This window comes from Chromobacterium haemolyticum, assembly GCF_002081825.1.
GTDB lineage: Bacteria > Pseudomonadota > Gammaproteobacteria > Burkholderiales > Chromobacteriaceae > Chromobacterium > Chromobacterium fluminis.
The window spans coordinates 55654-108748 of the sequence record NZ_MUKU01000016.1; the positions used below are offsets into that span (position 1 = coordinate 55654).

General features: G+C 63.2%; 51 protein-coding genes and 1 riboswitch (1 of these 52 cut by a window edge). Of the genes, 28 read left to right on the top strand and 23 right to left on the bottom strand.

The features are described 5' to 3' along the window. Positions 1–1506: the 5' portion of a TerB family tellurite resistance protein gene (locus B0T39_RS13725; protein WP_081547513.1), read on the bottom strand. Its footprint begins 765 nt before the window's first position; only the first 1506 of its 2271 coding nucleotides appear in the window; its start codon is at positions 1504–1506; its stop codon lies off the left edge, out of view. A 229-nt stretch (positions 1507–1735) separates the two neighbouring features. Between B0T39_RS13725 and B0T39_RS13730 the strand changes: the two genes are divergently transcribed. Together B0T39_RS13730 and B0T39_RS13735 are read left to right on the top strand one after the other, a co-directional pair. Beyond that, a complete protein-coding gene (locus B0T39_RS13730) occupies positions 1736–2215 on the top strand; it encodes a Spy/CpxP family protein refolding chaperone (protein ID WP_081547515.1) in 480 nt (159 codons plus the stop codon). Positions 2216–2552: 337 nt separating this feature from the next. Further along, positions 2553–3026 (top strand): Spy/CpxP family protein refolding chaperone, encoded by a 474-nt coding sequence (locus tag B0T39_RS13735; RefSeq protein WP_081547517.1) that lies wholly within the window; start codon positions 2553–2555, stop codon positions 3024–3026. 73 nt (positions 3027–3099) lie between these two features. Here B0T39_RS13735 and B0T39_RS13740 read toward each other — a convergent pair whose 3' ends face one another. The 3 genes from B0T39_RS13740 to B0T39_RS13750 form a co-directional block, all read right to left on the bottom strand. After that, positions 3100–3567, bottom strand: coding sequence for a DMT family transporter (locus B0T39_RS13740; protein ID WP_081547519.1), 468 nt, complete (start codon positions 3565–3567; stop codon positions 3100–3102). A gap of 44 nt (positions 3568–3611) precedes the next feature. Continuing rightward, positions 3612–4019 (bottom strand): YkgJ family cysteine cluster protein, encoded by a 408-nt coding sequence (locus B0T39_RS13745; RefSeq protein ID WP_081547521.1) that lies wholly within the window; start codon positions 4017–4019, stop codon positions 3612–3614. 148 nt (positions 4020–4167) lie between these two features. Continuing rightward, the gene (locus B0T39_RS13750) at positions 4168–6147 is read right to left on the bottom strand and encodes a peptidase U32 family protein (RefSeq protein ID WP_081547523.1); all 1980 of its coding nucleotides are present in this window, start codon (positions 6145–6147) and stop codon (positions 4168–4170) included. Between the two features lie 224 nt (positions 6148–6371). Here B0T39_RS13750 and B0T39_RS13755 point away from each other — a divergent pair, with 224 nt between their 5' ends. The 7 genes from B0T39_RS13755 to B0T39_RS13785 all read left to right on the top strand — a co-directional run bounded on the left by B0T39_RS13755 (position 6372) and on the right by B0T39_RS13785 (position 15797). Then, a complete protein-coding gene (locus tag B0T39_RS13755; protein WP_081547525.1) occupies positions 6372–8069 on the top strand; it encodes a methyl-accepting chemotaxis protein in 1698 nt (565 codons plus the stop codon). A 447-nt stretch (positions 8070–8516) separates the two neighbouring features. Continuing rightward, the gene (locus B0T39_RS13760; protein WP_081547527.1) at positions 8517–9899 is read left to right on the top strand and encodes an OprD family outer membrane porin; all 1383 of its coding nucleotides are present in this window, start codon (positions 8517–8519) and stop codon (positions 9897–9899) included. A gap of 183 nt (positions 9900–10082) precedes the next feature. Continuing rightward, positions 10083–11342: an ABC transporter substrate-binding protein gene (locus tag B0T39_RS13765; protein WP_081547529.1), complete on the top strand. Its 1260-nt coding sequence runs from the start codon at positions 10083–10085 to the stop codon at positions 11340–11342. 104 nt (positions 11343–11446) lie between these two features. Beyond that, positions 11447–12310, top strand: a complete 864-nt coding sequence (locus tag B0T39_RS13770) for a carbohydrate ABC transporter permease (protein ID WP_081547531.1) — start codon at positions 11447–11449, stop codon at positions 12308–12310. Between the two features lie 9 nt (positions 12311–12319). Then, entirely contained in the window at positions 12320–13189 is an 870-nt protein-coding gene (locus B0T39_RS13775; protein ID WP_081547533.1) for a carbohydrate ABC transporter permease, read from the top strand. After that, positions 13186–14673: a beta-N-acetylhexosaminidase gene (nagZ, locus tag B0T39_RS13780; protein ID WP_081547535.1), complete on the top strand. Its 1488-nt coding sequence runs from the start codon at positions 13186–13188 to the stop codon at positions 14671–14673. Before B0T39_RS13775 ends, nagZ begins: the two co-directional genes overlap by 4 nt. An 11-nt stretch (positions 14674–14684) precedes the next feature. Next, complete coding sequence (locus B0T39_RS13785) at positions 14685–15797, top strand: ABC transporter ATP-binding protein (RefSeq protein WP_081547537.1); 1113 nt, start codon at positions 14685–14687, stop codon at positions 15795–15797. A 167-nt stretch (positions 15798–15964) separates the two neighbouring features. Here the strand turns inward: B0T39_RS13785 and B0T39_RS13790 are convergent, their stop codons facing one another. The 6 genes from B0T39_RS13790 to glpK form a co-directional block, all read right to left on the bottom strand. Further along, on the bottom strand, positions 15965–16645 hold the full coding sequence (locus B0T39_RS13790) for a B3/B4 domain-containing protein (protein ID WP_081547539.1): 681 nt from the start codon (positions 16643–16645) through the stop codon (positions 15965–15967). Positions 16646–16799: 154 nt separating this feature from the next. Continuing rightward, positions 16800–17177 carry a hypothetical protein gene (locus B0T39_RS13795; RefSeq protein ID WP_081547541.1) on the bottom strand — a complete coding sequence of 126 codons (378 nt, stop codon included), beginning with the start codon at positions 17175–17177 and terminating at the stop codon, positions 16800–16802. Between the two features lie 419 nt (positions 17178–17596). Beyond that, on the bottom strand, positions 17597–19114 hold the full coding sequence (gene glpD / locus B0T39_RS13800; protein WP_081547543.1) for a glycerol-3-phosphate dehydrogenase: 1518 nt from the start codon (positions 19112–19114) through the stop codon (positions 17597–17599). Positions 19115–19359: 245 nt separating this feature from the next. Then, on the bottom strand, positions 19360–20706 hold the full coding sequence (gene glpT, locus B0T39_RS13805) for a glycerol-3-phosphate transporter (RefSeq protein ID WP_081547545.1): 1347 nt from the start codon (positions 20704–20706) through the stop codon (positions 19360–19362). Between the two features lie 124 nt (positions 20707–20830). Further along, positions 20831–21532, bottom strand: a complete 702-nt coding sequence (locus B0T39_RS13810; RefSeq protein WP_081547547.1) for an MIP/aquaporin family protein — start codon at positions 21530–21532, stop codon at positions 20831–20833. Positions 21533–21618: 86 nt separating this feature from the next. Beyond that, positions 21619–23124: a glycerol kinase GlpK gene (glpK, locus tag B0T39_RS13815; RefSeq protein WP_081547549.1), complete on the bottom strand. Its 1506-nt coding sequence runs from the start codon at positions 23122–23124 to the stop codon at positions 21619–21621. A gap of 731 nt (positions 23125–23855) precedes the next feature. Here glpK and pyk point away from each other — a divergent pair. The 3 genes from pyk to B0T39_RS13830 all read left to right on the top strand — a co-directional run bounded on the left by pyk (position 23856) and on the right by B0T39_RS13830 (position 27433). Beyond that, complete coding sequence (gene pyk, locus B0T39_RS13820) at positions 23856–25262, top strand: pyruvate kinase (RefSeq protein ID WP_081547551.1); 1407 nt, start codon at positions 23856–23858, stop codon at positions 25260–25262. A gap of 113 nt (positions 25263–25375) precedes the next feature. Continuing rightward, positions 25376–26152 (top strand): substrate-binding periplasmic protein, encoded by a 777-nt coding sequence (locus tag B0T39_RS13825; RefSeq protein WP_081547553.1) that lies wholly within the window; start codon positions 25376–25378, stop codon positions 26150–26152. Between the two features lie 69 nt (positions 26153–26221). Continuing rightward, positions 26222–27433, top strand: coding sequence for a winged helix-turn-helix domain-containing protein (locus B0T39_RS13830; RefSeq protein WP_081547555.1), 1212 nt, complete (start codon positions 26222–26224; stop codon positions 27431–27433). Between the two features lie 5 nt (positions 27434–27438). Here the strand turns inward: B0T39_RS13830 and B0T39_RS13835 are convergent, their stop codons facing one another. Continuing rightward, positions 27439–27897, bottom strand: a complete 459-nt coding sequence (locus B0T39_RS13835; protein ID WP_081547605.1) for a GNAT family N-acetyltransferase — start codon at positions 27895–27897, stop codon at positions 27439–27441. 160 nt (positions 27898–28057) lie between these two features. Here B0T39_RS13835 and B0T39_RS13840 point away from each other — a divergent pair, with 160 nt between their 5' ends. Together B0T39_RS13840 and B0T39_RS13845 are read left to right on the top strand one after the other, a co-directional pair. Further along, positions 28058–28387 carry a hypothetical protein gene (locus B0T39_RS13840; RefSeq protein ID WP_039756937.1) on the top strand — a complete coding sequence of 110 codons (330 nt, stop codon included), beginning with the start codon at positions 28058–28060 and terminating at the stop codon, positions 28385–28387. Positions 28388–28496: 109 nt separating this feature from the next. Continuing rightward, the gene (locus B0T39_RS13845; RefSeq protein WP_081547557.1) at positions 28497–29066 is read left to right on the top strand and encodes a PTS sugar transporter subunit IIA; all 570 of its coding nucleotides are present in this window, start codon (positions 28497–28499) and stop codon (positions 29064–29066) included. 311 nt (positions 29067–29377) lie between these two features. On the opposite strand, the gene B0T39_RS13850 is transcribed toward B0T39_RS13845, so the two are convergent. From B0T39_RS13850 to thiC, 4 genes are all read right to left on the bottom strand, one after another. Further along, complete coding sequence (locus B0T39_RS13850; protein ID WP_081547559.1) at positions 29378–29902, bottom strand: hypothetical protein; 525 nt, start codon at positions 29900–29902, stop codon at positions 29378–29380. A 465-nt stretch (positions 29903–30367) separates the two neighbouring features. Further along, positions 30368–31129, bottom strand: coding sequence for an SDR family oxidoreductase (locus B0T39_RS13855; RefSeq protein ID WP_081547561.1), 762 nt, complete (start codon positions 31127–31129; stop codon positions 30368–30370). A gap of 212 nt (positions 31130–31341) precedes the next feature. Beyond that, positions 31342–31575, bottom strand: a complete 234-nt coding sequence (locus B0T39_RS13860) for a DUF2789 domain-containing protein (RefSeq protein ID WP_048412849.1) — start codon at positions 31573–31575, stop codon at positions 31342–31344. A 115-nt stretch (positions 31576–31690) separates the two neighbouring features. Next, positions 31691–33571: a phosphomethylpyrimidine synthase ThiC gene (thiC, locus tag B0T39_RS13865; RefSeq protein WP_373454790.1), complete on the bottom strand. Its 1881-nt coding sequence runs from the start codon at positions 33569–33571 to the stop codon at positions 31691–31693. A 113-nt stretch (positions 33572–33684) separates the two neighbouring features. Beyond that, positions 33685–33835: riboswitch (TPP riboswitch) on the bottom strand. A gap of 93 nt (positions 33836–33928) precedes the next feature. Here thiC and B0T39_RS13870 point away from each other — a divergent pair. From B0T39_RS13870 to B0T39_RS13885, 4 genes are all read left to right on the top strand, one after another. Continuing rightward, entirely contained in the window at positions 33929–34588 is a 660-nt protein-coding gene (locus B0T39_RS13870; RefSeq protein ID WP_081547565.1) for a protein-L-isoaspartate O-methyltransferase family protein, read from the top strand. Beyond that, complete coding sequence (locus B0T39_RS13875; protein ID WP_081547567.1) at positions 34588–34911, top strand: rhodanese-like domain-containing protein; 324 nt, start codon at positions 34588–34590, stop codon at positions 34909–34911. The genes B0T39_RS13870 and B0T39_RS13875 overlap by 1 nt, the downstream gene beginning before the upstream one ends. A gap of 116 nt (positions 34912–35027) precedes the next feature. Continuing rightward, a complete protein-coding gene (locus B0T39_RS13880) occupies positions 35028–35750 on the top strand; it encodes a uracil-DNA glycosylase (protein WP_081547569.1) in 723 nt (240 codons plus the stop codon). A gap of 103 nt (positions 35751–35853) precedes the next feature. Continuing rightward, on the top strand, positions 35854–37161 hold the full coding sequence (locus B0T39_RS13885) for a hemolysin family protein (protein ID WP_081547571.1): 1308 nt from the start codon (positions 35854–35856) through the stop codon (positions 37159–37161). Positions 37162–37319: 158 nt separating this feature from the next. Here B0T39_RS13885 and B0T39_RS13890 read toward each other — a convergent pair whose 3' ends face one another. From B0T39_RS13890 to B0T39_RS13905, 4 genes are all read right to left on the bottom strand, one after another. Continuing rightward, on the bottom strand, positions 37320–37826 hold the full coding sequence (locus B0T39_RS13890) for a GNAT family N-acetyltransferase (RefSeq protein WP_081547607.1): 507 nt from the start codon (positions 37824–37826) through the stop codon (positions 37320–37322). Beyond that, on the bottom strand, positions 37823–38815 hold the full coding sequence (locus B0T39_RS13895) for a S66 family peptidase (protein WP_081547573.1): 993 nt from the start codon (positions 38813–38815) through the stop codon (positions 37823–37825). The genes B0T39_RS13890 and B0T39_RS13895 overlap by 4 nt, the downstream gene beginning before the upstream one ends. A 39-nt stretch (positions 38816–38854) precedes the next feature. Beyond that, positions 38855–39277 (bottom strand): GNAT family N-acetyltransferase, encoded by a 423-nt coding sequence (locus B0T39_RS13900; protein ID WP_176219552.1) that lies wholly within the window; start codon positions 39275–39277, stop codon positions 38855–38857. Positions 39278–39361: 84 nt separating this feature from the next. Further along, positions 39362–40099, bottom strand: coding sequence for a glycosyltransferase family 2 protein (locus tag B0T39_RS13905; protein ID WP_254894560.1), 738 nt, complete (start codon positions 40097–40099; stop codon positions 39362–39364). Positions 40100–40628: 529 nt separating this feature from the next. Between B0T39_RS13905 and waaC the strand changes: the two genes are divergently transcribed. From waaC to B0T39_RS26400, 4 genes are all read left to right on the top strand, one after another. Beyond that, entirely contained in the window at positions 40629–41588 is a 960-nt protein-coding gene (gene waaC / locus B0T39_RS13910; protein ID WP_081547609.1) for a lipopolysaccharide heptosyltransferase I, read from the top strand. After that, positions 41585–42847, top strand: coding sequence for a lipid IV(A) 3-deoxy-D-manno-octulosonic acid transferase (waaA, locus tag B0T39_RS13915; protein ID WP_081547579.1), 1263 nt, complete (start codon positions 41585–41587; stop codon positions 42845–42847). The genes waaC and waaA overlap by 4 nt, the downstream gene beginning before the upstream one ends. 270 nt (positions 42848–43117) lie before the next feature. Then, positions 43118–43720 carry a CBS domain-containing protein gene (locus B0T39_RS13920; protein WP_081547581.1) on the top strand — a complete coding sequence of 201 codons (603 nt, stop codon included), beginning with the start codon at positions 43118–43120 and terminating at the stop codon, positions 43718–43720. 89 nt (positions 43721–43809) lie between these two features. Beyond that, positions 43810–44670, top strand: a complete 861-nt coding sequence (locus tag B0T39_RS26400) for a methylated-DNA--[protein]-cysteine S-methyltransferase (protein ID WP_081547583.1) — start codon at positions 43810–43812, stop codon at positions 44668–44670. 13 nt (positions 44671–44683) lie between these two features. On the opposite strand, the gene B0T39_RS13930 is transcribed toward B0T39_RS26400, so the two are convergent. Next, positions 44684–45547, bottom strand: a complete 864-nt coding sequence (locus B0T39_RS13930) for a LysR substrate-binding domain-containing protein (protein ID WP_081547585.1) — start codon at positions 45545–45547, stop codon at positions 44684–44686. Positions 45548–45644: 97 nt separating this feature from the next. On the opposite strand from B0T39_RS13930, the gene B0T39_RS13935 reads away from it, so the two are divergent. After that, positions 45645–46064: an EamA family transporter gene (locus B0T39_RS13935; protein WP_081547587.1), complete on the top strand. Its 420-nt coding sequence runs from the start codon at positions 45645–45647 to the stop codon at positions 46062–46064. 180 nt (positions 46065–46244) lie between these two features. On the opposite strand, the gene B0T39_RS13940 is transcribed toward B0T39_RS13935, so the two are convergent. Both B0T39_RS13940 and ompR read right to left on the bottom strand, forming a co-directional pair. Beyond that, positions 46245–47549 (bottom strand): ATP-binding protein, encoded by a 1305-nt coding sequence (locus tag B0T39_RS13940; RefSeq protein ID WP_081547589.1) that lies wholly within the window; start codon positions 47547–47549, stop codon positions 46245–46247. 3 nt (positions 47550–47552) lie between these two features. Next, entirely contained in the window at positions 47553–48278 is a 726-nt protein-coding gene (gene ompR, locus B0T39_RS13945) for an osmolarity response regulator transcription factor OmpR (protein ID WP_081547591.1), read from the bottom strand. Between the two features lie 384 nt (positions 48279–48662). On the opposite strand from ompR, the gene B0T39_RS13950 reads away from it, so the two are divergent. Then, complete coding sequence (locus tag B0T39_RS13950) at positions 48663–48917, top strand: hypothetical protein (RefSeq protein ID WP_166451644.1); 255 nt, start codon at positions 48663–48665, stop codon at positions 48915–48917. A 343-nt stretch (positions 48918–49260) separates the two neighbouring features. Next, positions 49261–49713 (top strand): hypothetical protein, encoded by a 453-nt coding sequence (locus B0T39_RS13955; RefSeq protein ID WP_141111225.1) that lies wholly within the window; start codon positions 49261–49263, stop codon positions 49711–49713. Between the two features lie 237 nt (positions 49714–49950). Here B0T39_RS13955 and B0T39_RS13960 read toward each other — a convergent pair whose 3' ends face one another. Continuing rightward, positions 49951–50865, bottom strand: coding sequence for an ABC transporter substrate-binding protein (locus tag B0T39_RS13960; RefSeq protein ID WP_141111226.1), 915 nt, complete (start codon positions 50863–50865; stop codon positions 49951–49953). A gap of 237 nt (positions 50866–51102) precedes the next feature. On the opposite strand from B0T39_RS13960, the gene alr reads away from it, so the two are divergent. The 3 genes from alr to B0T39_RS13975 all read left to right on the top strand — a co-directional run. Then, complete coding sequence (alr, locus tag B0T39_RS13965; RefSeq protein WP_081547599.1) at positions 51103–52332, top strand: alanine racemase; 1230 nt, start codon at positions 51103–51105, stop codon at positions 52330–52332. Between the two features lie 117 nt (positions 52333–52449). Beyond that, on the top strand, positions 52450–52743 hold the full coding sequence (locus B0T39_RS13970; RefSeq protein WP_081547601.1) for a hypothetical protein: 294 nt from the start codon (positions 52450–52452) through the stop codon (positions 52741–52743). A gap of 115 nt (positions 52744–52858) precedes the next feature. After that, positions 52859–53095 (top strand): transposase domain-containing protein (locus tag B0T39_RS13975; protein ID WP_176219463.1); only part of this gene is annotated, 237 nt, incomplete at its 3' end.

Genomic DNA, 53095 nt, shown 5'->3' on the forward strand with positions numbered 1-53095 from the left:
CCAGCGCCGCTCCAAGCGCGACGGATGCATTTCACGCCACCAGCGCGCGGTATGCTCGTTGCCGTACAAGCGCAGCCAGGGAGAGATGAAGGTATCGTACAGCTGCTGGTTGACCTCTCCCACCCGGCGCACCACTTCGAAGGCGGCCTCGCCCTGGCGGCCGTCGCCCAACGCCAGAATGTCGTCGATGTCGCGCGGCTCGAAGCGGATCACGTAGCGGCCTTGCAAGTATTCCAGCCCCACCATTTCCGGGTGGGTATCGGTGATGATGGCTTCATACAAGCCGGGCGGCAGCACATCGATCAAGTCCAGTGCGCTGGCCAACTCGCTGTGTTCCTTGTTGGCCACGCCGGCGGACACGAAAATGCCCAGGTGGCCCACCTGCTCGTGCAGGCAATAGACGATGGTCTGCTCATTAACGCGGATGTCCTCCACGCTGTGGTACAGGTCCGCGATCCAGAACAAGGCCTGCTGCGGCGGGGTGATGTTGTCGCCCCAGGAGGCGAACACCACGATGGGCGAGCGGATGTTGCGCAAGTCCACCGCCTGCCGCCCCTCCTCCAGCGTCACCTCGCCATGGCTCAGCCGGTTGCCGACAAACAGGTTTTGGGTAATCCATTCCATCTCGGCCTTGTTGAGCAGATAGTGGCCGCCCCACCAGCGCTCGAACTCCAGGAAGCGCTCACGCTCGGTGTCCACCTTGGCGTACAGCGAATAAGGCTTTTTCCAGTAGGTGTTGGCCGGGTCCAGCTGTTCGAAATTGCTGACCAGATGAGCCCCGTCGAACTGGCCGTGGCCCAGATCGCCTACCAGCGAGGCCATCCAGGTGCCGCCGTACAAGCCGCCGGAATAGCGCATCGGATTCTTGCCGGCCACGCCAGCCCAGTAAGACAACGGCGAACCGGCCAGCAGGATGGGTCCCACCAGCTCCGGCGCGGTGGCCGCCAGCATCGCCAGCGCCCAGCCGCCCTGGCAATTGCCGATGACGAAGGGTTTGCCAGCACTGTGCGGATGCAGCTGGTTCACCTTTTGCAGGAAGATCTTCTCGGCGCGCCACACGCATTCAATCGTCTGCTTGGGCTCCGGCACCGGGAAAAACATCACGAAATAACAAGGATGGCCTTGGCGCAGCGCGATGCCGATCTCGCTGTCCATCTTGAAGCCGCCGATGCCGGGGCCGTGGCCGGCGCGCGGGTCTATCACCACGAAGGGCCGTTTGGCCGGGTCCGGTTTCGGACAGCCGTCCGGCGGGCGGATCGCCGACAGCGCGTAATTGACCGGCTGCTCCAGTTCGCGACCGTCCACGATGATGTCGTAGTCGAACACCAGCACCGGCGGGTGACCGGAGGCGGCGTGCTCCAGATAGGTGTCCCCGCGCTGGCGCAGAATGTCGCAATACAGCACCGAACGCTGCCAGGCGTCGATCCAATACTCCACCAAGGCGCCATTCAAACCGCCGGCGCCGAGCGCGGAGAACCAAGGAAATGAAGAGTCAGGCAGGCTCATGCGAAAACGCTCCGGCGACGATAAGGGAATGCCGCAATTCACTCTAGTCCAAATCCCCGCCCTGGTCGGGAAAAAGCCCGTAAGCAAAACGCTTGCCGGCGAGCTTTACATTTGGTAACAATTGATCCCGGCCCACTCACACTTAATTGACAGTCGCCATCCAGAATAATGGAGTGATCCTGCCGATGTCGTCCGCCCGCATCGCAGCCATCAATGGAATGGCCCACCTATGAAACCGCAGATACCCTTTATATTCGCCTGCCTCGCCGCCGGCGCCGCTCTGGCCGCGCCGCCGGAACCCGCTTGCCCGCCGATGGGCAATTTCGCCGGCCGTCCGTGGAAAATAGACCCGGCCAAACGCGACGCTTTTATCGCCCAGCACCAGAAAGCGCTGCACGACAAGCTCAAGATCCAGCCGGCCCAGGAGGCCGCGTGGCTGGCCTTCGCCAGCGCCACCCGCCCCGGTCCGATGCCGTCTTGCGAAAACGCGTCCACCGCGCCGGAACGCATGGAACAGCGCGTGCTGATGGCCCAGCGCCACCTGCTGAACCTGCAAAAGCGCTTGGAAGCGCTCAAATCCTTCTACGGCCAGCTCACGCCCGAGCAGCAGAAAATCATGGACCAGGACAGCCCGCCGCTGATGGGGGGCCGGGGCCAGGGGCCGATGCGCAAACTGCAGGCCGGCCAAGGCAACGAGCCCCACAACTAAGAAGCTGTTCAAAGCCTCGTGAGCAAGATCGGGGCAAGATCTTGCGGCAGAGAAAGCGGAAGGCACCCACGGCAGATGGGCATGTCGCGTCTCACCAAGCGCAGCAGATTTTGAACAGACTCCAGGAATCCCTTAATCACCTCGCCGGCATGACAGAACGGAGAACAGATGGTTAAGCCGCCGGCCACCGACAGCGCCGTCCCGCGCATTGTTGCAAACTACTAAGCGGGCCGGCCCGGTTAACACTCGGTAACAAGCCCCGTCCTACCCGCAACACTTGCCAGACATCCATGGTCAATACTGCTTGCATGATCAACCTCCGTAGGAGTCTTCAATCATGACCAAGCTGTTCAAGCCCATGCTGATCGCCACGCTGCTGGCCGCCGGCCTCGCCGGCTCCGCGCTGGCCGCCGGCGACGCTCCGTCGCAAAGCCCGATGCCGATGATGGAAAAAGGCCGCCACATGGACCCGGCCCAGCACGAAGCCATGGCCGCGCGCCACCTGCAAGGGCTGCACGATCAACTCAAACTGCAAGCCAGCCAGGAAGGCGCCTGGAAAACCTTTGCCGCCTCGATGAAGCCGGGCGGACGGGCGATGCCGCCCAAGCCGCAGGCCGGCGACACCGCTCCTCAGCGCATGGAACGCATGTTGGACATGATGAAACAGCACCAGGACGCGATGCAGAAACGCCTGGACGCGCTGAAAACTTTCTACGCTCAGCTCACGCCGGAGCAACAGAAGGTGATGGACCAATGGCACGGCCAGATGGGCCGCCGCATGGGCCCGATGTCCAAACCGCAGTCCAAATAAGCGCCGCGCGTCCGACAGCAAAAACGGCAGCCTCCGGCTGCCGTTTTTAGCGTGGCGGTTATGCGCCTATCACTCAAACGCGTCCAAACCACTTATCGCCGAAGTTAACCAACAACACCCCGCCCACCACCAGCGCCGCGCCCAGCAGCCGAAGCGCGTTCACCTCGCGCAGCGGCATCGCCAACCAGCCGAAACGGTCGAACATCAGGGATACGCACACCTGGCCGGCGATCACTAGGGACAGCATGGCCGCCACGCCCAGCCGCGGCGCCAGCAAGGTGGTGCCGAACACGAACATCGCCCCCATCGCGCCGCCCAGCAGCATCCACCACTCCACTCGGCCCAACTGCGCCAGATCCTGCCATTTCTGACCGGTGGCGACGGCCAGGCCGGCCAGACACAGGCTGCCCACGGAAAACGACACCAGCGCCGCCAACAGCGTGCTATTGCCCAGCACGCCCTTGAGCTGGTTGTTGATGGCGGCCTGCAGGGGCACCACGACGCCAATGAGGAAAGCGAATAAAGGATAAATAGGGTTCATGACGATCCAGTCGAATCAACGGAGGGTTTCACGTGAAACAGCGTTCACGCCGTGGTGTTGCGATGGAAGGCGATCTTCTGAGGATTGCGGGTATACGCGCAGAAGCCGGGCTTGGGACCCACCTTGGGATGGTTGCGGCAAGTATTGGGGCGCCGCTCGTAAATGCCGCACAAACGGGTCTTCTGATCCAGGTGCATGCAGTCGCCGTTGGCACGCCTCGCCAGCGTGAACAGTTCCCGCTTGAAATTGAAGTGCTGGATCAGCCGCTGCTTTTCCAGACGTTTGGCGATGTTCTTGATCGGCTCTTCCAACTCGAACTCGTCCACCACGCCCATGCGCACCAGATCCGGCAGCCGCACTTCCACCGGCATGGAACAGCAGCTGCCCATGCAGTCGTCGCACAAACCGTTCTTGTATTTGACCCAGGTGTCCAGGCGCTCAATGTCGGCCACGTTTGATTCCCCGTGATGCCGGCGTGGCCGGCGATAATGTATTAAAGGATTGTTCCGGATAGGAAAAAAGGAAAGAGGCGCATTTTACGCGCCTCGCCGCCGCCGCCGCAATCGACTCACCGACCGTTTCAGATCGGCAATCCAGCGCTCAAGACTGCGGACGCTGCTTGAAGAAGGTCAAGGGCGCGGAGTACGGCACCTCGCTTGGCGGCGCGGCCTTCAGGATGTGCTTTTTCATCTTGCCCATCACATGCATCTCGCAAGGCCGGCATTCGAACTTCAATGTGTAGGTCTCGTTGCCGGATTTCAGCGTCATCGGATCGGCGCGCACCTGGCCCATCACGCCCTTCACGCCCTTGGCTTGCTTCGGACACAGGTTGAAGGAGAAACGCAGGCAGTGCTTGGTGATCATCAGGCTGACCTCGCCCTCTTCCTGATGCGCCTCGTAAGCAGCGTCGATGACCTCCACCCCGTGCTTGCGGTAGAACTGCCAGGCCAGGTTGTTATAGACATTGGCCAGATAGCTCAGCGTCTTTTCCGGATACGGCGCCGGCGGCTGCAGCGCCGCCTTGCGCGGCTGGCGCGGCCAGGCCTGCAAGCGCGCGGCCTCCAGCCGGGCGATGCCGTCTCGGCGCAAGGCGTTGATCGCAGAGGCGGGCACGAACCACGGCTGAGAGAGTTGCAGCGTTACATCGTGGGCGACGAACATGGTGTTGCCCAGCTTGGCCAGATTGTCTCGCAGGCCGCCCAGCGCCTTCTCCGCATCCTTGGCCGGCTCCAGCGCCAGCGGGCTACAGGCGACGGCGCTGACGCCGTCCTCGTCGGTGATGCTCAATTCCAGGCCTTCGGCGTTTTCGGCCAGCGTCATCCACACGCCCACCTTGCGCTCAGCGGACTTTTTCAACAGCGCCAGCTCCCAGGCGTGGTCGCGGTTGCGGCAGATGTCCACGCCCGGCTTGAGGCCGGCCAGCACCGAGGCGTCGTTGGGAAACACCCTCCACAACAATTCGCCGTCCGCGGTCTTGCCCACTTGCTGCACGGTATTGGCCTGCACGCCCACCACTTCGCGCTTCTTCATGAAGTTGATGCCATCGCCGTTGCTCATGGTTTCGCAAGTGGCGATCTCCAGCCAGTCCGGTCCCACCTTGCTGACCACGCCCAGGCCGACGCCGACGAATTTGGGCGAATCGAAAGCGCCGATGTCGATCTTGCGACCTGTGGCGAAGTAATCGGTGCCGCCGCGGTGGAAGGTTTTGTCCGGGTCCGGCGCGAAGAAGATCTCGCTGTCGCCGCTGGAGGCGCGCGCCAGTTCCGGCCGCCGTTCGATGATCTCGTCCAGCAGCAGCCGGTAGTGGGCGGTGATGTTCTTCACGTAGGACACGTCCTTGTAGCGGCCCTCAATCTTCAGGGAACGCACGCCGGCGTCCAGTAGCGCCTCCAGATTAACGCTCTGATTGTTGTCCTTCATCGACAGCAAATGCTTGTCGAAAGCCACCACGCCGCCGTCCTTGTCGGTCAGCGTGTACGGCAGCCTACAGGCTTGCGAGCAGTCGCCGCGGTTGGCGCTGCGGCCGTTGTCGGCGTGGCTGATATAGCACTGGCCGGAGAAGGCCACGCACAGCGCGCCGTGAATGAAGTATTCGATGGTGGCGGCGTCGCCCACCGCGTCGGCAGCCTGGCGGATTTGCGGAATCGTCAGCTCGCGCGCCAGCACCACCTGGGAGAAGCCGGCGTCGGACAGGAAACGCGCTTTTTCCGGCGTGCGGATGTCGCACTGAGTGGATGCATGCAGCTGGATGGGCGGCAGATCCAGTTCCAGGATGCCCATATCCTGGATGATCAGCGCGTCCACGCCGGCGTCGTACAACTGCCAGATCAGCTTGCGCGCCGGCTCCAGTTCGGCGTCGTGCAAGATGGTGTTGAGCGTGGCGAAGATGCGCGCGTGGTAGCGGTGCGCGAACGCGGTCAGGCCGGCGATGTCCTCCACGCTGTTGCAGGCGTTGTGACGCGCGCCGAAGCTGGGCCCGCCGATGTACACCGCGTCGGCGCCGTGCAAGATAGCCTCGCGGCCGATTTCGGCGGTCTTGGCGGGCGATAGCAACTCGATTTGGTGCGACAACAGGCTCATGGCGTTTCCTGACATTTAGTATAGGTGGCCGCGTCGGGCTATGGCGGCCGCAAAGGGGCGGAATTATAACGGAATCATGGAGTTATAGGTAGAAATTTGCAGCAGCGGCTTTTAAGTTCAGCCTCGGGATCACGGCCTTGCCATGCCACCGTCACATGCCGCGTCTACACCTCCAAATAGTCAAAATCGGTTTTATGCATGCAAAAGCTAATTCGGAGAGCGTCATGTTCAACCGCCTGACCATCGCCCAGCGCCTAAGCGCGCTCGTCGCGGCCCTGCTGGCCATCACTATTCTGATCAGCCTGTTTGGCCAGCACGCGCAAAAAGGCATACTCGACGACTTCGCCACCACCTACAACGACCGGGTGGTCTGCCTGAAGCAGCTGAAAACCGTGGCCGACAGCTACGCTGTCGGCATAGTCGATGGGGCGCACAAACTGCATGCCGGCGCCATCGACGCGGCCGGTTTTCTCGGCGGCATAGACGCCGCGCAAGTGGCGCTGAAAAAACAATGGGGCGACTACCGCGCCACTTATCTGACCGATGAGGAAAAAACCCTGGCCGACCAGGCAGAGGCGGCGATGCGCCACGCCGACGCCAGCGTGGCCCGACTCAAAAGCCTGGCCCAGTCCGGGGACCGCGCCGCGATGCAACTCTTCCTGGACAAGGAAATGTACCCGGCCATCGATCCCATCGCCAACCGCATCGCCGCGCTGATCGACTTGCAGCTGCGAGTGGCGGCGGAAGAGTTTGTCAAGGCGCAGGAGCGCGCCGCCGCCAGCCGCGTCGTCGCCATCGCGCTCTTGATCTGCGGCGTGGCGCTGGGCGCCGTGCTGTCGCTGATCATCATCCGCTCGCTGATGGCCGAGCTGGGCGGCGAGCCGCGCGATGTGGTGGCGCTGACCGAGCGCATCGCCAACGGCGACCTCAGCCAAAGGCTGCAGGTCAAGGCAGGCGATCAGCACAGTGTGGTCGCCTCAATGGCCCGCATGCAAAGCGGGCTGATCCGCATGGTGCGCGCCATGCAACAGATCATCAGCCAGCTAAGCGCCAACGCCACCGAGCTGGCGGCGGCGGCGGAACAGGTGGCCGCCAGCGCCGAGGAACAGACCCGGGCCGCCTCGTCGATGTCGGCCTCGGTGGAACAATTGTCGGTCAGCATTTGCTCGGTGGACGACAACACCACCGACGTGGCCACCGAATCCGTCTCCACCGGCGACCTGGCCACCCGCGGCGAATCCATCATCGACCAAACCCTGCACACCATAGAATCGGTGGCCGACATGGCGCGCGCCTCGCAGGCGCAAGCCGACCTGATGAGCAGCCGCTCGCAGCAGATCTCCAATGTGATCCAGGTAATACGCGACGTGGCCGACCAAACCAATCTGCTGGCGCTGAACGCCGCCATTGAAGCCGCGCGCGCCGGCGAACAGGGCCGCGGCTTCGCCGTGGTGGCCGACGAAGTGCGCAAGCTATCCGAGCGCACTGCCCAGTCCACCTCCGAAATCGGCGCCAGCATCCGCGAAATGCTGGATAGCAGCGCCCATGTGGTGCAGAACATCCACCACACCGTGGACCACATGGAAGTGGGACTGCAGCAGGCCAGCGACGCGCGCGCAGCCATCACCGGCATCAACGACAAGGTGGCCAGGGTCAAACAGTCGCTGAGCGCGATTTCGGTGTCGCTGCACGAGCAGCAGGCCACCGGCACCGGCATCGCCGCCAATGTGGAGAAAGTGGCGCAGATGTCCGAGGAAACCAGCGCCGCCGCCAACCAAACCGCGGACTCCGCCAGCCAGATGGAACAGATGTCGCACGAGCTGCAATCCAGCATCAACTATTTCACCTTGCCGCAGGCCGGCCAAAGCCAAAGCGAAGAAACACCGCTGCAAACCGGCCACTCCTTGGCGGCCGCCGGCTGAAACCCCGTTTACCCCCTCTCCGCACTTGGCCTGGCACTTGCCAGGCTTTTTTTTAGTCTGGCAATGCCCCATGGCCTATGGGTCAGCCGGCGCTTACCTTCGCCGCAACGCCATGCTGCATAGCAACAATGTCGATAAGCGAACACTCACCGTTCTCGCACACACTATTGCGACTGAAAACGCATAGTTTCCACGGCCAATCATTCGTTGGCGCTACAAATTTCGTTCGCAAAAACAAAAAGCAGATGCCTTTCATTTGCATTTGGCGGCGATCTTGCGCCAATAAGCGGCTATTTCAGGGAAACCCATGTGCATGGCAGCATTGCAACAATATGACGAATTATTTTGCAATACCAATGAGATACCAATTGAGAGCCAGTAAAAGACCAGATAGTTTTAGCGCAGGACATCCAACAGAGGTGTCGCCACGTGATTGGAGTGACTGAAATGCCTAAGCCGACCAAGCTTGCCCTACTACTGTTGACCGCCCTGCCCTGTGTCGTCATGGCGGCGGAAGACTCGATTCCGACTAACGACACCTCACCCACCCAGGGCGCGCCGGCCACTTTCGAGCCGGTGGACGTCTACGACTTGATCACCAAGTCCGAAACCACCGTCAGCGCCATCTATTACGGCCGCAACCGCCAAGCGGACTGGCCCGCTCCGCCCAACGGCAAAAACCGCGACGACATCACCGTCAACGCGCTCAACCTGGGCCTGAACTTCCGTTCCGGCTACGCCTGGAACAAGCTGGGCTTCGACGCCGCCGCCCACGCCGCCATCCGCCTGGACAGCGGCAAAGGCTGGTCGGAAGTGCTGAATCACGACGTCAACGACAGCTCCCAGCCCGGCGGCGTGGACAAGAGCGCCGCGGTGTTGAGCCAGGCCGCGCTGAAATTCCGTCAGCACGAAGACGGCCAGGGCTTCTCCGCCCGCGCCGGCTACACCCCGATAGGCATCGGCACCCTGGGCACCTCCGGCGGCCTGCAATCCCACGCCTACCGGGGCGTGGAAATGAAATACAAGTTCGGCGACTTCGAAGTGGGCTACGGCTGGGCCGACCAATTCCGCAATGAGTGGGACACCCGCTTCCGCGACATGACCAATTCCTGGGAGCAGGGCCGCAGCAACGGCAGCACCGCCAAACGAGTCGATTACGTCAACAGCCTGGGCTTCCGCTACGCGCCCAAAAACGGCTTCGTCGACGTTGGCGTAGGCGAAGGCAAGGACTACCGCCGCAACGCCCAGATCGCCGGCTCCTACTCCTGGCAGCTCAACGGCGACGACAAGCTGACCGCCACCGGCTACTACTTCACCGGCAAGTACCAGACTCAGCTCTCCGGCTTCCAGAACCCCAAGAGCGAATACCACGCCAGCGGCAGCGTCAGCTACGCCACCAACGGCTGGACGCTGATGGGCGGCCTGGGCTACACCAAGGCCCCGGACTCCGGCGAGTTGAACTTCCGCATGACGCCGTGGGGCAATAGCGACAACCGCAACTTCATCCAGACCTGGGGCCAGCTGGACGACTTCGTCTGGGACGGCACCACCGTCTACAAGCTGGGCGTCAACTACGACCTGGCCAAGGTGGGCGTGCCCGGCTTGACCGTGGGCCTGTCCGGCAACTACGCCACCGGGATGAAAAACCCGGGCAAGGCCGATACCAAGGCCCATGAAGTGGACTTCAGCATCGGCTACAGCGTGCAAAGCGGCATGTTCAAGGGCGCCAGCATCGGCGTCTATCCGGCCTGGTTGCGCACCGACGGCTTCTACGGCAAATCCGACCGCAACGACGTGAAAGTCATCGCCTCCTACAGCAAGACCTTCTGATCCGCGCGGCCAGCCGGGCGTCCTATCGCCCGTCCTGCCGCCGGCTCACTGGCATTGAACTGGTCTCGCTTTCATTGACACCACTTCAATGCCACAATGCGGCAACAAGAAATTCAAATAGCATAAAATTGCACCCCGGCCGCCACGGTTGACGCCGACGTCGGCCCCCATGGAGAAACCATCATGAAACTCAACGCCTTCGCTCGCGCCGCCCTGCTCGCCGCCGGCTGCGCCGTCGCCCTGCCGGCGCTAGCCGCCGACAAGCCGGTGCTGGAAGTGTGGACTATGAGCCTGTCGCCCAAATTCGACGGCTACTTCAAGGATCTGGTCGGCAAATACAACGCCCAGAACCCCAATGTCGAAATCAAATGGACCGACTACCCCTGGGACGTGATCCAGTCCAAGTTCACCGCCGCCGTCGGCGCCGGCAAACCGCCGGCCCTGGTCAACCTGAACGTGCCCTGGGCTTACGACTACAAGCAAAGCGGCCTGCTGCAGCCGCTGGACAGCGTGATCAACAAGGGCCAGTACGTGGACGGCGCGATCAAGGACGTCACTTTCGACGGCAAGGTTTACGCCTTCCCTCACTACAACGGCGCCAACGTCATCGCCTACAACGCCGAACTGTTCAAGAAAGCCGGCCTCAACCCGGCCAAGCCGCCCAAATCGCTGGACGAGCAGCTGGCTTACGCCAAAACCATCAAGGCCAAAACCGGCGTCGCCGGCTTCGCCCCGGCGCTAGGCCCCACCAAGATCGAAGGCTTTCTGATCCAGAACGGCCTGCCCTTGCTCAAGGACGGCAAACCGGTGTTCAACAGCCCGGCCCACGTGGCCATGCTGAAAAAACTGGGCGACGCCTACAAGTCCGGCGCGCTGCTGAAGGACAATCTGTTCGCCCAGGACAACTTCCAGGTATCCATCGCCGCCTACAACAGCGGCCGCATGGCCATGCTGGTCACCACCCCGGCCTCGCTGACCCGGGTGCGCGACGAAGCGCCCAAGCTCTACCAGTCCACCCAAGTGGCTCCGGCGCCCATCGGCCCCACCGGCATCGCCGCCGGCGGCTGGATGTTCAACTTCGGCGTGGCGCGCAACGTCAACAAGGCGCTGCTGCCGGAGATCGGCAAGTTCGGCAACTACCTGACCAACGCCGACAACCAGCTCGCCTTCGCCAAGCTGGCCGGCACCCTGCCTACCGCGCGCAAGGCGGCGCAGGACCCCTACTTCCAGAAAGTGGCCAATGACGCTGGCGCGGCGGAAAAAGCCGTCGGCGTGGCCGCCGCCAGCCTGGACAAGACCCGCACCATCTACCTGGCCGGCGTCAAGGACCCAGACGTGCTGTCCGCCCGCCTGGCCGCCGCGGTGGAGAAAGCCGTCACCGGCCGCCAGGACCCCAAGGCCGCACTGGACGAGGCCGCGGCGTTCTGGAGCGGCAAACTGTAAAACGCGCTTGAACGCGGCGGCGTCCCAAACGCCGCCGCCCCGCAACCCGCAGGCCGACGCCGCATCCCGGCGCCGGCCTGCCGCTACGTCACAAGGTTCTGCCCATGCGCACCAAGACCACGCTGCAAGCCTATCTGTTCCTGGCCCCGGCGCTGCTGCTGATGCTGGCGTTCTCCTTCTGGCCGGTGGGCTTCGGCAGCTTCATCGCCTTCACCCAGTACAATCTGATCGACAGCCCACGCTGGGTGGGCCTGGACAATTTCCGCGATTTGTTCGGCGATGAACTGTTCCTGGCCTCGCTGAAAAATTCCGCCGTCTACCTGCTGGTGGTGCCGGTGATCCAGGTCGTCGCCATGCTGCTGGCGGTGCTGGTCAACAACCAGCTGCCGGCGATCAAGTGGTTCCGCGCAGCCTACTACCTGCCCGTGGTCACCTCGGTATCGGTAATCGGCATCATCTGGAACTTCATGTATACCGAGGACGGCGTGCTTAACGCCGCACTGCACTGGCTGCGGGTGATCAACGAACCGGTGGGCTGGCTCAACGACGACCGCATCGCGCTGTTCGCGGTGATGTTCATCACCGTCTGGCGCGGCCTGGGCTGGTATATGGTGCTCTACCTGGCCGGCCTGCAAGCGGTGCCGGCCGATATCTACGAAGCCGCGCAACTGGACGGCGCCAACGCCTGGCAGCGCTTCTGGCGCATCACCGTGCCGCTGCTGGCGCCCACCATCCTGCTGTGCTCGGTGATGTCGGTGCTGGCCGCGGTCAAGGCTTTCGAGGAGGTACAGATCATGACCAAGGGCGGGCCGATGCAATCCACCTACACCGCGCTGTTCTACGCCTACGAGTTCGGCATCAAATCGCTGAACTTCGGCCGCGCGCTGGCCGCCAGCCTGGTGATGTCGGTGTTCTGCGTGGCGCTGGCGTGGTTGAACTTCCGCTATCTGCAGCCGCGCGACGCTTAAGGAAACGCCATGCACAACACCGCCACCCTCGCCGCGCCCGCCGCCCGCCGCCACAGCGCCCGGCTGAGCAAGCTGGCCGGCCGCGGCCTGCACTATCTGGTGCTGAGCCTGATCGCCGTCGTCACCGTCTACCCGTTCTGGTGGACGCTGGTCACCGCGCTGTCCACCGAGGGCGATGTGTTCGCCTTCCCGCCTCCCTTGCTGCCCAGCGCCCCCGGCCTGGACAACTTCAAGGAGGCGGTGTCCAGCATCGATCTGCTGGCCTTCTACAAGAACTCCGTCATCATCGCGCTGGCCACCGTGGCCGGCACCCTGCTGGTCAGCGCGCTGGCCGCCTACCCGCTGGCGCGGATGCGCTTTCCCGGCCGCAAGCTGGTGTTCGGCGCCATCCTCGCCACCATGATCCTGCCCAGCGAAGTCAATTTCCTGGTCAACTTCATCACCGTGTCCAAGCTGCAACTCACCGACAGCTACAGCGGCGTGGTGCTGCCCACGCTGGCGGGGGCGGTGGGCATCTTCCTGATGAAGCAGGCCTTTGAGGCGGTGCCGCAGGACTTGATCGACGCCGCCCGCGTCGACGGCGCCGGCGACTGGCAGATCTTCTGGAAAATCATGCTGCCGCTGTCGCGCCCGGCCTTGGCGGCGCTGACCATACTCACCATGGTGTCGGCGTGGAACCAATACATCTGGCCGTCCATCGTGATGTCCAGCCCGGACAAATTCCCGCTGTCGGTGGGCGTGCTCTACCTGTCCGGCGCCTTCAGTTTCAAAACCCGGGTGGTGGCCGCCGGCGCGGTGCTGACCGTGCTGCCCATCCTGCTGGTCTTCCTGTTCACCCAGCGCTACTTCCTGCGCGGATTCGATGGAGCCGTCAAATGAGCGACACCCTGCAACAACTGGCCGGCCAGGCGCTGATGGTGGATGTGGCCGGCCCGCGCCTGGGCGAGGACGAAGCCGCCTTCCTGCAACAGCTGGGCGCGCGCGCCATCTGCCTGTTTCGCCGAAATGTGCCGGACGAGGCCAGCATCCGCCGGTTGATCGCCGATCTGCAATGCGCGCTGGGCGAAGACATCCTGATCGGCATGGACCAGGAAGGCGGCGCGGTGATGCGCACCCTGTTCCTGCCGGCGGCGCCGTCGGCGATGGCGCTGGGCGCGGTGGACGACGCGGAACTGGCCGAGAAAGTAGGCGCCGCGGTGGCGCGCGGCCTGGCCAGCCTGGGCGTGAACTGGAATTTCGCCCCGGTGCTGGACCTCAACAACAACCCCGACAATCCGGTGATCTCGGAACGCTCCTTCGGCGAAAACCCGCTCAAGGCGGCGAGACTGGCGCGCGCCTGGATCAGCGGCCATCTGTCCGAAGGCGTCGCCTGCTGCGTCAAGCACTTCCCCGGCCACGGCGACACCCACACCGACTCCCATCTGGATCTGCCTGTGGTAGACAAGCCCAAGGCCGAGTTGCGCGATTACGAGCTGTCACAGTTCGCCGCGCTGGCCGACCTCGCCCCCGGCATGATGAGCGCCCACATCCGTTTTCCGACGCTGGACGCGGACTGGCCGGCCACGCTGTCGCCGGCCATCCTGCAACAACTGCTGCGCGAACAGCTGGGCTACCAAGGCGTGATGATCACCGACGGCATGAATATGAAGGCCATCCGCGAACGCTGGGGCCAGGCCCAGGGCAGCGCCCAGGCGCTGGCCGCCGGCGCCGACCTCAGCCTGGTGCTGCAATTCCAGGACGAAATGGAGGATAGCAAGCAGGCGCTGATAGCCGCCGTTGCCGCCGGCCGGCTGAGCGAGGCGCGGCTACAGGAAGCGGCTGCGCGCGTGGACGCGCTGATCCGGCGCTACCCTAGCCGCCAGCGCGATTACAGCGCGGCGCAGCGCGCCGCCGACGCCGAATTGTTCGCCGACGTCTGGCGCCGCGCGCTGACCGCCCACGGCCAGCCGCAACGCCCGCCGGTGGGCGCCATACTGCGCCTGGTGGTGCAGGACCAGGCGCCGTCCGACGGCGTGTCCGAGGCCGGCCTGTCCGCCGACGCGCTGATCGCCCGGCTGTCGCGCCGCTTCAGCCTGGAAGTGATCCGCTACCAGCGGCGCGAGGAACTGGACTGGCGCCGGCTGCCTCAGGACGGCCGCTACACCGTGGTCGCCTCCACCACCCGCGAGCGCTACGGCGCGCGCGAACGCGCCGAATGGCGGCCGGATCTGCACCTGGCCTTGTGGAACCCCTACGCCGCCGCCGATCTCGACGCGCCGGCGCTGATCAGCTACGGCTTCGCCGACGCCGCGCTGGACGCCGTCGCCCAATGGCTGGCCGGCGAGATAGAAGCCGCAGGCGCGCTGCCGGCGCGCTTGCAATAAAAGGATTCGATATGGCCCACCTCAAGCTCAGCAATATTCAGAAAGTCTACGACGACGACAACGCCGTCATCCACGGCGTGGACCTCGCCGTCCGCGACGGCGAATTCATGGTTTTCGTCGGCCCGTCCGGCTGCGGAAAATCCACCATGATGCGCATGATCGCCGGCCTGGAAGACATCAGCGCCGGCGAACTGTGGATAGGCGGCCAGCTCGCCAACGACATCCAGCCGTCCAAGCGCGGCGTGGCCATGGTGTTCCAGAGCTACGCGCTCTACCCCCACATGACGGTGCGGGAAAACATGGCTTTCGGCCTCAAGCTGGCCGGCAAGAGCAAGTCCGAAATCGCCGCCGCCGTGCACCGCGCGGCGCTGACGCTGCAGATCGAACACCTGCTGGACCGCAAGCCCAAGGCGCTGTCCGGCGGCCAGCGCCAGCGCGTGGCCATCGGCCGCGCCATCGTGCGCAAGCCGGAAGTGTTTCTATTCGACGAGCCGCTGTCCAATTTGGACGCCGCGCTCAGGGTGCAGATGCGTATCGAACTGGCGCGGCTGCACAAGGAATTGGGCAGCACCATGATTTACGTCACCCACGACCAGGTGGAAGCGATGACCATGGGCGACCGCATCGCCGTGTTCAACGCCGGCCGCATCGAGCAGGTGGGCACACCGCTGGAGCTGTACCAACGCCCGGCCAACCGCTTCGTCGCCGGCTTCATCGGCTCGCCCAAGATGAATTTCCTGCCGGCGGCCATCGTTGCGGACACGCCCGCCGGCCTGACGCTGGAACTGCCCGGCGGCAAGCAGCTTAGCCTGCCGTGTCAAGGCCGCGCCGGCGACGCCGTCACCCTGGGCGTGCGCGCCGAGCACCTGCGCTTCGCCGACGCCGGCGTGCCGGCGACGGTGCAGCTGGTCGAACACCTGGGCGATGTGCAGATCGTCTACGTCCAGGCCGACGGCGTGGCCGAGCCCATCGCCGTCAAACTGGGCGGCCAGGACAGTGCGCCACAGGCAGGCAGCGGCTGCCGCCTGACGCTGGACGCCGAGCACTGTCATCTATTCGACGCCCGTGACCAGGCCTTGCCCCGGCTGGCGGCGCAAGCGCAGGCCCAGGCCGAGACGGTGTGAACAACGGCAGCGCATAAGCAAAAAGGACGCGATCGCGTCCTTTTTCATTTATCCACAGGAAAACTTATCCTGCCGTTTTATCCACAGTTTACCGCCCCGGAGAAATGGCGAACGGCGAGATCCGGTTCGCCAAGCCGGCGGCAAAGCTTACCCACAGGCTCACGTCATCACGCCACTTTATCCACAGCCGCTAGCTCAAAGCTCGCCCGCGCCGCGTCCAGTTCGAAACGGACCAGCCGCCCGGCATGCGGCCGCAGTTGCTCGGCCAGCCAGTCCATGCCCGCCGCGCCGGAAGGAAAAGCGCCGTCCGGCCGCTCGCTGACGAAGACCACGTCGCGGCTGCCGGCGTCCAGTTTGAACAAGTCCGATTCCAGCCAGTTCAAACTGCGACACACCACCTGTCGTTCACCGTTCAGCCATACCGCCTCGCCCGCTTGCGGCGTCTCCGCTTGATCCCGCCCCAGCGGCAGAAAAGGCTCGTCGCCGATGGCCAGGTCCAATTGCAATACGCCGCCCAGCTTGGCGATGTCCTCGCCGCCAAACGGACTCAGGCTAAGCAAGGACGCCTGGTTGTACAAATCCACCAGCGGCAGGATGCTGCGCAACTTGTCCTTTTGCGCCGCCTTGACCAGGTATTCCAGCGAGCAGCGCGCTTTCTTGTCGCCAGGCAAGTCCTTGTACAACTGTTTCCAGGCTTGCAACAACTCGTCCAGATCGCGCTCCGGTTCCGGCAAGGTCGGCAGCCGCGCCGGCAAGGCGGCGGCGTTTATATCCCGCGCGATCAAGCCGCTCACCTGGATCTGCGGCAGGCGGGACAATAAGGCGGGGCTCAGGGCAATCTGCATCATCGGGCTTTCCACGGTTGAATCCGTGTCAGCATAGGCCCGCCGCGGACAAAGGGGAAACGCGTTTTTTTGCTGGGGTATTAGCGCGACTGAATCGCCTCACGGCAATGAGCGGGGCCCCGCGAACGGGACCTGCTCAAGCCGGCATCGCGCGGGATCAATGAATGGAGCCGCTGCCCATATTGCCGTCCGCGTCCAGCAACTCGGCGGCGCTGAGCACCGCTTCTTCCAGCAGCGAGAAGAAACCGGCCCAGTATTCACCCTCCAGCCCTTCCGCGGTGAAATCGGCATACTCAGCCATGCGCGCGAGCAGGGAATCCTCCGTAGCGCAGGGATGGTCCGCCACGTGTGCAATGTAATGGCCGGCAAACTCGCGCCCCATCCGGTAAGCCTCGTGATCGCCGGCATTGGCCGGCACCGCCAGACAGTACAGACGCAAGCGCGGCGGCAGGCAGACGGCGAAGGAGGGTTCCTTCAGCGACTCCGCCTGGCCAACGGCGTCATCACGGCGACGAAATGGACGTTTTACGGACATAAGGCCTCCCATCGATCTTAGAACCTGTTTACGATCTGCTGCGCATTGGCGATACGACGTTGAAAACAAGCTCAAAATGCTCATATGCCCCTGTACATTTCTCTTTTTTGCTTGTTTTCGCCTTGTCTCGCCCTTGCTCGCGAGACTTTGAACAGGCGCTTACGGTGCGCCTGGCTTCAGGCTAGAAAAAGACAGAGTAGCAGCTTTGACGCGGCAAGGCCCGTACAGGATGGACCAGGCCGGCCGAAATAGCCGCGGCGGAGTAAAACCGGCCCATTTGCCAGCGCTGTGGATGAATTCGATTTTCAGGTATGGCTGTGGATAAATCCATCGATACTCGTTCAAGCGCGCATGGCTGTCGCCGGCAAAGACAAAGCCCGGCGCAAGGCCGGGCTGTTCTGGCTTGAAGCCGCCTTGACTCAGGCGGTCAGCCGCTGTTCCCGCGCGGCGCTCTGGCCCTGCAACCAGGCATCGATCACCTCGGCGGCGTGTGCCGGCAGGTGCAGTTTCAGCTTGGAACGGCGCCACAGGATGTCCTCGCTGCGCGTCGCCCATTCTTCGTCCGCCAAGTAGCGCAGCTCGGCCTCGTACAAGCCGGGCAGCAGTTCCGCGCCCAATTGCTCCAGGCCGGCGGCCTCGCCTATCAGCCTGGCCACGCGGGTGCCGTAGGCGCGCGCCCAACGCCGCGCCAGCGCTTCCGGCAGCCACGGGTACTGCTGACTCAGGCTTAGCAGAAAACGCTCGAAATCCGCGCCCGGCATGTCGCCGCCCGGCAGCGGCGCGTCGGCGGTCCAGGTGGTCTTGCGGTTGCCCAGCAGCGGCGCCAGTTTGTCCACCGCTTCTTCCGCCAGTTTGCGGAAGGTGGTGATCTTGCCGCCGAACACCGACAACAGCGGCGCACCGTTCAGGTCCATTTCCAGCGAGTAATCGCGGGTGACGCTGGCGGCGTTGCTGGCCTCGTCGTCCAGCAGCGGGCGCACGCCGGAGTAGGTGGACAGCACGTCGGCCGGGCGGATCTGAGTCTGGAAGTAACGGTTGCTCATCTGACACAGATAGGCCACTTCCTGATCGTCTATCGCCACCTTGGCCGGATCGCCGTGGTATTCCACGTCGGTGGTGCCGATCAGGGTGAAATCCTGCTCGTAGGGAATCGCGAAGATGATGCGCTTGTCCGGATTCTGGAAGATATAGGCATAGGGGTGGTCGAACAGTTTCTTGACCACGATGTGGCTGCCCTTGACCAGGCGGATGGATTTGCTAGACGGCAGCGCCAGCGTGTCCTTGATCAGGCTTTCCACCCACGGGCCGGCGGCGTTGACCAAGGCGCGGGCGCGCACCTGGCTGCGGCTGCCGTCTTCGGCCTGCAGCTCGCACAGCCAGTGTTCGCCGTCGCGGCGGGCGCCGACGCAGGCGGTGCGGGTCTGCACGCGCGCGCCGCGTTCGGCGGCGTCCTTGGCGTTGAGCACCACTAGCCGCGCGTCCTGCACCCAGCCGTCGGAGTAGACGAAACCGCGCTTGAACGCCGGCTTGATCGGCTGGCCGGCCGGGTGGCTGGCGAAGCTGACGGTTTCGGAAGCGGGCAACACTTCGCGGCGCGCCAGGTGGTCGTAGAGGAACAGGCCGCAGCGTATCATCCATTCCGGGCGCTGGTTCTTGTCGTGCGGCATCACGAAGCGCAGCGGCCAGATAATGTGCGGCGCGGCCTTGAGCAGCACTTCGCGCTCTTGCAGCGCTTTGCGCACCAGGCCGAACTCGTAGTACTCGAGATAGCGCAGGCCACCGTGGATCAGCTTGGTGCTGGCGGAGGAGGTGTGCGCGGCCAGGTCGTCCTTTTCGCACAGCATCACCGATAGGCCGCGTCCGGCCGCGTCGCGCGCGATGCCGGCGCCGTTGATGCCGCCGCCGATCACCATCAGGTCGTAAATCTCCACTGCCATCTTCCCTACCTCTTTCTTTCCAGGGGCGTTGTTCCCTCACTGGCGCGCGTTCAGCGCCCCAGCGATGCCATCCTACCCAGAATAATTATAAACGAACAAAAATACAACATTTTGCTTTCGTTTTAATGTGATTGGAACGCGGTTTTGTCGATATATCTGCCTAAACGCGGAAATACGCAAAAAAACAGGCGGCAACCAGGGTCGCCGCCTCGTAAAGCGCCCGGCAGCGCCGGGCCCTGCGGGATCTAAACTCGGTTCAAGACGGCGCTCTGATCGCGACCATGCCAGGTGGTCAGCGCCAGCAGCACAAAAGCCGCGATGCAAGAGCCCACCATCAACATGAAACCGCCGTCCCAACCGAAGTGATCGACGGTGTAGCCCACCACCGCGTTGGCGGCCACCGAGCCGCCCAGATAGCCGAACAGACCGGTGAAGCCAGCGGCGGTGCCGGCGGCTTTCTTCGGCGCCAGTTCCAGCGCGTGCAGGCCCACCAGCATTACCGGGCCGTAGATCAGGAAGCCGATGGCGATCAGCGCCAGCATGTCCACGGTGGGGTTGCCGGCCGGGTTCAGCCAGTACACCACGGTGGCCACGGTCACCAGTGCCATGAACAACATGCCGGTGGCGCCGCGGTTGCCCTTGAACAGTTTGTCGGACATCCAGCCGCACAGCAGGGTGCCGGGAATGCCGGCCCATTCGTACAGGAAGTAGGCCCACGAGGATTTATCCACCGAGAAGTGCTTGACCTCTTTCAGATAGGTGGGGGCCCAATCCAGCACGCCGTAGCGCAGCAGGTAGATGAAGACGTTGGCGAAGGCGATGTACCACAGCAGCTTGTTGGGCAGGATGTATTTCTTGAAGATGTCGCGCGCGCTCAGTTCTTGCTCGTGACTGGCGTTGTAGTCTTCCGGGTAGTCGTTCTTATAGGCTTCCACCGGCGGCAGGCCGCAAGACTGCGGGGTGTCGCGCATGGTCAGATAGGCGAAAATGGCGACGCCGATGGCGGCGGCGGCCGGCACGTAGAAGGCCGCGCGCCAGTCGTTGAACCAGCCCATGCCCAGGATGAACAAGGGGCCGATCAGACCGCCGCCCACGTTATGGGCGCAGTTCCAGATCGACACAATGCCGCCGCGTTCCTTCTGCGACCACCAGTGCACCATGGTGCGGCCGCTGGCCGGCCAACCCATGCCCTGGAACCAACCGTTAAGGAACAGCAGCACGAACATGATGCCCACGCTGGACGTAGCCCAAGGCACAAAGCCCATTAGCAGGAAGACGGCGGCGGACAGGATCAGGCCGACGCAGAGGAAGACGCGGGGATTGGAACGGTCCGACACCGCGCCCATCAGAAATTTGGAAATACCGTAAGCAATGGCGACGCCGGACATGGCGAAGCCCAGGTCGCCGCGCGAATAGCCTTGCTCCACCAGGTAGGGCATGGCCAGCGAGAAGTTCTTGCGCACCAGATAATAACCGGCGTAGCCGATGAAGATGCCGAGGAAGATCTGCCAACGCAGTCTTCGGTACAAACTGTCTTGCTCAGAGGAGGGCAATAGCGGCTGATGCGCCGCCGGTCGGAACATGCTGATCATGGGAACACCTCATTTTTTAGTGTGGCAACTACGGTCCGATCTGTGCCGGCTCCGGATTACAAGCGCGGCGGCTAAAGCGCCGCCGCGCAAAAACGGCGGCCGGTTCCAAAGAACCGGCCAGGCATCACAGGGTATAAGCCAAAGCCGCCAGCGCGCCGCCGACCAGGGAGCCCACCACCGGCACCCAGGCATAACCCCAGTCGCTGTCGCGCTTGCCGGCAATCGGCAGGATGGCGTGCATGATGCGCGGCGCCAGATCGCGCGCCGGGCTCATCGCGTAGCCGGTGGTGCCGCCCAGCGACACGCCGATGCCCAACACCAGCAAGGCCACCGGCAGCGCGTCGATGGCGCCCAGCGACATCTTGGGCGCCACCATGCTGAGGATGGCGAACACCAGCACGAAGGTGGCGACGATCTCGGACACCAGATTGCCCGGCAGGCTGCGAATGGCCGGGCCGGTGCAGAAGGTGGCCAGCTTGGTGTCGGCGCAATCGGTGCTGTCAAAATGCTTGCGGTAGATCAGCCACATCAGGCCGGCGCCGGTCATGCCGCCCAGCATCTGCGCCAGCACGTAGCCCGGCACCTTGGCCCACGAGAACTTGCCGGCCACCGCCAGCGCCACCGACACCGCCGGGTTCAGGTGGGCGCCGCTGATCGCCGCCACGCTGAACACGCCGACGAAAACCGCCATCGCCCAACCAAAGGCGATGACGATGAGGCCGCTATTGTGGCCCTTGGTGTTTTTCAGCAGCACATTGGCCACCACGCCGTTGCCCAGCAGCACCAGCAAGGCGGTGCCGATGAATTCGCCCATTAAAGGATTCATGATTGTGTCTTCCGGATAAGGAGTGCGTCCGCCGCGCCCGGGCGGCGGAGCCTATCAGTCGTCGCGTCCGAGGCGGACCGCGTTCATCAAGCCTGTTCGTCGTCGGCCCAGACCTTGGCGGCGTTCACCGCGCGCTGCCAGCCCTTGACCTTGCCGGCCACTTTCGCGGCTTCCAGCTGCGGCTTGAAGCGGCGGTCCAGCTGCCACTGCCCCTGCACGTCGTCGATGTTCTTCCAGTAGCCGACGGCGAGGCCGGCCAGGTAGGCCGCGCCCAGCGCGGTGGTTTCGGTGATCTTGGGGCGCACCACATCCACGCTCAGGATGTCGGACTGGAACTGCATCAGCAGTTCGTTGACGGTGGCGCCGCCGTCCACGCGTAGTTCGGCAATATCGAGGCCGGCATCGGCTTCCATTGCCTTGAGCACGTCCATGGTCTGGTAGGCGATGCTGTCCAGCGCCGCGCGGGCGATGTGGGCCGCCTTGGTGCCCAGGGTGGCGCCGACGATAGTGCCGCGCGCGTTGGGGTTCCAATGCGGCGCGCCCAGTCCGGCGAAGGCCGGCACCAGATAGACGCCATCGCTGTCGGCCACTTCCTGGGCCAGCGGGCCCACGTCGGCGGAATGACGAATGATGCCCAGGCCGTCGCGCAGCCATTTGACCACCGCGCCGCCGATGAAGATGGAGCCTTCCAGCGCGTACTGCACCTTGCCATCCACCTGCCAGGCAATGGTCGTCAGCAAATTGTTCTTGGATTCGATCGGCGCGTCGCCGGTGTTCAGCATCATGAAGCAGCCGGTGCCGTAGGTGTTTTTCACCATGCCGGGGCGGGTGCACTGCTGGCCGAACAAGGCCGCCTGTTGGTCGCCGGCCACACCGGCGATGGGAATTTCCACGCCCAAGTGCGCGGCGTGGGTGTGGCCGTAAACTTCGCTGGAGCTTTTCACTTCCGGCAGCATGCTGGCCGGAACGCCCATGATGTCCAGCAGTTCGGCGTCCCATTCCAGGGTGTGAATGTTGTACAGCATGGTGCGCGAGGCGTTGGACACGTCGGTGACATGCACTTTGCCGTGGGTGAAGTTCCAGATCAGCCAGCTGTCCACCGTGCCGAAGGCCAGCTTGCCGTCGCGAGCGCGTTCGCGCGCGCCCGGCACATTGTCCAGAATCCACTTGATCTTGCTGCCGGAGAAATAGGCGTCCACCAACAGGCCGGTCTTGGAACGGATCAACTCGCCCAAGCCCCGCGCCTTCAGCTCGTCGCAGAACTCCGCGGTGCGGCGGTCCTGCCAAACGATGGCGTTGTAGACCGGGTGGCCGGTCTCTCGGTCCCACACAATGGTGGTTTCGCGCTGATTGGTGATGCCAATGGCGGCGATGCTGCGGCCGTCGATGCCGGCCTTGGCCACCGCCTCGGCCGCCACGCCCACCTGGCCGCCCCAGATTTCCTGCGGATCGTGCTCCACCCAACCCGGCTGCGGGTAGATCTGGCGGAACTCCTTTTGCGCCAACGACACGATGTCGCCGCTGCGATTGAACAAAATGGCGCGAGAACTGGTGGTGCCTTGATCCAAGGCCAACACGAATTGATCCTGCATGGGGTTTCTCCTGTTCAGCCGGTGGGCGGCCTAATGTCTGAATGTTCGTTCGTTGCATGCGGCGGCGGATGCCGGTTGCGGACCGTGCTCCATCGCTCAAGTTATTGATAATGTTTCTTTTTGTACTTATGACGTTCGTTTTATTTTCGAGCCATTCTAGGCCCCGGCAAAAGCTTGTCAATCGTTCTTCGTAAAAAAATCTTAATATTGCGACTTTCCATGCCATCCCAATTCATGCTGCAGGGCAATAAAGACAAGGGTTTAGCGGCTGTAGCGTCTCACTACAAATATTGCTGTTTCAGTAAGTTATCGAGTAAAAGCCCTATGCTGCAGCGCATTGACCCGCGTCATTCTCCACTGACTCTGTGTTGCAACAAAGTTTTTGTCTTTATCTGGAGATAAAATAACCATGCTCTGGTCCCAGGATCCACCCGGGGCCAGCTTTTCGTTGGCTTGTCTTGATTGCCGCCGAGGAGGGAAAAACGCGCAAAAACGAACATTTTTCCCAGCTAAGTGGCGAGATTCGCACAAAGGCCGCTCATTTTCCGGCCCTCCGCCCCGCCGGCCTTACGTAGTCAAGCCGCTACAGCCTGACTGTGGCAGCATGACAGACAGTTCCATCAAGCGCGGCGCAGCCTGGATGGAAAGAAATACGGATGTGATTGGCAAAACAACACCGCCATGTCCGGCCGCGCGCAACGCCGCGGCTGGATCGGGCATAAAGGACTGTCATGCTTCGCAACACAAAAATCCTCGCCACGCTGGGCCCGGCTTCCAGCACACCCGAAATCATCTTGGAACTGGCCCGCTCCGGCGTTAACGTGTTCCGCCTCAATATGAGCCACGGCAATCACGACGACCACCGCGCGCGCCTGGCTTCCATCCGCGCCGCCGAAGCCGTGGTAGGCCGCCCGCTGGGCGTGCTGGTGGACCTGCAGGGACCCAAGCTGCGCATAGGCCAATTCGCCTCGCCGGCTACGGTGAACACCGGCGACACCTTCGACTTCGTGCTGGACGAGGTGGACGGCGACGCGCTACGCGCCAGCTTGCCTCACCCGGAAGCCTTCAGCGCGCTCAAGCCCGGCCACCGTATTCTGGTCAACGACGGCAAACTGGCGTTTCACGTGGAACAGGTGGAAGAACGCCGCATCGCCACCCGGGTGGAAGTGGGCGGAGAGTTGTCCAGCCGCAAAGGCTTCAACCTGCCGCAAACCATACTGCCGCTGTCCGCCATAACAGACAAAGACCGGGTGGACGCCGAGTTCGCTCTGAAGGAAGGTGCGGACTGGCTGGCGCTGTCCTTTGTGCAAACCGCCAACGACGTGCGCGAACTACGCGAACTGGTAGGCCGGAAGCTGGGCATCGTGGTCAAGATTGAAAAACCGTCGGCGGTGGACGAACTGGACGCCATCACCGAACTGGCCGACGCGGTCATGGTGGCGCGCGGCGATCTGGGCGTGGAGTTGCCGCCGGAAGACGTGCCGGTGGTTCAACGCCGCATCGTTCACCAATGCCGTCACCTGGGCCGCCCGGTCATCGTCGCCACCCAAATGCTGGAATCGATGATCACCGCGCCCACCCCCACCCGCGCCGAGGCCAACGACGTGGCCACCGCGGTTTACGAAGGCGCCGACGCGGTGATGCTGTCCGCGGAAACCGCGGCCGGCCAGTTCCCGCTGGAAGCGGTGCGCATCATGGACCGGGTAATCCGCCGCGTGGAAAGCGCGCCGGACTATCGCCGAGTCATGGCGCTGGATTACAGCGCCGCCGACGCGCCGGACCGCGCCGACGCCATCGCCGCCTGTGTGCGCAAGGTGGGCTCCTTGCTGCCGGTCACCGTATCCGCCGCCTTCACCACCAGCGGCTCCACCTGCCTGCGGCTGGCGCGCGAGCGCCCGCACACGCCCATTCTCGGCATTTCGCCGCGGCTGGACACCGCTCGCCGGCTGACCCTGGTCTGGGGCGTAGTGGCCTATAACGGCCCGGACGCGGAAAACCTGGAAGACATGGTGGTAAAAACCACCTTCGCCGCCACCAAGCTGGGCCTGGCGGAACAAGGCAAGCCCATGGTGATCATCGCCGGGGTGCCCTTCGGCACGCCGGGCACCACCAATTTGTTGCGCATCGTCTACCCCTGAGCGCCAGCTGAGCGACAAAGCAAACGGAACCCATGGGTTCCGTTTTTGTTTGCCCGTCGCCGGCCGCGACAACGGCTATGCTTAGCTGATCAGCACGCTCCGGATTCGCCTCGATGACCGCTAGCATCCGCCGCCTCGGCCTGACCCTGCTGCTGCTCGGCGCTTGCCTGGCCGCGCCCTGCCGCGGACAGGACGCGGAAACCCTGACCGTGGCGGTGGACGCCAACGCGCCGCCCTTCATGTACGAGGAGAACGAGCGGGTCGGCGGCCTCTACCCGCGGCTGGTCAGCGCCATTTGCGACAAAGCCGGCATTCCCCACGTGTTTCGGGCCTTGACGTGGCGCCGCGCGTTGTTTGAACTGGACCGCAGCGCGATGGCTGCGGCCGGCATCTACAAAACCGTCAACCGAGAGCAACGCTACGACTTCAGCCTGCCGCTTTACCAAGAGCACATCGTGGTGGTCTACCTCCGACAACGCCCTATCGAATTCCGCGGCCTGCCGGATCTGGACAATAAGCGCGTCGGCGTGATGGCGGGCTGGAGCTACGGCGACGAGTTCGACCGCGCGCGCGCCGACAAGCGTTTCATCGCCTATGAGGGCGACTCGGACCGCCAAAACCTTCTGCTGCTGCAACGCGGCAATCTGGACGCAGTGCTGGCGATACAGGAAGCGATGGACACTAGGCTGCAAAACGGCGCCTATTCCAACCTAGCGGTGGCGCCGACCATCCTGGCCAGCAAAGCCACTTATCTGGCCATCAACAAAACCTCGCCGCAACTGCCGCTGCTGCAACGCTTCAACCAGGCGCTGGAGAAAATGCGCCAGGACGGCAGTTATCAACAGTTGGTGAAACAGTTCTTCGCCGGCCACGCCTCCTCCAAACCCTAAGCGGATCGCCCCCCCTGAGCAAAACGGTTTTTGTTATAGTCATCCACTTGTCCTACCGATGACTATGCCATGTCCCTTTTGCACCTGTCGCCGCAGCAAGCCCGCCATCTGCAACTGGCCGCCCAAGGCCTGCTGAACCCGCCTCGCCGCAAAGCCGGCAAAGCCGACGTGCTGGCCGCCATCCGCCGCATGGCGCTATTGCAGATCGACACCATCCACGTAGTGGCGCGCAGCCCCTATCTAGTGCTGCACAGCCGGCTGGGATCTTACGACCCCGCCTGGCTGGACGAATTGCTCGCCGAAGGCCGTTTATTTGAATACTGGGCGCACGAAGCCTGCTTCGTCCCCATCGAGGACTACGGCCTGCTGCGCCACCGCATGCTGAATCCGGAAGCGATGGGCTGGAAATTCTCGCTGCGCTGGCTAGAGCAACACCGCGCCGACATCGACGCGCTGGTCGAAGGCATCCACGCCAACGGCCCAGTGCGTTCGGCGGACTTTGAACGCAAGGGCGGCAAGGGCAACGGCTGGTGGGACTGGAAACCGGAGAAGCGCCACCTGGAAGTCCTGTTCACGCTGGGGCGGCTGATGGTCAAGGAAAGACGCAATTTTCAGCGCGTTTATGATCTGGCGGAACGGGTGAAACCCGGCTGGGACGACGCGCGCGACCTGCCCACGGAGGAACAGGCGCAATGGCGGATGCTGCGCAACAGCTGCCGCGCGCTGGGCGTGGTCAAGGCCGGCTGGGTAGCAGATTACTACCGGCTCAAGCGCGGCCGCTACGACGCCATGCTGCACCAGATGGCCGACGCCGGCGAACTGATTCCAGCCCGCATCGACGGTTGGCAACACGACGTCTTCGTCGACGCCGGCCTGGCGGAATATTTGCCGCGAGCCGCCTCCGGCGAACTCAAAGCCGGCGCCACCGCCATTCTGTCGCCGTTCGACCCGCTGGTCTGGGACCGCAAGCGCGCCTCGGAACTGTTCGACTTCGACTACCGCATCGAATGCTATACCCCGGCGCCCAAACGCCAGTATGGCTATTTCGTGCTGCCCATTCTCAACCGCGGCAAGCTGGTCGGCCGGCTGGACGCCAAGGCCCACCGCGCCCAGGGCGTATTCGAAGTCAAGGCGCTGTACCTGGAACCCGGCGTCCGCCACAGCGCGCGGTTGACCGCCGATCTCAAGACCGCGCTGCAAAAACTGGCCGACTGGCACGGCGCGCCGCGGCTGCGCGTGGAACGCGCTCCAGGAGCGCTGGCGGCCGCGCTGATGGCCTGACGCTCCTAGATGGGCGTCAGTTGCTTGCGGTACTGGATATAGCCCAGGTTCTCCGCCAACTGGTCGTAGAGCCGCCTTGCCGTGGCGTTGGTCTCATGGGTCAGCCAATACACTCGCGAGCATTCCCGCTTGCTCGCCCACTCGTACACCCATTCGATCAACTGCCGCCCGGCGCCCAGGCCGCGGCAATCCTCAGCCACGAACAGATCCTGCAAATAACAATAATCGCCCAGGGTCCAACTGCTGGGGTGCAATACGATATGCACCAAGCCCACAGCTCGCTCTCCGTCCCAGGCCAGCCAGCCGCGCATCGCGTGATCCGGCAGCAAATAACGCCGCCAAGTCCCGTTGATGGTGGCCTCGTCCATCGTCACTTGGTAAAAACGTTGATAGCCGCGCCAAAGCGGCAACCAGGCCTCGTAGTCTTCCGCCCGCAGCGGACGGATGGAAAGCGTATTGCTCATGCCGATCTCCAGTGGCGGCGCGAACGCGCCCAATACGCGCATTGTGGCTCAGCCAAGATGAAGTCATAAGAACCACTTGGCCTTGCAGCCAGGAGCCACCGCCGGAACTTCGGCCTTCGCCGACGCTCAATACAGCATTTTCCCCAACGAGGACGTTTACATGCGCGCCACGCTTTTGATCGCCGCCGCTTCCGCCCTGGCTCTGGCCGCTTGCAGCGAGAAGCAAACCAACCAATTGCAGGAATCCGCCTCCAGCGCCATCGGCACGGTGCACAACTCGCTGCAGGACAGCAGCGCGCCGCTGGGCCAGCTCAAGGAACAAGCCAGCGCCGCCATTGGCGCGGCCAAGCAAGCCGGCGCCGCCGCCGCCGCGCTAAGCCCGGAACTGAAAGAACAAGTGGACAAGCTTAAAGAGCAAGCCTCCGCCGTGAAGGGCGCGTTGCAGGCCCAGGAGAAAAAGGCCGAACAGCCGCAATCCGAGCAAAAATAAGCCCGGCCGCGTTGGCGGCATTTTTATGCCGCCGCGCGTTTTCTTTAGCGGATCTTTAGCCCCCTCTGACTAGGATGAGGTCGCACCCTAGCCAAAGGAGAAATCCACCATGCTGACCCTGCCCGACCTCTGCGGCCCGCAAGACATCCTGCTCAATCAAACCCTGGCCGACAAGGCCGCCCTGCTGGAACACGCCGCCTCCCAGCTGGCCCAGCGCCACGCCCTGCACCGCCCGACGCTGGCCGCAGCGCTGCATGAGCGCGAACAGGCCGGCAGCACCGCGCTCGGCCACGGCCTCGCGCTGCCGCACGCCCGCATCGAGGGCCTGACGGAAGCCCGCGCGCTGCTGCTGCGGCTGCAAACCCCCATCGCCTTCGACGCCCCGGACCAACAAGCGGTGCATACCGCGCTGGTGCTCCTTTTGCCGCGGCAAAGCCGCGAAGCCCATCTGCATCTGCTGGCCAGCTGCGCACGCATGTTCGCGGAACGCCCGTTCCGCCAGGCGCTGGACCGCTGCCACAGCGCGCAGGCTCTCTATCACCTGCTGTGCGATTGGGCCGATCCGGAAGAATTGAACGACCCGCACTTCCTGCTGGACAGCAACCGCTACTTCATGGACAGCGAAGCCAGCTTGCGGCCGGATTACACAGTGAAGCGCAAGATGGTGGCGCGTTTCTAAAGAACGTGTTTACGATCTCGCGAGCTAAGAGCCTGTTCAAAGTCTGCTGCGCTTCAGCGATACGGCGTTGAAAACGAACTCAAAATGCTCATGTACCACTCGTACATTCCGCTTTTTCGCTCGTTTTCGCCTTGTCTCGCCCTTGCTCGCGAGACTTTGAACAGGCTCTAAGGCCTTGCGGCTGAGGAAGCGGAGTTTACAAGTAGTAAATGAACATTCCGAAGCCGCACTCACCGTGCCACGTCTCGCGCAGCAGATCGTAAACCGGTTCCAACAGCCAGCCTCACCGGGCTGGGTGTCCCCTCCCCGGCTTAGCTCTTCCTCTTCTTCCGCCCCAACTTACGCGGCAAGGCTTCCAGCTCATCCAGGCTGAGATGGAGGCGGTTCACCGCCTCCACATGCCTCGGCAGGTCCACCTGCTCCACCCCCAGATTCAACAACAACTCCAGATAGTTGAAGAAGCTCTTGCACAGGCGGCGGCGGTGGCCGCGTTGGCTGAAATCCATATCGCTGGCGATGCGGAACAGCAGCCCGCGCGCGGAGTGCTGGCGGTTGAGTTTCAGCATCTGCGCCAGATGGGCGGCGTACTGATGGCCCAAGGCGCGGGCTTCGAACTCATCCTTGGCTTCGGCAGGCTGCCAGTAATGCGGATAGGTACGGCCTTTGATGCGGCGGATGAAGGGCAGGCTGAGGTCTTTGGCGTGGGGGCCGGCAAAGCGGTAGCGCGAGCGCGGGCCTAGCGGCGGGAGTGGAGAGGCGTCTTGATGGACGTCTTGGGTTTCCGTAGCGGATGAAGTGAGTTCGATGCCTAGCACCGGACGGACAAGCTTTACCATTTGCAACCTCCTGAGCAGAAGGGCCCGGCCGCAAGGCGGCAGGGCGGGCACATGACAAGAGTTAGCCTACCGGTGAGTTCTTACGAAAGCCGGCGCGCCCGCGAGGGCGCCACTTGCCATGGCCCGCCCGAATAGGCAAAGCAATGGCCGCGGATACGCTGTGGAAACAGCGCATCCGCGGTAAGAACTCATAAGCGGGAGGCTAATCCCGAGCGCCGCGATTGCTGCGGCGCGGGGGCTATTGTTGGGGAGGAGCGGGAGGGCGTCAAGCCGGCGGCATCCGGCGGGATGGGAATAGCCGCGCCTAGGGTGCTGCGCGCCGAGGATGGGCCGGCTCTAAATGATCATGCGTATAGCGGACTCAATGTCCTTGGCAATAAACCTCTCCAAAAACATCGCAAAAAGCGCCAAAAAGCGGTTAAACATTGACTGTGCGTCGTTAGGCGAGGCTTGAAGCGGCGCGAATCACAGCTTGCTGATCGACACCCCGCCATCAACCATCAACGCCGCGCCAGTGACGAAGCTGGACGCGTCCGACGCCAGGAACAAGGCCGCGCGCGCAATCTCCTCCGGCGCGGCCATGCGCTTGAGCGCGTGCAGGCCGGCCACCGCCTCACGTTGCTCCGGCGTCGCCGCCGCGGCGCGGCCCATCTCGGTGTCGGTGCCGCCCGGCAACAAGGCGTTGACGCGCAGGCCCCGTGCGCCGTATTCCGCCGCCAGCGTGCGCGCCAGGCCCACCAGCCCCGCTTTGCTGGCCGCGTACGCGGCCATCCCGGGGAAGCCGATGGCGTGGCCGACGAAGGACGAGGTGAAAATCATCGAGCCGCCGCCTTGCAGCAAAGCCGGCAACTGGTGCTTGGCGCACAAAAAGGCGCTGCTCAGATTACCGTCCAGCGTCGCGCGCCAGTCCTCCAGGGAAATCTGATCCAGGCTGCCCAAGGCGCCCAGGCTGCCGGCATTATTGAAAGCGATGTCTAGGCCGCCGAATCTATCCAACGCCAGCTCCACCGCCGCACGCGCGCAATCCTCCGAGGTGAGATCCCCGGCCAAGGCCGCCGCCTGACCGCCGTCGGCGACGATTTCCGACACCAGCCGGTCCAGCTTGGCCGCGCGCCGCGCCACCAACACCACGCGCGCGCCTTCGCTCGCGAACAGCCTGGCCGCCGCCATGCCAATGCCGGAACTGGCGCCGGTGACGATGGCGGTTTTATTGATCAATGCGCTCATTGGGTTTCCTCCTGAAAGTGAATGAGGCCCACGCCGGTCTTCGGTGCGGTGACAACTTCAGTTTCAGGCCGGCAAACCCGTTTGGCATTCCGATTCTTGCTGACTTGATGCGCGGTTTCTGAGAAAGCGGAATGTACGAGTGGTACATGAGCATTTTGAAGCAGTACTCACCGTGCCACGTCTCACGACGCGCAGCAGATCGTGAACAGGCTCTAAGCCACCTGCAACAACACCGCCAGCTCATCCACCTCCTCGCTCCAGTCCGCGTCCTCGGCCAGAGCCTGGCGCAGGAAATCCGCCTGCGCCGGCGTCCAGAACGGCGCGTCGGCCAGCACCGCGTTGCGCGGCAAGGGATGGCTGGCGATGAAGGCGCGAATGGCGGCGGGTTCGTCCGCCAGGCCCAACTGGCGGAACAGGCCGGACAGAGAGTGCTCGCTGGTGTCCATGACGCTTCTCCTGTGAAGGGATGTCTGATGATAGACCCGAATCGACGATGCCGCCGCCGACCCTTGCGCCATGAAAAACGGCGGCCGCGGCCGCCGTTTGCTCATAAGCTCAAACTCACACCTTGTCGTAGAGCTTGGAACCGCCCTTCAGAAACTCCACCGACTTGGTCTGCATGCCCCGCGTCAACGCGTCCTGATCGCTAATGCCCTGCTTGGCCGCGTACTCGCGCACGTCCTGAGTGATCTTCATGCTGCAGAAGTGCGGCCCGCACATGCTGCAGAAATGCGCGACCTTGGCGCTGTCCTTGGGCAGGGTTTCATCGTGGAAGGCGCGCGCCTTATCCGGATCCAAACCCAGATTGAACTGGTCTTCCCAACGGAACTCGAAACGCGCCTTGGACAAAGCGTTGTCGCGAATCTGCGCGCCGGGATGCCCCTTGGCCAGGTCGGCCGCGTGCGCGGCCAGCTTGTAGGTGATGATGCCTTCCTTGACGTCGTTCTTGTCCGGCAGGCCCAAGTGCTCTTTCTGGGTGACGTAACACAGCATGGCGGTGCCGTACCAGCCTATCTGCGCCGCGCCTATCGCCGAGGTAATGTGGTCGTAGCCGGGCGCGATATCGGTGGTCAGCGGCCCCAGGGTGTAGAACGGCGCCTCGCGGCACCACTCCAGTTCCTTGTCCATATTCTCCTTGATCAGCTGCATCGGCACATGGCCGGGGCCTTCTATCATCACCTGCACATCGTGTCGCCAGGCGATCTCGGTCAGTTCGCCCAGGGTCTTCAACTCCGACAACTGCGCCTCGTCGTTGGCGTCCCAGACGCTGCCCGGCCGCAGGCCGTCGCCCAGACTGAAAGCCACGTCGTAAGCCTTCATGATCTCGCAGATGTCCTCAAAATGCGTGTAGAGGAAATTTTCGCGATGGTGGGCCAAACACCATTTGGCCATGATGGAGCCGCCGCGCGACACGATGCCGGTCATGCGGCCGGCGGTCATCGGCACATAGCGCAGCAATACGCCGGCGTGGATGGTGAAGTAATCGACGCCCTGTTCCGCCTGTTCTATCAGGGTGTCTCTGAAGATTTCCCAGTTCAGGTCTTCAGCCTTGCCGCCCACTTTCTCCAGCGCCTGATAGATGGGCACAGTGCCGATGGGCACCGGGGAATTGCGGATGATCCATTCGCGGGTTTCATGGATGTTCTTGCCGGTGGACAGGTCCATGATGGTGTCCGCTCCCCAGCGGATGCCCCAGGTCATCTTATCCACTTCTTCACTGATCGAAGACGTTACCGCGCTATTGCCGATATTGCCGTTGATTTTTACCAGAAAATTGCGCCCTATGATCATGGGCTCGGATTCGGGGTGATTGATGTTGGCCGGCAGAATGGCGCGGCCGGCGGCGATCTCCGCGCGCACGAATTCCGGCGTGATCTCCTCCGGCAGCGCCGCGCCGTAAGCCTGGCCCGGATGCTGACGCGTCATCAGTTCCGCCAACCGGCTATTTTTGCCGCCGGCTTCGCGCAACGAGTCCAGATATTCCCGACGCCGCAGGTTCTCCCGGATGGCGACAAACTCCATTTCCGGCGTGACGACGCCGCGGCGCGCGTAATGCATCTGACTGACATTACGGCCCGGCAACGCCCGGCGCGGCTTACGCGTCAGGTTGAAGCGCAGTTCGGCGAGTTTGGGGTCGGCCTCTCGGACGCGCCCGTATTCGCTGGACAAGCCGGCAAGCTGCTCGCAATCGCCGCGCTCGGCGATCCAGCCGGCGCGCAGCGGCGCCAGCCCGCTCTGGATATCGATGCGCGCGTCCGGGTCGGTATACGGGCCGCTGGTGTCGTAGACGGTGATGGGCGGATTGGCCTCGCCGCCGAACTGGGTGGGCGTGTCGCTCTGGCTGATCTCGCGCATGGGCACGCGGATGTCCGGCCGGCTGCCGGCGACGTGGATCTTGCGGGAATTGGGCAAGGGCTGGATGGCGGCGGTGTCCACCACCATGGCTTGATTGGGTGTTGCGGGCGCGTTCATCGGGCGGTTCTCCTGGTCGATGAATGGCGCAAGGAGCGGGCCGCCGCTTGGGCGGGCTGCGAATCAGTCCGACAAGACCGGGCCGAAAGCAGCTTACGCTTCCCTACGCCGGTATTATCCGGGTCAGGTTCCAAGGGTGTTTCTCACCCGCGCAACAATCTTTAACGATTATCCTATCCTTTCAAGGATATGGATCATCTTGCCGACCGTCGCGCAGGACCCCTAGCGATGCTGTGAAGGTACGGCAAATGTGGGATAATCGCAAGTTATCGTCATGACACGCCGCCGCGTTTTTCTTGCGGCGACAAGCCCCTCCGGAGTGAGCTGATGGATTTTGAGAATGCCCGTTTCAACATGGTCGAGCAGCAGATTCGTCCGTGGGACGTACTTGACACTAATGTGCTGGACCTGCTGTTTCACGTGAAACGCGAACAGTTCGTCGCCGCCGACAAACGCAGCCTGGCCTTTGTCGACACCGAGTTGCCACTGCCCAACGGCAGCTTCATGCTGCAGCCCAAAATGGAAGCGCGCCTGGCTCAGGACGCCGCCGTCCAGCCCCAGGACAAAATTCTGGAAATCGGCACCGGTAGCGGCTATCTGACCGCCTTGCTGGCCAAGCTGGGCCAACATGTTTACAGCGTGGAAATCGACCCCGCCCAGCGCGAAGCCGCGGCCGCCAACCTTAAGCAAGCCGGCATCGCCAACGTGACTCTGGTGGAAGGCGACGGCGTGCTGGGCCTGCCGCAACAAGCGCCGTTCGACGTGATCGTGGTCGGCGGTTCGCTGCCGGTGGTGCCGCAGGAACTGAAAGACCAGCTGGCCGTGGGCGGCCGCCTGATCATGGTGGCGGGCGATCTGCCGGTGATGACCTGCAAGCTGATCAAGCGCGAAACCGAAGCCAGCTTCAGCGAAACCGGCCTGTTCGAAACCTGTATCGCCCGCCTGGCCAAGGCGGAAGCGGTAGAGCCGGAACGCTTCGCGTTTTGATGGTTCAGGAAATCCGCGCCCGCGATCTGGCGGCGACGCTGGCCGACACCGCCGCGGAGCCGCCGGTGCTGCTGGACGTGCGCGAAGCGTGGGAAGTGCAGCTGTGCATGATTCCCGGCTCGCGGCACATCCCGATGAATCTGATCCCGCTGCGCATGAGCGAGCTGCCAGACGCGCCCATCGTGGTGATCTGCCACCACGGCGTGCGCAGCGCGCACGTGGCGCGCTTTCTGCTGGACGCCGGCTTCGAACAGGTGCTGAGCCTGGCCGGCGGCGTGGAAGCCTGGGCCGCGGAAGTGGACCCGCAAATGGCGCGTTACTGATACGTTCTCCATCAGCGCGCATCGCCAGCCGTTCCTGCGGGAACGGCTTTTTCATGGAACGAAACCGGCTTGCCGGATTCCAATCCTCCTCACGATAGCAAGAGTCGTAATCTTCCATGCAAGCATTGTCTTACCTGTCTCCCGCCCTAGCCCGCGTTCATCCGGCTTGGGAGCAAGTACTGTCAACACCGGCCATTCAACAGCAACTAGCCGGCATCGATCGGGAACTGCAAGCTCAGCAAGCGCAGGGAAAAGTCCTCTTCCCGCCTGCGCCCTTGACCTTCAACGCGCTGACCTTCACAGCGCCGGCCGATGTCCGCGTAGTGATACTGGGGCAAGATCCCTACCATGGCGACGGCGAGGCGATGGGCCTGTCGTTTTCCGTGCCGCCCGGCGTGCGGGTGCCGCCCAGCTTGCGCAATCTGTACAAGGAACTGGCGACGGATCTGGGCTGCGGCGTGCCCAATAGCGGCGACCTGACCCACTGGGCGCAACAAGGCGTGCTGCTGCTCAACAGCGTATTCACCGTAGAGCGGGACAAGGCCGGCAGCCACGCCAAACTGGGCTGGCAAATGGTCAGCGACGCGCTGATAGACGCCGTCAACGCGCAAAGCGCCGGCTGCGTGTTCCTGTTGTGGGGCAATTGGGCCAAAACCAAGGCCGAGCGCATCGACGCCAGCCGCCACCTGGTGCTGGACGCCGCCCATCCGTCGCCGCTGTCCGCCAGCCGGGGCTTCCACGGCTGCCGCCATTTTTCGCAAGTCAACGCCTGGCTGTTGTCGCGCGGCCGCGGCGCCGTCGAGTGGGGTGCCCCGGCGCCGCAGAACAAGCTGTTCTGATCCAGAACGCGGGCAGGCGCCCCCGTTCCTGCCCGTTTGACTCTTTTCCGCCGCGCCGGCATGGCCTAAGCTAGGGCTCCCGCCTCTATCCCGTGTTAGCGCCGTGGAAATTCTCGTCCTGCTGTGTCTGATTCTGCTCAATGGCCTGTTCGCCATGGCGGAAATCGCCATCGTTTCTTCCCGCAAGGTCCGCCTGCTGCAACGCGCGGACGACGGCCAACGCGGCGCGCAAGCCGCGCTGAAACTGGCCAACGACCCCAGCCGCTTCCTGTCCACGGTGCAGATAGGCATCACCTCGATCAGCATCCTGTCCGGCGTTTACGGCGAGGCCGCGCTGTCCGAACAACTGCGCCGGGCGATGCAGGACTATCCCCTGCTGGAGCCCTACAGCAAGCCGCTGTCGGTGGCGCTGATGGTGTTCATCATCACCCTGCTCTCGCTGATCTTCGGCGAACTGGTGCCCAAGCGGCTGGCGCTGCTCAACCCGGAAGCGGTGGCCACCACGCTGGCGCGGCCCATGCTACTGCTGTCGCGACTCAGCGCGCCGCTGGTCCAGGCCCTGAGCCGCTGCACCGACGGTCTGCTGCGGCTCTTAGGTGCCAAGAAGAGTAGCGACCCGTCCATCACCGAGGAGGAAATCCGGGTGCTGATGGAACAAGGCGCGGACGAAGGGGTGTTTGACCGCGCCGAACAGGAGCTGGTGGCCAATATCTTCCGCCTGGACAACCGCAAGGTGGCGGCGGCCATGACGCCGCGCAAGGACATCGTGGCGCTGGATCTGGACGATGCGCCCGAATTGAACCACCGCCTGCTGCAAAACCACCATTTCAACCATTTCCCGGTCTGCCGCGGCGGCGTGGAGCAAATCGTCGGCGTGCTGCACGCCAAACGCGTGCTGGACCGCATGCTGGCCGGGGAACAAGCCGACGTCGCCGCCGAACTGTCCCAGCCGCTCTACGTGCCCGCCAAGATCACCTTGATGCAGCTGCTGGAGCAGTTCAAGCAAACCCGCCATCATATGGCGCTGGTGGTGGACGAATACGGCGAGCTGGAAGGCCTGGTGACGATGAACGACGTGCTGGAAGCCATCGTCGGCGATATGCCAGCGATCAGCGCTGAAAACGACGACATCGCCCAGCGAGAGGACGGCAGCTGGCTGATAGACGGCATGCTGTCGCTGGACCGCTTCAAGGAGTTTTTCGACATAGACGAGGCGCTGCCGGGCGAAGCCGGCGGCAATATCCACACCCTGGGCGGCATGGTGATGTTCCAGCTGGGCCGGGTGCCCAGCGTCACCGACCGTTTCGACTGGAACGGCTTCGGCTTCGAAGTGGTGGACATGGACAAGACCCGGGTAGACAAGATCCTGCTCACCCGACTGCCGACGCTGCCGGCCGACGACGGCATTTAGAACCTGTTTACGATCTCGCGAGCCAGGGCGAGACAAGACGAAAAGCGCTGAGAAAGCGGAATGCACAGGTGGTAGGCGAGCATTCTTAAGCGGTTTTCAACGCCTCCTGCTTAAAGTCCCGCCGCAGCGCCGCAGACCGTCAACGGGTTCTTAAGCGCTCAGCCCAGCAAGCGCCCGCATACCGTGCTGCGACGGCTGCCGCTAGCGCGGCGTTCCCAATCGTCGAAGCTGGCCAGTTCGACGAAACCCGCCTTGCGCATCATGCCGCCGGACGCGGCGTTTTCCTCGTGGCGGTCCGCCGTCACCCAGCGCGCGCCGCGCGCGGCCAGATCCTCGCAAGCCTGTCGCAACAACAAGCTGCCCAGCCCCTGCCCGGCCTGATCGCGCCGCACCACCGCCTCCATGATGTAGCCGGCGGCGTCCGCCGCCACGTCAGCCGGCCGGTGTTGGGGAAAAGCGTCGTGCAGCCGATACAGGATGGCGGCGCCCAGCAGGCCGTCTCGCTCGAACAAGGCCGCCCAGGCTTCGCCGGCAGCCACCTGGCGCAAACTCTGCTCCACCCCGTCCGCCGGCAGCCAGTTCCACGGATTGGGTCCGTGCTCCGTGATCAGCGTCCGCAACGCGTCCACATCCCCCGCCCCGGCCAAACGATATTGCCAACTCATGCGCATCCTTTCTCAAAACGCAGCGTGGCCTGGCCCGCGTCCACTTCCAGTTCGGCCCAGGCGCCGTTCATCAATGTCCATTGCGGCGGCACATGGCCGATATCGGCGTCCACCACCACCGGGTATGGCAGTCCGTCCAAAGCGGCCTCCAAAGCCCGGCTGTAGCTCAAGGCCTGGGCGTCGGCGGCGTCCGGTCCGCTGCTGCGGCCCAACACCAGCCCGCTCAAGCCGTCCAGCGCGCCGGACAGCCTCAGGCCCAGCAAAGCGCGCAGCAACTCGCAAGGCCTCAACGCGCAGTTTTCCAGGTAAAGCAGCGCGGGTTCTCGTTTGAACGCGCGCAAATCGAAGTAAGGGCTGCCCTGCAGCCGGCTCAGCGTATCCAGGCAGCCGCCTATCAGCCTGCCGGCCATGCGGGCCTTTTGCGCGCCCAACACGCGCAGCGTGGACGGATAACGCTCTCCGGGAGCGTCCCAGCGCCAAAACGCCGTGTAATGGCCTTGCTGCGGCGGCAAACCGTGGCGCAAGGCGTGCAGCAGCGCCGAATTCTCTTCCATCCGCTGCGGATTTCCCAGATCGAATAGGTTCGGCCCGTGCAAGGTCGCCCACCCCGCCAACAGGGTCAGCGGCGTCAGCACGGTGGAAATATCGGAAAACCCGGCCAGCCATTTGGGCGGCAAACGCGCCAAGGCGGCGAAATCGATGCCGGCCAGCAGTTCCATCGCCCGCTCCCCGCCCCAGGGCGGCAGGATGGCGCGAATCTCCGGATCGAAAAGAAAATGGTTCAGCTCCGCCAGACGTTCGGCGACCGGCGCGCTGGCGTCCTGGGACTCGCCGCGCAGACAAGCGCCCTCCACCACCTGCCAGCCCTGATCTCGCAGGCATTGCAGCGCGCGATCCAGCTGCCCGTGCAAGACCGGGGGCACGCCGGAGGAAAAGGCGGTGACGGCAATGCGATCCCCCGGCTGCAACGGCGCGGGAAAAACCATCATGGAAAGCGTCTCCTGTGGATAAGCATCATGGGCAGTCAATCATTGTCCATCCCTCAGATCCAGGGCGAAGCTGTGGCTGGTTTTCAATTGCTGATAGCCGAGATGGCGATAGAAGGCGTGGGCTTCAACACGCTTGATGTTGGAACGTAGACGGATGGCCTCGTAGCCCCGCTGTAGCGCCCAGGCTTCACAAGCGCTAAGCAAACGCTGTCCCAGCCCTTGCCTCTGACAAGCCTGACTCACCACGATGCCTACGATCTCGACCGCGGGCGGTGTTTGCAATGAATGCACGCCGCGGCAGTGAGCCCAGCCGAACACGACGCCGTCGCGTTCGGCCACCCAAACCTGGTTGTCCGGCAGCGCTGCCAGCCGTACGAAGCGCTCGCCGATTTCCGTCTCCGTCGCCTCGTAGCCCAGATCCAGGCATAGCCGCGCCACCGCAAGCGCATCCTCCGCTCGCATTGTCCTGATGTCCACCATCTGTCTTCGCCCAGTTGCTAAAGGAAATGACATTGTCAGCACAAGGCGGGACTGCCGGCAAGCCGGTTATTTGTTTTTCAAGCGGCGTAGTTCGATCAATTTGGCGTATTTGATGTAGCTGTTGAAGCAGCCGATGCTGATGTGGACCAAACCGGGCACGCCATCGAGAAAACCACGGCGAAAAAAGTAGAACTTGAGGAAGCGCAGCAAGGGGCTGAGGATAAGTTTCGCGATACCCACACGTTTTCCCCCTTGCAACAGCTGTTCAGCCTGCAGACTGGTGTAGCGGTTCTGCTTGCTCAGATATAGCGCGATGTCTTCGCCGGACTCGTGCATCAGCTCGTGCTGCAGCTTATGCACAGGGCCGTTCGCGATCACGTACTCGTGTACCAAATCATCTGACCAGCGCGCATGGCCACGATGAAACAAGCGTAAGGACCAGTCCGGATAGCCTTCGCCGTGTTTCAGAAAACGACCCATGAAACGGTTGCAACGTGGAAATTGAAAGGCCGTTGCCTGTGGATTGTCCAGCATCTCTTTGATTTCATTGACTAACCCAGGTGAAAGCCACTCGTCTGCATCCAGACACAACACCCAGTCGTGGCTGGCGGCTTCTACCGCCAATTGCTTCTGAGGACCGAATCCCAGCCAGTCTTGGTGGATAACTTTTGCCTTATAGGCGGAAGCTATCGCCAATGTCCTGTCCGTGCTACCTGAATCCACAAGCACGATTTCATCAGCGAAGTCCACGCTGCCCAAACATTTTTCCAGCGATGTTTCCGCATTCTTGGTGATTAGCACCACGCTAATTCGCGCACGCATCTTGTTATATGTTTTCCCATATGTAATTTGAAGAAACTAGTAGAAGTCGTCCGTTTTCTGTGGATAACTATGTTTTTCACATTGTTTTCATGGTGTTGAGTGCGATGGGAACTTGTTGTTCACCTATCTTTTTGCAGAAGGAAGACTTGTGGATAAATCTGGTCATTCATTGAAGTTCTTACTTGTCCACAGCTTCGATCCCATTTGTTCCCACCTGCTTGTGCATGGCGTAAATTTGCCTGCGGACCTTCTTACGCCACCAATAACTCTTTAACGCAATTTTATATTGATGAAACTGATATAGTCAGCCATTACTGTGGATAAACTACAAAAACCTCAAAGGGTTCAGTTACTTGTCCTGTTGATGAGCTTTGGATAGTTTAGGTGCGCTGCGGCAGCGCAAATTGTGGATAAATTCGAGCTTAGTTGTCCACAGCGGTTTATCCACAATTGAACTGCAGGGATTTTACTTGGTTAACCACAGGCATGCTCGGGTACAATGCGCGCCATGATGAATGTGCTGATTGTGCGCACCTCGTCGATGGGCGACCTTATCCACACTTGGCCCGCCATTTCCGAGTTGAAAGCGCATTACCCCAATTTCCGCATCAGTTGGCTGGCCGAAGAGGCTTTCGCCGACATTGCCCGTTTGCATCCGGCGGTGGACAGGGTGATTGCCTTGAATTGGCGGAGCTGGCGCAAACGATGGTGGCTGCCGTCCACCTGGCGAGAGATCCGTACCTTGCGACGGCAACTGCGCGAGACACGTTGGGAATTGGTGGTGGACAGCCAGGGCCTGTTGAAAAGCGCTTTGCCGGCCAGTTGGGCCAAGGCGCCGCTGACCGGCTACGACTGGGGCAGCGCTCGGGAATCGTTGGCCAGCTGTTTTTACGATAAGCGCCACAAGGTGAGCTGGAGCTTGTCGGCGATAGAACGCAACCGCCTGTTGTTCGCGCGGATATTTGGTTATCAGCCGCAGGGCGCGCCCCGTTTCGGCGTGCCGGCCGGCGAGCGGCCCGGCTGGGTGTTGTCCGGCCGCTACGCGGTATTGCTGCACGCCACCAGCAAAACGTCCAAAGAGTGGCCGGAAGACCATTGGGTGGAGCTGGGCAAACGTTTGTCCATGCAGCATGATCTGGTGATGGTGTTGCCCTGGGGCAATGATCGCGAGCGCGAGCGCGCCGAAAGGCTGGCCGCGCAGATGCCGGCCGCGGTGGTGGCGCCCAAGATGAATTTGGTCGAAGCCGCCGGCCTTCTTGGTCACGCCAACGCGGTGGTGGGCGTGGACACCGGGTTGACTCACCTGGCCAATGCGCTGAACGTGCCCTTGGCGGCGATTTACACCGATACGGATCCGGCCGCCACCGGCGTGGTGGAAACGCCGTGGGCCACCAATTTGGGTGGAATCGGGCTGTGCCCGTCTGTGGACGAGGCGCTGCATGCCTTGTTCGCGCGCAAGGACTGGACATGAATTGGCAACGCAGACTGTATTCCTGGGCCTGGCTGCTGGCCACGCCGCTGGTGCGGCACTATCTGAAGAAACGGGCGCGCAAGGCGCCGGCCTATCTGGAGCATTGGGACGAGCGTTTCGGCAGCCAACTGCAGCCGCGCGCGCAAGGGGCGATCTGGATCCACGCGGTATCGGTGGGTGAAACCCGCGCCGCGCAGCCCTTGGTGGCGGCGTTGCGCGAAGCCTGGCCGGACGCGCCGTTGTTGATGACGCAGATGACGCCCACCGGGCGCGCCACCGCCTTGCAGCTGTATCCCGACGCCGAAGTGCGCTATCTGCCCTACGATTACCCTCAAGCCGCGCAGGCTTTTCTCGCCGCCTACCGGCCGCGCCTGGGCGTGTTGATGGAGACCGAGCTGTGGCCCAATCTGATTCACGCCGCCGCCGAGCAGAAGGTGCCCTTGTTTCTGGCCAATGCGCGTTTGTCTGAAAAATCGCTGAATGGTTATCTGAAAATCAGCGGGCTGATTTCACCCGCGGTGGCGGCGTTGAGCGCCGTTGCCGCGCAAACGCCGGAAGATGGCGAACGTTTGCGGCAATTGGGCGCATGCGAGGTGGAAGTCTGCGGCAATACTAAATACGATATCCAGCCGCCGCCGGCACAGCTGACGCTGGCCGGCGAGTTCAAATCCAGGATAGGCCGACGCCGGGTCCTGGTCTGCGCCAGTACCCGCGATGGTGAAGAGGCCTTGATTCTTGATGCGTGGCGGGCGGCGGGCCAAGAGTTGGGCGACGCGCTGCTGGTGCTGGTGCCGCGTCATCCCGAGCGGTTCGGCGATGTGGCCGCGTTGGCCGAGAGCCGCGGCCTGAGAGTGCAGCGCCGCAGCGACGGCGCGGCGGTGGACCCCGCCACCCGGGTATGGCTGGGCGACAGCATGGGCGAAGCGTTCGCCTACTTCGCTTGCGGCGACCTGGCCTTCGTCGGCGGCAGTTTGCTGCCCTTGGGCTGTCATAATCTGATCGAGCCGGCCAGCGTGGGCGTGCCGGTATTGTTTGGTCCGTCCATTTTCAATTTCAAACAGGCGGCGGCGCTGGCGCTGGCCGCCGGCGCCGCGCGCCAGGTGGCGAACGCCGCGGAGTTGATCGGCGCCGTGGTAGAGCTGTTGGGCGATGAAAATCGCCGCCTGACGATGCGCGAGTCGGCGTTGGCCTTCAGCGGCGCCCATAGCGGGGCCAGCCAGCGCATGAGCGCCCTGTTTCGCCGCAAGCTGCAGGCCTAATCCGCGAGGGCGGGAGTCCCGCGCCCTCGCTTGCGAAAAAATTAATGATTCGCCGGCTGATCTGCGCCGCGCCTTCTTCTACTCTTCAAACAAGAGCCGCGTCGCCGACGCGACTCCCCCGAGGCCGCCGGCCCGGGACGGACGTGCAAAACCCAGTCATGCCCCAGGCCGGTCCACGCCGTCGGAAAACTTCCGAGCGGACAGATCGAACATGACTGGCGCAAGGCGCCGCCGCATCGACTCCGCTGTCTAAGAAGACAAGGAGCTACCATGTTAGCCAATTACAGCGTGTTGCCCACGATGAGCCTGCCGTCCACCACCGACCTGGTGCGTCTGGATCAGCGCCCGCACCCGCCCATCACCCTGAACAGCTCGGCCCTGGAGGTCATGACCGATTTGCGATTGATCAATCCGGTGGGCATTCATCAGAGCGCCAGCTTGCGCGAAGCGCACGACCGGATGATCAGCCACGGCATACGGCTGTTGTTCGTCCACGATGGCGACGGGCAATTCACCGGCTTGATCACGGCCACCGATTTGCTGGGCGAGCGGCCTATCCAGTGCATGAAGGAACACGGCAAACATTACGTCGATATCGGCGTTGGCGACGTGATGACGCCGCGCAAGCAACTGGAGGCCCTGAGCCTGCTTGATATCGAACACGCCAGCGTGGGCCACATGGTGGCGACGATGAAGCAGATGGGACGTCAGCACGCGCTGGTGGCTGAGCTTAATCCGAGCAGCGGCCATCACGAGTTGTGCGGGCTGTTCTCCACCTCCCACATGGCCAGGCTGTTGGGCATGCCGCTTTCCTTCATCCGCGTGCCGCAAGCCCTGTCGGAAATTCAATATTCCCTGCTGCACGCGATATGAGGGGCGCTGCGCGCAAGTCGACAAGAATCGGGTCGCCGCGGCGGCCCGATCTGCTTATGCTGGCGCTGTGATCGAATGGAGAACAGACCATGAACGGCGAAATTCTCGAAGAAGACCGCGACTACGGCCGCATCCGCGACGCCATTCGCTATCTGGTGGCGAACGCCGAGCGCCAGCCGGAACTGGCCGAGCTGGCCGACGCGCTGCATCTGTCGGAATCGAGGCTGCAGCGGCTGTTCACTCGTTGGGCCGGGGTCAGTCCCAAGCGTTTTTTGCAGCATCTGACCTGCGAGGCGGCCAAGGCGAGGCTGAGTGGACAGGCCTTGTTGCCGTTGTCGCATGAGCTGGGACTGTCCGGCGGCGGACGCCTGCACGATTTGTTCGTGACGCTGGAAGCGATGACGCCGGGCGAATACCGCAACGGTGGTGCCGGGCTGGAAATCGAATGGAGCGTGGAGGCCAGCCGTTTCGGCTCGGTGCTGGTGGCGCTCACCGCGCGCGGCGTGTGCGCGGCGCAATTCGTGGCGGACGAGATCGAGGCCGTGGCCTGGCTGAGCCGGCGCTGGCCCAAAGCCGCGTTGCGCCACGTGCCGGGCGGCGGCGCGGCGGTGGCCGCCGCCATGTTCGAACCGCTGCGCGCGGAGGGTCAGGCGCCGCTGGCGCTGCGGGTGCAGGGCAGCAATTTCCAGATTCAGGTCTGGCGCGCGCTGTTGTCGATTCCCTACGGCGGTTTCGCCAGCTACGGCCAGATCGCCGCTGCGGTGGGGCGACCTCGGGCGGCGCGGGCGGTGGGCAGCGCGGTGGGCGCCAATCCGGTGGCCTGGTTGATTCCCTGCCACCGAGTGATCCGCGCCGAGGGCGCTTTGGGCGAATACCGTTGGGGGGCGGAACGCAAGGTGGAACTGATAGGCTGGGAGGGCGCGGTGATGGCCGGCCTGCAGCCGGCTTGATGCGGCTTCGTCGCTATCCCGTCCGTTGGCTGAGCTGTAGAAAGAACAGCCGCGCCAATTGATCCAGAGCGGGGTCCCCCAGGCTCTCCGTCCGCCGGTACAACGCCATCGGCACCGCGGGCAGCGGCGGCAGCGATTCTCGCGGCAGCGGGGCGATGCCGGGCAGCTCGTCGTCCGACAGCAAGGCGCCGACGCCCAGCCCGGCTTGCAAGGCGGCCTGCACCGCCAGCAGGCTGGAGCTTTCCAGGACCACGCGGTAGGAGCGCCCGGCGGTTTCAAGCGCTTGCAGCATGGCGTCGCGCCAACTGCAGGGCGCGGCGAACAGAATCAAAGGCAAGGGTTCGGCGGCCGGCATCGCGCCGTTTTGGGCCAACCAGGGCAGCGGGCATTCCACCACCCAGCTGGGCGTGGCGTCCAGTTGCGTCACCCGCGGGCTGGCGATCAGCAAATCCAACTCTTCGCGTTGGAAGGCCGCGCTCAATTCCCGCCCCGGCGCCACCCGGATGTCCAGTTGCAGTTGCGGCCGCGCCGCGGCGAAGTCCGCCAATACCTGCGGCAGATTGCGGCTGACCAGATCCTCGATCAATCCGATGCGGCAGCGGCTGGCCGGCGCGGCCGGCATGGATGGGCGCATTTGTTCCGTCAGGCTGACGATGCGTTCGGCGTAGGGTAGCAATTGTAGCCCCGCCGTGGTGAGGCTGACGCCGCGCGGCGAACGCTGCAGCAGGGTTTGGCCGCAGTGCCGTTCCAGTTTGCGCAATTGCAGGCTCAAAGCCGGCTGAGTGCGTCCCAAGTCCGTGGCCGCGCGGTTGATGCTGCCGCGGCGAGCCACGGCGATCAGCGCGCGAAGCAAGCCGGTGTCCAAGTCTCCAGTCATGATATTTTCTTATAACAATGCCTTGAATTTTCAGTCTACCTATAACTGGCGGGAAGGTTTAGCCTGTAGGCGAATATTTCTGATGAGGCGCGCAAACATGTTTATCGCGGCGTTGTTGCTGGCGGTCGCCGGCTCCGTCGTCTATCACTTGTCGATCAAGCAGGTGCCGGAGGCGGCGAATCCCTTCTTTTCATTGGCGGTCAGTTATGGCGTGGCCATGTTGGTGTGCGTGTTGGGAATGTGGTGCTTGCCCGGAGGCGGCCAGCGCGGATTGGCCGCGCTGAATTGGAGCAGCCTGGGGGTAGCGGCGGGCATCGTCGGGATCGAGCTGGGTTTTTTGCTGGCCTATCGCGCCGGCTGGCATGTCGGCTACGCGGCGCTCAGTTCCAATGTGCTGACCGCGCTGGTGTTGCTGCCGCTGGGCTATCTGCTGTTTCGCGAACAACCGTCGCTGGGCAAACTCGGCGGTCTGGCTTTGAGTATGGCCGGCTTGTGGATGATGCTGCGTTTTCGCTGAGCGCCGCCCGGCAGGCGGGCGGCGCTTAGAACGTGTTTACGATCTAGCGAGCAAGAGCGAGACAAGGCGAAAATGGCTGAGAAAGCGGAATGTACACGTGGTACATGAGCATTTCGAAGGGGTTTTCAACGCCGTATCCCCGCAGCGCAGCTGATCGTAAACAGGTTCTTAAACCGATTCTCAACCGGCGGTCAACGGTAGGTAAACGGCCAGCTTGAAGCCATCGGACTGATCGCAGAACTCCAGCCGGCCTCTATGCTGCTTGACCACGCGGCTTACGATGGCCAAGCCCAGGCCGCTGCCGCCGTCTGTGCCGCGGTGTTCGGCTAGCCGTTCAAACGGAGCCAACGCTGTTTCGCGCAGCTCGGCCGGAATGCCCTTGCCGTGGTCCAGCACGCTGAGCACGGCGAAGCCGTCGATTTGCTCGACGCAGACTTCCACCGGCGGCGCGCCGTAGCGGCGAGCATTTTCCAGCAGATTGGACAAGAGCCGCTCCAGCGCCAGCCCGTCGCCTTGCAATTCCGGCTCGGCCCGCCGCTCCAGACGCGCGTCCATGCCTTCGCGGGTGAAGCGGGACACTACGCTGGCGGCGAGGTCGGCCAAGGCCACCGGCTCCAGCCGGGTGGTTTCCTCGGCGCGGGCGAAGTCGATGAACTGGCGCACGATCTGCGACAACTCGTCGATGTCGGCCAGCATATCGTGTTGGTCCGGGCTGTCCTGCTGTAGCTCCAGCGTCAGCTTGAGCCGGGTCAGCGGCGTGCGCAGGTCATGGGACAGGCCAGCCAGCATCAGCCTGCGTTCGCGCGCGGCGCTGTCCAGCGCCTGCGCCATCAGGTTGAAATTATGGGCCAGCACTTTGACCTCGCGCGGGCCGTCTTCCGGCACCGCCGCCGGCATGTTGCCGGCGGCCAATTCTCGGCTGGCCAGCACCACGCGGCTGATTGGCCGCGTTACCCGCCAGGCGACGGCGAAGGCCAGCAAGCTGGCGACGATGGAAGCCAGCAGTGCCGCCTGCATGATGGTGTTGATTGGGCGGTCGCTGTAACGGCCGAAGGGCAGCACCAGCCAGTAGGCCTGGTCCAGCACGTGCACGTTGACCCAGAGTTCGCTGCGATCCTCTATCTGGGCGTGTCGCACTTCGATGGGTTCGTTGAGGCCATGAGACAGCCGCTGCGCCAGGGTTTCGCCCAAGCGCGGCACGTAGTCGGTGAAGTGGACGCCTTGATCGGCGTTGATCGGCAGTAGGCGCGGCAGACCGGGCCGGTTGTAGCCGGCCAGGAATTCGGCGCGCTCGGTGTTGGTCATCGCCTCCATCGTGCCTTCCAGGAAGGCCAGAGTGTCCACCGTTTGCGAATACAGCTGCTTGTCCAAGAGCTTGTGGCGTTCGCCGGCGGCCATCCACAGGGTGACGAACTGGGTGGTCAGCACCACCAGCACCACCAGCACCGCCAGCCGGAAAAATAGCGAGCCGGTCAGCTTGCGCACGGCTTACTCCCGCGGCGTGCCGTCCGGCACGAACACATAGCCGTAGCCCCATACCGTCTGGATGAAGCGCAGTTGGCTGTCGCCGCTTTCCAGCGCCTTGCGCAGCCGGGAGATGTGCACGTCTATGCTGCGGTCCAGCGATTCGCCGTTGCCCTTGCCCAGAGCCATTTCCATCAGTTGCTCGCGGGTCAGCGGCCGGCGCGGGTGGCTGACCAGCACCGACAACACCGCGAACTCCGCGCTGGTCAGCGTGACCGGCTGGCCGGCTTTGCGCAGTTCGCGCTGGCCCAGATTGAGCACGAATTCGCCGAAGCCGACCTCTTCGTCGGCGTCGTGGCGCGCGCCCAGCGCCGGCGTGGCGTGATGACGGCGCAGCACCGATTGGATGCGGGCGGTGAGTTCGCGCGGATTGAACGGTTTGGGCAGGTAGTCGTCGGCGCCCATTTCCAGGCCGAGGATGCGGTCGATGTCCTCGCCGCGCGCGGTGAGCATGATCACCGGAATGGTTTCGCCCTGGGCGCGCAGCCGGCGCACCACCGCCAAGCCGTCTTCGCCCGGCATCATCACGTCCAGCACCATCAGGTCCGGGCGATTGCGCGCCAGCTTGCGGTCCAGGTCTTTGGAGTCCGGCAGAGCTTCCACCGCGTAGCCCTGTTGGCTCAGATAGCGGGTAAGCAGCTCGCGCAGCTTGGCGTCGTCGTCCACGACCAGTATCTTATTGTGTTCCATGCGATTTTTCCTCGGAGCGGTGTGTCAGCTTAGCGGCTGGCCCCGGGCTGCGGCAGCGCGCCTGATGAAGATATGTTAAGCCCGTTCTCGCGATCACACACCTTAACAAATCAGCGATTGTCGCTCATGTCTCCCTCATGCCGCGAGTCTAGGCTGCGTAGTGGGGCGTTCCGGCGATTTGGGCGCCTTTCGATGCCTTTGGCATCCGCGGCGCATGGTGTATGCTGTCCGCCCTCGCCGGACTTGGGTCCGGAGTCCCTTTTCCAGCATGTTCGACAGGATAAAACAGGTTTCATGACGCGGTTGCCGATTCTTCTCATATTTGCCTTGCTGCAAGCGCTTGCCGGCGCGCCGGCCCTGGCGCGAGGGAAGGAGCGCGGCCCCATGCCGCCGGATAGGGAACCGGCGCAGGGCCGCCGCTGCCAGGCGCAGCCCGATCCGGACTGCAAGGAATTGCGTCGTCTGCGCAATTTGCGTCTGCGCGAGGCGGTGCAGGACGGCGATTTGCCGAAGGAGCAGATGCACCGTCCGCCGCCGCCGTATTGGCGGATGAGCCCGGATGGCGCCGCGCCGCCGCCGCCTCCGGATCGCGTCAGGCCTCATTTCTGGCGGGACCGCCGCAAGCATGGCTCGGACTAAGCCTTCTAAGCGTCAAGCCCGGCTGGCGAAGCGGGATTTCTATTGATAAGCTTTGAGTAGAGTACGCCAGCCTTTTCATTCCAATTCAAATTCTCATTGCCGGAACGGTGTGCGAAGCAAGCCGATTTCGCGGGCATGAGCCTGGCTGGCCGTCCGCCGCGCGATAGCGCGCAGCGTCGTTTTCGCTCAATAAAAGCGGTTCACGCTCTCGCGAGCGACAAGGCGTTGCGGCTGAGAAAGCGAACAGTACACGCGGCGCATCAGCATTTCGACATTGAGCGGATCGTCAACAGCTGTGCTTAGGCGGGCGCGGAGATAACCGGTCATGCGCAAGGGGCATGCCTTGAAAAACAATAGGGGATACGGCGCGTCGCGGCGCGCCTGGGGATTGGGGCTGGCCTTGTGCTTGCTGGCGGAAGCGGCGGCGGCGCAATGGGATTGCAGCCGCGCCACGGCGCCGCAGCGTTGCGAGTTGTACCGCCAGGGCACCATGGCCTGCAATGATTTGCCGGTCAACGGCCGGCACGCCTGCCTGCAGTTTTACACGCCGGCCTTGAGTTGCCTGCGCGAGCGCGACGCCAAGCGTTGCGAAGCCTTGCGGGCGGCGCACAGTTCTTGCGACGGGCTGGAAGGCAAGGCGCGCCGCGTCTGCGTCAACGAGCGGCTGCCGCCGCCGGATTGCGCACGCTCCGCCAATCCCGCGCGTTGCCGCGCCCGCGCGGAGGCCGAACTCAAATGCGCGGACCGCGAAATCGCCCAGCGGCTGTGTGTGCGCCAGGCTTTGCAGCCGGACTAAGAACCTGTTCAAAGTCTGCTGCGCTTCGTGGCGCGTTGCATGGTGAGTACAAGCTCAAAATGCTCATGTACCCCTCGTACATTCCGTTTTTTCGCTCGTTTTCGCCTTGTCTCGCCCTGGCTCGCGAGATCGTAAACACGTTCTTAAGATCCGCTAAGCAAACCCCTGATCCTCTTACGATTTGTACTGCCTTAGCGCGCTTTGGCTCAGGTTCTCCGTGAGCTTTTGTTAGCGCTGTCATTTGGCCGTGGTCGGATCAAACCACAGGCTGCGGTCGGCGAAAGGCGTGCTGGGCGGCAGGAAGGGATTGTCGATGCGGATCAGGCGCCGGTGCTTCAGGTCCAGCCGCTGGATCAGGCCGGCGTGGTATTTCTGGAACAGCCGCTGGTACTCGCCGTTGCGCAGCATTTGCCTCATGCCCTGGTCCACGCGTTGCGCCAGCCGCTGCCCTTCCGCGTCGCGGCTGAACCAAAAGTACGTGGGCAGCGGGTAGTACAGCAATAAAGACCGCTCCAGCGCCATGTGCCGATATTGCGGCTGGTACACGCGGATTTCCTCCTCCACTTCCGCCACGCCGCGCGAGAACGCGTCGCCCAGGCCGCGCTCCAACATGCGGAAAAGACCGTCGTAATTGGGATCGGTCACCACGGTCAGTCCAGCCTGTTTCAGGATGGCGTTGTCGCCCCAGCCGTCTCCCTGGATGATGCTGAAACGGCGCAAGTCCGCCAAGCCGGCCACCCCGTCGAAATCCGCTTGCCGCGCGTCCCGGATCAGCAGTACGCGATAGCCGAGCAAGCCGCGGTCTATCGGAATCCGCACCGGCAGATAGCGACGTTCGTAGTCGCGGTTGGTTTCACGGATCACCACGTTGAGCCGGCCGCGCGGATGGCTCAGCTCCTGCAATTGACGCGCTTCGTTCATGCGCGGCGCAAAGCGCAGGCTGTAATCACCCCAGCTTGCGCGGGTAGCGTCCAAGGCGGCGCGCAGAATCGCCCAATGGTAGTCGTAGCGCTCGTCGACGGAGGTTTCCGGCGCGTGGCCGATGTAGATCATGCCGGCTGCCAGGGCGGACGGCGGCGATCCGCAGCCGAACGCGATGAGGGCGGTCAGCCAACAGCCGGCCAACCGGCGAAGAAAGAGGGATTGCCGCATCGGATGAACCTCGAAAAAGCGCGCAGACGCAGCGCGCCGCTTCTTCATGATGGATAGCGGCGCCGCACCACGCAAGGGCCGCTCACCGTTGTCGGGTTTGCGCGCGGTCAAGAGGCTATGCAAAACAAAGACTAGTAGTGAATATTCATATCGACATGAATATATCTGCCTCCTATCATCTCCCGAATGCCGGAATGGCCTTGTCGGCAAGCGGCATTCACACTCGGGGGACGACTTATGCAATTCAAGAAAACACTGCTGGCCTTGTCGCTGGGCCTGGCCTTGGCGCCCGCGCTGACCATGGCGGCGCCGCCGCTGACCGCCGCCAACAGCGGCTCCACCGTGGAAGCCGCGCGCGGCAACGCCTGGCTGGAAATCGATAAAGCGGCGCTGGATCACAACCTGGCCGAGCTCAAGCGCCTGGTGGGCGCAGACACCAAGGTGTGTGCCATCTTGAAGGCGGACGCCTACGGCCACGGCATTGCCAACGTGATGCCGTCCATCATCGGCCAGGGTATTCCCTGCGTGGGCATCGCCAGCAATGAAGAGGCCCGAGTGGCCCGCGCCAGCGGCTACAAAGGCGTGGTGGCGCGCGTGCGCAGCGCCACGCAGGAAGAGATAGCCGACGGCCTGCAATACGATATGCAAGAGCTGGTGGGCAATCTGGAGCTGGCGCGTCAGGCGTCCGCGCTGGCCAAGCGGCAGGGCAAGACGCTGCAAATCCACCTGGCCATCAACTCCGCCGGCATCAGCCGCAATGGCGTGGAACTGGCCAGCAAGCAAGGCCGCCGCGACGCGCTGGCCATGCTCAAGCTGCCCAATCTGCAAGTGGTGGGCATCATGACTCACTTCCCGGTGGAGGATAAGGCCGACGTGCAAAAAGGCCTGGCCGCGTTCAATGAGGAAAGCGCTTGGCTGATCAAGGCCGGCGGACTGGACCGCAGCAAGATCACCCTGCACTGCGCCAATAGCTTCGCCACGCTGGAAGTGCCGGAAGCGAGGCTGGACATGGTGCGCCCGGGCGGCGCCATCTTCGGCGACACCGTGCCCAGCCATACCGAATATCTGCGCGTGATGGCGTTCAAATCGCGGGTGGCGGCGGTCAACCGTTATCCGGCCGGCAATACCGTGGGCTATGACCGCACTTACACCTTGAAGCGCGAGTCCCTGCTTGCCAACATCCCGGTTGGGTATTCCGACGGTTATCGCCGCGCTTTCACCAATAAGGCGCATGTGTTGATCAATGGTCAGCGCGCGCCGGTGGTGGGCAAGGTGTCGATGAACACGCTGATGGTGGATGTGACCGAGATTCCGGGCGCCAAGATAGGCGACGAAGTGGTGTTGTTCGGCAAGCAGGGCAAGGCCGAAATCAGCGCCGCCGAGCTGGAGGACATCAACGGCGCCTTGCTGGCCGACCTCTACACAGTGTGGGGCAATTCCAATCCCAAACTGCTGGTGAACCGCTAAATCGGGCCGCGCCGTCGCCGCCGTTCGCGGCGGCGGCAGTGTGAGTCTTCACAGTCTGCTGGCGAATTGCCTTGGTTTGGACTTAGATGAATCATGTCCCCGCATCAGGAGTAAGCCATGCAGTTCGACGAAGTTCGCCCCGAGCATTTCACCACGCTGTCCCGCAACCCGTTTCCGCATATTCTGATTGACCGGGCCTTGCAGCAGATCGCCGGCGGGAGCGCCGACGGCTCGCAGTTCCGCAAGGACGTGCTGGCCGCCGCGGGCTGGAGCCATGGCGGGCTGACGCCGTTCGGCAAGTATCCGGCCGATGCCTGCGAGGCGTTCAACCGCATCCGCAAAGTGCTGGAAATTACCCTGGAGCCGGATGCGATCCTGGCGGAGTTAGAGAAGGACGCGCCCAGGGTCTGATTCCGTACACGGCTCATGCAAAAGCCGCCCGCTGGGCTAATGCCAGTCAGTTAAGACTTGCGGATGTAAATCCAGTAAAAAGGGGACATGTTCATCATGTTCCCTTTTTCGCTGCATGAGCCTACTACAACGCGCCTTACATGACACGCTGCCACACGCCCCTTCTCGGCTAGAGACATTGGCCGCATTGATTGACCCTGCCTGGATCGAGCAAGCACTCGCCGTTACCGGCAAAGCCTCCATTCGGCGCCGCAAACTTCCTGCTGAGCATGCCGTCTGGTTGGTCATTGGCTTGGCCCTCTTTCGCAACTTGCCGCTATGGCAGGTCGTGCAGCAATTGGCTCTGAGCCTC

Bases quoted from the DNA above. Each gene is read 5' to 3' on its own strand.
- B0T39_RS13730 (WP_081547515.1), top strand. From the start codon at position 1,736: ATGAAACCGCAGATACCCTTTATATTCGCCTGCCTCGCCGCCGGCGCC.
- B0T39_RS13735 (WP_081547517.1), top strand. From the start codon at position 2,553: ATGACCAAGCTGTTCAAGCCCATGCTGATCGCCACGCTGCTGGCCGCC.
- B0T39_RS13740 (WP_081547519.1), bottom strand. From the start codon at position 3,567: ATGAACCCTATTTATCCTTTATTCGCTTTCCTCATTGGCGTCGTGGTG.
- B0T39_RS13750 (WP_081547523.1), bottom strand. From the start codon at position 6,147: ATGAGCCTGTTGTCGCACCAAATCGAGTTGCTATCGCCCGCCAAGACC.
- B0T39_RS13755 (WP_081547525.1), top strand. From the start codon at position 6,372: ATGTTCAACCGCCTGACCATCGCCCAGCGCCTAAGCGCGCTCGTCGCG.
- B0T39_RS13760 (WP_081547527.1), top strand. From the start codon at position 8,517: ATGCCTAAGCCGACCAAGCTTGCCCTACTACTGTTGACCGCCCTGCCC.
- B0T39_RS13765 (WP_081547529.1), top strand. From the start codon at position 10,083: ATGAAACTCAACGCCTTCGCTCGCGCCGCCCTGCTCGCCGCCGGCTGC.
- B0T39_RS13770 (WP_081547531.1), top strand. From the start codon at position 11,447: ATGCGCACCAAGACCACGCTGCAAGCCTATCTGTTCCTGGCCCCGGCG.
- B0T39_RS13775 (WP_081547533.1), top strand. From the start codon at position 12,320: ATGCACAACACCGCCACCCTCGCCGCGCCCGCCGCCCGCCGCCACAGC.
- nagZ (WP_081547535.1), top strand. From the start codon at position 13,186: ATGAGCGACACCCTGCAACAACTGGCCGGCCAGGCGCTGATGGTGGAT.
- B0T39_RS13785 (WP_081547537.1), top strand. From the start codon at position 14,685: ATGGCCCACCTCAAGCTCAGCAATATTCAGAAAGTCTACGACGACGAC.
- B0T39_RS13790 (WP_081547539.1), bottom strand. From the start codon at position 16,645: ATGATGCAGATTGCCCTGAGCCCCGCCTTATTGTCCCGCCTGCCGCAG.
- B0T39_RS13795 (WP_081547541.1), bottom strand. From the start codon at position 17,177: ATGTCCGTAAAACGTCCATTTCGTCGCCGTGATGACGCCGTTGGCCAG.
- glpD (WP_081547543.1), bottom strand. From the start codon at position 19,114: ATGGCAGTGGAGATTTACGACCTGATGGTGATCGGCGGCGGCATCAAC.
- glpT (WP_081547545.1), bottom strand. From the start codon at position 20,706: ATGATCAGCATGTTCCGACCGGCGGCGCATCAGCCGCTATTGCCCTCC.
- B0T39_RS13810 (WP_081547547.1), bottom strand. From the start codon at position 21,532: ATGAATCCTTTAATGGGCGAATTCATCGGCACCGCCTTGCTGGTGCTG.
- glpK (WP_081547549.1), bottom strand. From the start codon at position 23,124: ATGCAGGATCAATTCGTGTTGGCCTTGGATCAAGGCACCACCAGTTCT.
- pyk (WP_081547551.1), top strand. From the start codon at position 23,856: ATGCTTCGCAACACAAAAATCCTCGCCACGCTGGGCCCGGCTTCCAGC.
- B0T39_RS13825 (WP_081547553.1), top strand. From the start codon at position 25,376: ATGACCGCTAGCATCCGCCGCCTCGGCCTGACCCTGCTGCTGCTCGGC.
- B0T39_RS13830 (WP_081547555.1), top strand. From the start codon at position 26,222: ATGTCCCTTTTGCACCTGTCGCCGCAGCAAGCCCGCCATCTGCAACTG.
- B0T39_RS13835 (WP_081547605.1), bottom strand. From the start codon at position 27,897: ATGAGCAATACGCTTTCCATCCGTCCGCTGCGGGCGGAAGACTACGAG.
- B0T39_RS13840 (WP_039756937.1), top strand. From the start codon at position 28,058: ATGCGCGCCACGCTTTTGATCGCCGCCGCTTCCGCCCTGGCTCTGGCC.
- B0T39_RS13845 (WP_081547557.1), top strand. From the start codon at position 28,497: ATGCTGACCCTGCCCGACCTCTGCGGCCCGCAAGACATCCTGCTCAAT.
- B0T39_RS13850 (WP_081547559.1), bottom strand. From the start codon at position 29,902: ATGGTAAAGCTTGTCCGTCCGGTGCTAGGCATCGAACTCACTTCATCC.
- B0T39_RS13855 (WP_081547561.1), bottom strand. From the start codon at position 31,129: ATGAGCGCATTGATCAATAAAACCGCCATCGTCACCGGCGCCAGTTCC.
- B0T39_RS13860 (WP_048412849.1), bottom strand. From the start codon at position 31,575: ATGGACACCAGCGAGCACTCTCTGTCCGGCCTGTTCCGCCAGTTGGGC.
- thiC (WP_373454790.1), bottom strand. From the start codon at position 33,571: ATGGTGGTGGACACCGCCGCCATCCAGCCCTTGCCCAATTCCCGCAAG.
- B0T39_RS13870 (WP_081547565.1), top strand. From the start codon at position 33,929: ATGGATTTTGAGAATGCCCGTTTCAACATGGTCGAGCAGCAGATTCGT.
- B0T39_RS13875 (WP_081547567.1), top strand. From the start codon at position 34,588: ATGGTTCAGGAAATCCGCGCCCGCGATCTGGCGGCGACGCTGGCCGAC.
- B0T39_RS13880 (WP_081547569.1), top strand. From the start codon at position 35,028: ATGCAAGCATTGTCTTACCTGTCTCCCGCCCTAGCCCGCGTTCATCCG.
- B0T39_RS13890 (WP_081547607.1), bottom strand. From the start codon at position 37,826: ATGAGTTGGCAATATCGTTTGGCCGGGGCGGGGGATGTGGACGCGTTG.
- B0T39_RS13895 (WP_081547573.1), bottom strand. From the start codon at position 38,815: ATGATGGTTTTTCCCGCGCCGTTGCAGCCGGGGGATCGCATTGCCGTC.
- B0T39_RS13900 (WP_176219552.1), bottom strand. From the start codon at position 39,277: ATGCGAGCGGAGGATGCGCTTGCGGTGGCGCGGCTATGCCTGGATCTG.
- waaC (WP_081547609.1), top strand. From the start codon at position 40,629: ATGAATGTGCTGATTGTGCGCACCTCGTCGATGGGCGACCTTATCCAC.
- waaA (WP_081547579.1), top strand. From the start codon at position 41,585: ATGAATTGGCAACGCAGACTGTATTCCTGGGCCTGGCTGCTGGCCACG.
- B0T39_RS13920 (WP_081547581.1), top strand. From the start codon at position 43,118: ATGTTAGCCAATTACAGCGTGTTGCCCACGATGAGCCTGCCGTCCACC.
- B0T39_RS26400 (WP_081547583.1), top strand. From the start codon at position 43,810: ATGAACGGCGAAATTCTCGAAGAAGACCGCGACTACGGCCGCATCCGC.
- B0T39_RS13930 (WP_081547585.1), bottom strand. From the start codon at position 45,547: ATGACTGGAGACTTGGACACCGGCTTGCTTCGCGCGCTGATCGCCGTG.
- B0T39_RS13935 (WP_081547587.1), top strand. From the start codon at position 45,645: ATGTTTATCGCGGCGTTGTTGCTGGCGGTCGCCGGCTCCGTCGTCTAT.
- ompR (WP_081547591.1), bottom strand. From the start codon at position 48,278: ATGGAACACAATAAGATACTGGTCGTGGACGACGACGCCAAGCTGCGC.
- B0T39_RS13950 (WP_166451644.1), top strand. From the start codon at position 48,663: ATGCCGCCGGATAGGGAACCGGCGCAGGGCCGCCGCTGCCAGGCGCAG.
- B0T39_RS13960 (WP_141111226.1), bottom strand. From the start codon at position 50,865: ATGCGGCAATCCCTCTTTCTTCGCCGGTTGGCCGGCTGTTGGCTGACC.
- alr (WP_081547599.1), top strand. From the start codon at position 51,103: ATGCAATTCAAGAAAACACTGCTGGCCTTGTCGCTGGGCCTGGCCTTG.
- B0T39_RS13970 (WP_081547601.1), top strand. From the start codon at position 52,450: ATGCAGTTCGACGAAGTTCGCCCCGAGCATTTCACCACGCTGTCCCGC.